Source organism: Paenibacillus cineris (assembly GCF_018333335.1).
Lineage (GTDB): Bacteria > Bacillota > Bacilli > Paenibacillales > Paenibacillaceae > Paenibacillus_AQ > Paenibacillus_AQ favisporus.
In genome coordinates this window covers 3,398,182-3,455,270 of sequence record NZ_BORU01000001.1, presented here as the reverse complement: position 1 = coordinate 3,455,270, position 57,089 = coordinate 3,398,182, and the positions used below count along the sequence as shown (strand labels likewise).

Genomic DNA, 57,089 nt, shown 5'->3' with positions numbered 1-57,089 from the left:
GCAGAGAGAAACGGAGCAGGAGCTTAAGCAGCTTCGCGAAGAAATTACAGCCTATTGTGAGAAGCAGCAGGCCGAGCAGCTGGAGATTGGTGCCTACAAGGTGAAGCTGGTATCGCAAATCCGCAAGGAATACGATGATCAGAAGCTGTACGAAGCGCTGCCGGACCCGGATTTGTGGCGGCTGATGTCCAAAGCGGACGGATCGAAAATTTCCAGTCTGGTCCGCCTGCGTGTTATCCCGGAAGAGAGGCTGGAGGATACGTACGAGGTCAAGCAAATCAAGCTGCTGCATGTGGATAAAATATAACTTCGAGATAGAAGACTGCCCGGGTAAGGGCAGTCTTTTTGTTGATCTCATATAGCTTCTCACACCAGGCCAAACAGCTTCTCCGAAGAGAAGCTGTTAGTTTTTGTACCATATCGCAATCAATTGCATCCAGCCGCTTACGACTTCAACAGACGTTACTTTTTCTCAAGCATCCTCCTCTTTTAGAAATGTCAACTAAAATTCATGCCCATTATAGACATCGCTTACATTTGGTGGCAATCAATCATTCGTGCAGCGGGTGTGCAATGCTCGGAAATGGGAGAAGGTGTTGAAATTGTTGATGCAGCAGCGGATTGGTTTGTTGAAAGCGGAGATCGAAGAGATTTGCAGGTGTCCTGTAAGTGAAATGGTTCTGTCCGGCCGTCCCCAAAATGTTGTTATGAAAACCTGAAATGCTAATACACATACATAGTAAAGCGCTTTACTCCAAGGCTTCAAGGCAGAGATCTCAAGGCTTTACATCAAAAAGGAGGGGCAAGCATGGTCAAAGGGAAAAAGAAATGGCTGCTCGGATCCACCGCGCTCTTCTGCGCGTTAACGGTGGCGATGGCAGGCTGCTCAAGCGGCAGCGGCGGTACGAAGACGGCGGAGCCGGGAACGGATACGACTACGACCACGACTACCGGCAATACGGATTCTTCAGGCGAAGGAACCGCCAAGACGAAAACGACGATATCGATCACTTACCGGGACGACGGAATCGGGGAGAAAGGCACGTTCTACAAATGGCTGAAAGAGCTGTCCGAATCGTATCCGAACAAGGATGTGGAAATCAAGCCGACACCGATTCAGGCGTCCGAAGGGGATTATTTTGCCAAAGTGGCTCTGGCGCTGAAGTCCAAGGACACCGCTCCGGATATCGTTACGGAGGATACGTTTATCCTCAATTCCGATGCCAGTGCCGGTTACCTGGAACCGCTGGATGACAAAGTCAAGGCTTGGGAGGACTGGACGAACGGCTCCTTTATCGAGGCGATGAAAAAAGGGGTTACGGCCAGCGACGGCAAGGTGTACGGAGTACCGTACAACACCGATTCGCGTGGACTGTGGTACAACAAAGAGATTTTCAAACAGGCGGGACTTCCCGAGGACTGGCAGCCAAAAACGTGGGACGACGTGCTGAACGCGGCCCGGACGATCAAAGAGAAAACGAAGGATGTCGTGCCGATCTGGATGAACATGGGCAAGGCGACAGGGGAAGCCACCTCGATGCAAACTTACGAAATGCTGCTGTATGGCACCGGGGAGCGTCTGTATGACAACGATACCAGCAAATGGATCATCAAAAGCCAGGGCATCATCGACGCATTGACTTTCATCCAGACAGTCAACAAGGAGAAGCTCGGACCTCCGCTGTCCAAAGTGCTGAACGGCCAGGCGGGCAACACCGCATCCCGCGAATATTTGCCGAAAGGCAAGCTGGCGATTTCGCTCGACGGATCGTGGATTACCGGCAACTACTTTGATACCGGAGCAGCGCCTTGGCCGGAGTATAAAGACGTGCTGGGCTTTGCCCCGATGCCGACCAGCAAAGGCCAGGATCCGGGTTCCATCACGCTCGCCGGCGGATGGGCGCTGTCGATCCCGAGCAACGCGCAGCATAAGGACGAAGCATGGGACTTCATTAAGTACGCTTTGAACAAGGACAACACGAAAAAGCTGGTCATCGCTTCCGGCAACATTACCGTTCGTGCGGACGTGGCCAAGGATCCCGAATATACAGCTCAGCCGTTTAACGGCATCGCCACGGAATACCTGCAGCATGCCGAATTCAGACCGGCGCAGGACAAATATCCGGAAGTGTCCACGCAGATCCAGACGATGGTCGAAAGCGTCGCCACCGGAACCTCGCCTGCAGATGCAGCGAAGAAGTACGCGCAGGACGTAACCCGGATTGTCGGTGAGGACCATATCGTAGAGAAGTAATGGATCAAAGCTTGCTCATGCTGCTGCTTCCGGCGGGAAAAGCGCGTGGGCAAGCGGTTTTATTTTCAGCTTAGGGGAAGGAGACGTAACCTCGATGAGCAGTTTGACCGTATCTTCGGTGTACAAAAAAAGAAAGTCGTATACATGGCTCTACTTCCTGCTTCCTTCAATCGCGATCATGCTCGTGTTTTTCATTTATCCGATCCTGTTAACGTTTTTCTATTCATTCACCAACCTGGCGTTGACGGGGGAAGCGGCCAAGGAACTGAAATTCGTCGGCTTCGACAACTATGTCCGCATGTTCCATGACCCCACGGTCCGGGTGAGCATTTGGAACACGCTGATCTTCCTGATCGGCTCGGCTGTCATCGGCCAGCAGGTGCTCGGATTTATCATTGCGCTCTTGATGAAGCACAAGAATCGGCTGTTTCGCCGGGTCATCGGCACGATCGTATTGGCTGGGTGGGTCACGCCGGAAATCGTCTGCGCGCTGTGCTTATACAGCTTTTTCGGCGATGAAGGGACGCTGAATGCCATTCTCTCCTTCGTCGGGATCTCCGATGTAACCTGGCTTTATACCGTACCGATGCTGACCATCATTTTAGCGAACATTTGGCACGGTACCGCCTTTTCGATGCTGGTATTCCAGGCTGCACTCGACGACGTGCCGACGGAGATCGAAGAAGCGGCCGTCGTCGACGGCGCCTCCCGGCTGCAAATCTTGTTCCGGATCACCATCCCTTACATAAAGGACACCATTCTGACCAATATGATGCTCGTCACGCTGCAGACGCTGGGCGTTTTTGGCCTGATCTATGCGATGACGGGCGGGGGACCGGGAACGTCGACGACGACGCTGCCGATTTTTATGTACAACCAGGCTTTCGTCAATTACCAGCTCGGGTACGGCACGGCCATATCGCTGCTGCTCCTCCTGCTGGGCATCGTGCTGAGCCTGTTCTACATCCGCTCAATGAAAGAGCAATAAACAAGGAGACTTCGTATGAACGCGAAACAACGCAAACTCATCTACCGTATTCTGCCGTATTTGATCCTTACCGTCATCGGGATCTGCTTTTTGCTTCCGCTGCTGTGGGTGCTGGTCGCGTCCGTCGATCCCAATGCGATGCAGTCGCTCAAAATGCCAACCCGGCTCACAGGGGCCAATTACGGCGACGTGATCACGAACGGCGAGAACCAGCGCGCCTTTCTGATCGGTCTCTTCATGTCGCTCGGCCAAGCCGTCATCGTTGTCCTTCTCGGTCTGCTGGCCGCATACCCACTGTCCCGTTATCAAATGAAATATAAGAAACCGTTTATGCTGACCATTCTGTTCATGACCTCGCTGCCGATTACGGCGGTCATGGTTCCGGTGTATCAGCTGTTTCTCAGCCTGAAGCTGTACAACAATATTTTTGGCGTCATTCTGTTCTATGTCGCTTCCTCGATGCCGTACGGCATTTGGATGCTGAAAAATTTCATGGATTCCGTGCCGAACGATATGGAGGAGGCCGCATGGGTCGACGGCGCGTCGGTGTTCACCGGCATTCGCAAAGTCGTAGCCCCGCTCATGATCCCCGGGATCTGCACCGTGGCTATCTTTACGTTCTCCGGAAGCTGGGGCAATTTCTTCGTCCCTTACATCTTGCTGCAATCCCCGGAAAATTTCCCGGCGTCGCTCAAGCTGTATCAGTTTTTCGGCCAATACGGCATGGCGGATTACGGCAAGCTGGCGGCATTCTCCGTCCTTTATGCGCTTCCGTCGGTCGTGCTGTATATTTTGTCGCAGCAGTTTATGTCCAAAGGATTTGGGCTGCAGGGAGGTACAAAAGGGTAAACGGTGCGTTTTGTATTTAGTTGGGCTGGGCCGAGTCTACTTGCCGGGTCTATGTCACAAGACGTGAAAAAGCAGGCAGCGGAACGGGAACGTTCCTTTGCCTGCTTTTTTTGGTAAAGCGGGGTGTTTCCGGCGTGATAGCTTCTTCGTTAGATAGATTTCCAGTGGACGGGCTGCCGGCTGCTTACAACGTTTTGGCCAGCTCGTTCAGCTTATTCATCGTATTCCAGTTTCGCGACGTAGCCGGAGCGTCAGCCTTGGACAAATTCGCGGCAAGCTTGGAGTCCCGGATACTTTGCCGAAGCATCAGGTATACGACATCGCCGTCGGTGTGGAAGTCATCTCCGCCTTTGTCTAAGGCCGCCAGCTTGTCCAGCGCTTCCTGGCTGGGCTGGGTGGTGCGAATAGAGACATGGATGCTTTCACCTTCGCCCAAAGCAGAGGCGTCATATGGACATCCCGCGATGATCTTCTGCATTTCCTCCGCAGATTTCAGGGCGACCGATACCGGCTTGCCGATCGCCTTTTCCAAAAACTGCTCCATTTTGGACTTCAGTCCAAGCGGCTCTTCATCGCTTTTAAACAAGACGTTCCCGCTTTGAATATACGTTTTGACATCGTGGAAGCCCATGTCTTCGAACATTTTCTTGAGCTCGGTCATTTTCACCAGATTATGTCCGCCAACGTTAATGCCCCGCAGCAGTGCGATATATACTGTCATCCATCGGCCGCCCCGTTTCGTTTTTTAAAACAGTATACCATACATTTACTGGAATTCAGCATATGGATTCACGTGCGATCGTTCAATTGTTCCAGTCTTTCTTCTGCTCTGTGAACAGAAAGTGGGAGCTTGAGTTCATGCCCTAAATAGAGAGCTTTTTCATAATAAGTACGGGCGGTATCAGCCCTTTGTTGGGTGAGTTCAATATCGCCAAGGGTGAGGCAGGAGGAGGAAACGGCTCTTAGATAGCCCATCTCCTCTCCCAAGCGGGTGGCGGTTTCAGCATGCTGCCGAGCCGTTTCGATCTGGCCGCGTTTGAGGTAAATGTCGCTCAGCAGCAAATGATCCAGCGGCAAATGGGGCTTGAACCCTGCTGTTTCTCGCATGAATAAAGCGTGCTGTGCAAACCTTAACGCTTCGTCCAGGTCTCCGGATTGAAACGCATGGAAAGCAAAGTGGCGGGCAGGCTCGCTCTGCTCTAATGGAAAATGGTGCTCCTCAGCGATTCGGGCTGCCTGGGCGTAATAATTCAGGGCCATCTCTTTCTTTTGCCAGCGTTCATACACGGTACCGATTTGAAAATACGATTCGCTTATACCGCGGTTGTCCTGAATTTCGACCCTCAGCTTCAATGCCAGCTCATGATAATTCAAAGCCTCCTTATATTGTCCTGCGGTGCTCTCGATCGTTGAGCTCGCATTCAGTTCAACAAAATAGTGGGCCGTACCAAGGGAGCTTAGCGCATCGGCCAGGCCTTTTCGGTCATTGGATTGCTCAGCGAGACGCCTGGCTTCGTTCAATATAGAAAACATAGGTTCCGGTTCGGCGTTAGTGTAGACATATTCATTGGCTTGTATTTTGCCAAGCTGCAGCAAAATCGGAAGACGTAGGTGCTGCGCCTCGCAGATGCCGGTGATCGGGAGAAGCTGATTCAGGATGTGCAGCGCCTCCTTGGACCGCCCGTTCCAAAAGTATGCCGTGGTGATTTCAACAAGTTCTGTTATCGCGTTGTTGAATCTGCCGTCAAGATCACTTTTTGCTTCATGCATTGTGTCCGCTGTATATTCTTCCACCATTAAATTTCCCCTTTCATAGTTGAACGTAGATATTCACAAGAACATAAGGTGATATCCCTTTCTTCGCAGAAGTCAGTTGAGATATGATTATTTTAGGTCGGTGCAAGGCAGTGAACCATATACAAATTGCAGCCAGTGTTCAGTTTTGAACAGTAAGGGAGAATTGTACAGCAGTAGGTCATTGATCATGAGCGATATCCAACTATGGGAGGGATAGATATGGCATCCACAGATAAAAACGGTGATCGCAGAATCGAGCGCACACGTCAGCTGCTTCGGGAAGGTTTCGTCGAGATGATCCGGGAAAAGGGCTTTTCCGCCATGAGCGTGCAGGACATCGCGGAAAGGGCGAATGTGAGCCGGGGGACGTTTTACATCCATTACACGGATAAATATATGCTCCTGGAACATGTCATCCGGGACAACTTCGGCAAGCTGCTGATGAATGCCGTTTCGCCGAATTCTCCATGGAACCGCGAAACAGCACGAAAGATCGTGATTGCCGTTCTTCAGTGCTTTGAGGGTAAATATAGCCACCGGCAGCCATCCAGCAGGGTACCGGTTTCAATTTTGGAGGAGACCATCCATGAAGAATTAACCCGTTATATCTCAGGTTTGATGAGGAATGATCCTGGATATCCGCTAGATGATCCATTGCAGCTTAAGGCACGGGCAAGGGCCGTTAGTTGGGCTATTTTTGGTCCGGCTATTCAGTGGGCGCGAGAGCCGCGGACTATGTCCGAAGAACAGATGGCAGAGGTTATTTTGTCCGTGGTGGAAGTGGGGAGGAGGTAGCGTTGAAAAGGCGGCTTGAGGAGTTAATAGCCATATCAAAGGAGTCGATGACGCGTGAATTGGCCAACGAAATGATCTCCTTTATGCTGGAGAACATCGGTGCGACTGATCCCCGGCTTCGAGACGAGCTCATATACAGAACACTAGCCCGATGGATACATAACGATTTTTTTAACGAAGACCAACGGGAGCATATTCTTACCAAAGCTATTGATGATAACCATTTATTTTATCAAATTGGTGAAGTGTGCACAGATTCGGTGTTTAAACGTTCATTTTCGGCACTTGCTGCAGCTACTGTATTACAGAAAGACCAGATTGAAGTCCGACTTGACCGAGATACCGTAAGCAGGCTCCTTGAACGGGTCTGCCAGTATCTCGAAATGGAGCAGGATACGAGAGGATATGTGGAAGGGAAGGGTTGGGCTCACGCGATAGCACATGGGGCAGATTTATTGGCAGCGGCCGTAAGACATCCACTTAGTCCTGGTGATGAGGCGGATTGGCGAATATTAAATGTTATGGGCCAAACCCTGTACAAAGGAGACGTTTACACAGACGACGAGGACGAAAGATTGATCCAAGTTTTAATAGCTCTACTTCATCGAAAAGATCGTAGAGAAGTGGATCTCGGCCTTTGGCTGCAAGGGATCGCTCATGATCTAGTTCGGATTCATGCTGATGAGGGAGCCACGTTATACTTTTTTCGCTCAAGAACGAATGTAATGAACTTTTTCAAGACATTGTATTTTTATCCGGCTGGTGAGGAGTACCGCAAAAATCTTGAAGGCCACATATTGATGCTTCAAAATATGATTTAAAAGCAAAAGTGCACTTAAACGAGTTCATTCGAGCTGAAATTCGGCAGAATGGCTGAGTTTGGTGCACTTTTGATTTATAGACTCCGCATGAATATCTACATGAAGCTATATGCAACGATCATTTCTTCACATCTGTCCGGACCTCATCGGGGAGCTTTAGAGTAAGGGTTCCGGACTGCTCCCGAATCTCCCCGTCTTGCGTCATCTTATATGCCAGCTTGTTCAGCTTTCCATCCGGATCCAGACGTCCCGCCGTGTACGTATTGATGTCCACAATGCTCCCTTCGCGGTAATAAAAATAGGTCGTATCCTTCCAGGGTAACGGTCCGGTTGCGTCCGTAAATTTCTGCTGTGCAAACAGCTCCTCCACAGGTCTCACGCCCGGCGAGATATGCGCCTGCCAGGTGACGATCTGCATACCACCTTTTAACTCGATCCTAGACACCAGGTTGTCGGAGATGACGTAATACCGGGTGCCCACCCCTTGAGGGAAGAGAAGGATAGTGCTGAACCCTTCGGAAGTATGCTCGCTGCTCAAGGCTTCATGCTCATAATGCAGGCGACTGTTCATATCGAGCATCATCCGGCGGGCGTCGGCCAGGTCACCTGAATTCAGCACATCCAGCTGCATCGGATTCAGCGGAGACTGAAACGATACCGTCGTGCCCTTCACCTCCAGACGGTACCCCAGCCATTCGCTCCACAATCGCAGCGGTACATACATTTGATTGTGAATTTTCTGCATAGGCACGTCCAGCTTGATTTTCGTCGACCCATCTCCCTGTTTCACTACAACTGCGTTTCTACCAAGCGGAATCACTACCTTCTCCGACCATTTGCGGACGGTCGCTGTTTGGGTTTTGGCATCCCAGGAAACCGTTGCATGGATGGAATTGGCTAAGGTACGCAAGGGGACCAGCACCCGTCCGTCTTTCAGCACAGGTGCTGCATTCGGAACTTCTACATTTTCCATATATACCTTGTCCGGAACAGCCGCATAGACAGACGAGCCTGACATGAGCAAGCATGCCGCAGTGATCGCCCCAATCATCTTTTTCATACAAAGTTCACTCCTTTTTATCTAAGACGTCTGAATAGGGGAAGAGGTTACCCGGATTAAAAATGTTGATGTCATGACTTGCGCTGGAGACGGCTCCAGCGATTAGAATGCTTGAGAGAGGGGCTTGCTCCCCCTCAATCTATCCATCGAAAAGGAGAATGACCATGAAAATAGGTGTAATCGGAACGGGACACATGGGTGGAACGCTCGGGAAAAAATGGGCCGCAGAGGGGCATGAGGTAATGTTCGGCACTCGGGATCCGCATCATGAGCGAATTCAAGCTCTGCTTCAGGAGGCCGGCCCTCAGGCACAGGCGGGAACCGTGCGGGAAGCGGCTGCTTTTGGCGAAGTCATCCTGCTGGCCGTGATGGCGGACGATGTGGAAAGGGTGCTGGCGGAAGCCGGGGCTCTGGCCGGCAAAGTTTTGATCAACTGCACCATCCGTTTTGACGGGCAGTCGGCCGATTTGGAGGTGCGTAGACTGGCGCAGGAGGCCAGGGTTGTCCGGGCATTCCATACCCTTACTTGGGAAGTGCTTGCCCAGCCCCGATACGAGGAGGGCAATGCCACCGTTTATATCAGCGGGGAGGATGCCGAAGCAAAGGATACGGTTGCCCGGTTGTCCCGCGACATCGGGTTGGATCCGGTGGATGTCGGCGATTCCGTAAACATGGAACGGATAGATGCCGGGATCGGCATGCTATGGCAGGCACTGTCTCCCTTGTTCGGACGCGATTTCGGCTTTCGCCTGCTCCGGCGGGAGTCGATGGATGCTTAAATCCGGGAGCGGGTCCATCATTACTCATCCGTGAACTTTATATCAGGCAGTATTCCAGTTTTAAGCTACGACAAAAAGCCAATAAACCGTTTGGATGCAGCCGAAAGAGGAACGTTTTTGAGCGTCGCAATCCCGATGTGCCGAAGTGGAATTGGAGGTGTCAAAGGGATCTCCACCAGCTTGCCCGAGGCTAACTCTTCGGTGATGAATTGGCGCGTAATGAAGGTGAGCCCAAATCCGCTCTGGGCAAACTGGACTAAGAGATCGAGGCTGCCAAGCTCGAATTCGGGATGAAGGGTCGTGCCATGCGCCCCGGCGTAGCTGTCAAGAAATCGGCGCGTACTTCCACCCGGTTCCAGAAGCAGCAGCGGGTACTGGTGAAGCTCCGCCAAAGGCAGCGGCTGCCGTGCCAATTCCGCATACTTCGGATGCCCGACAAGGCAGTCCTGCTGGGGAGCGCTTGGCCGAAAATCGATTTTGGGATCCTCCGCAGGCAGGTTTACGATCCCGAAGTCGATTTTTCCTTCTTTTAACAAGGTGATCGTCTCCGGCGTCGTCCGGTTCGTGACATGCACCCGGATGTCCGGATACTGCTGGTGGAACTGTTCGAGGCATGGCAGCAGGTAGTGTTTGCACAAGGTGTCGCTCGCTCCGATATGGATTTCCCCAAGCAGCAGATTTTGCATCTCGGCCATCTTTTTCTCCCCGATGTCCAGCATCTGCATGGCCTGTTCCACATAGCTGTACAACACTTCGCCTTCTGCGGTTAATGTGACTCCTTTTGCTGACCGGAAAAATAAAGCCCCGCCAAGAGCACCTTCCAATTGCTTTAACGTATGGCTGACCGCAGGCTGGGTAATATGCAGCTGCTCTGCCGCCTTTGTCAAACTGCCAAGCTTGGCCGTCCAGTAAAAAACACGGTACCATTCCATTTGAATATTCATTGTCATTACCTCAGTTTATATCAATCATTATTAATATCAATTTTACTTATGTGACTAATCCAAATTATAATGATCGCTGTAAAGGAAAACAAGAGGAGGCCAAACCATTGACCGTAACAGCGATTGTTGGAGCCAACTGGGGCGATGAAGGAAAGGGCAAGATGACGGACGTGCTGGCAGCCAAATCATCTTACGTGGTGAGATATCAGGGCGGAAGCAATGCCGGGCACACGATTATTAACGAATACGGGAAATTCGGCCTGCATATGCTGCCTTCCGGCGTATTTTATCCGCATGTGACGAATGTGATTGGCACTGGAACGGCGTTGGACGTAAACGTGCTGGTGAGCGAACGGGAAGCCTTGCTGGCAAGAGGCGTCCCCGAACCGAAACTGGCTATATCGGATCGGGCGCAGGTCGTCCTGCCGATTCACCGGCTGCTGGATGAGCTGGAGGAGGAACGCTTGGGGGCGCGGAGCTTTGGTTCGACAAAGCAGGGGATTGCTCCATTTTATGCTGATAAATACGCCAAGCTCGGTGTGCAGGTAGCCGATCTGTACGATGAAGAAAGACTTCGGCGCCGGCTGCAACAGATGCTGGAAGCCAAAAATGTTCTGCTGACACATCTTTATGGCCATCAGCCTCTAACTCCGGAGGATCTCATGCCTGAATTACTGGAACAGGGCGAGAAGATTCGTCCGTTCGTGTGCGATACGGCCCAGATGCTGAATGAGGCTTACCGTAAAGGGGAAGGCATTTTGCTGGAAGGGCAGCTCGGAGCGCTGCGGGACCCGGATCACGGCATTTACCCGTTCTCCACGTCCTCCTCAACGTTAGCGGGATTCGCACCGGTTGGTGCCGGCCTTCCGCCGTATGCCATATCCCAAGTGGTGGCGGTGGTCAAAGCTTATTCGAGCTGTGTCGGTGCCGGCCCGTTCGTGACCGAGCTGGCAGGAGAAGAAGCGGAGGAGCTGCGCCGGCGCGGGGGCGATGCGGGCGAATACGGCGTATTAACCGGACGTCCGAGACGCGTGGGCTGGTTCGATGCGGTAGCAACCCGCTACGGCTGCATGATTCAGGGAGCCACCGAGATCGCGTTAACGAATCTGGACGTACTCGGGTACCTGGACCAAATCCCTGTATGCATCGGGTATCAGCTTGCAGACGGGACGGTAACCGACCAGTTTCCAGTAAGTGCGAAGTTGGATGAGGCAAAGCCGGTTCTGCAGCATCACAAGGGCTGGAACTGTGACATTACCGGCATTCGTTCCTTTGAAGAGCTGCCTGAGGCGGCGAAGCGGTATATCGAGATCATCGAAGTGACCGCAAGGGTGAAAGTAAAATACGTATCCGTAGGGCCTAAACGGGACCAGCTGATCACACGTAATCTATAGAGCTTGATCGATCCTCCGATGGAGCTGCTTCAGCCCGAACTCTTCGGGCGGCCTAGAAGCGGCTGCTTCATAAGAAAGAAGAGAAAGAAAATAATCACGCGAGAGCCTGACCGAAACTCCGGCAGTGTTTTCCGAGTAACCAAACGTCAGAACGGTTCCCTCCGCGAAGGGGACCGTTTTTTTGTTGTGCAAGCGGCAGGCACATGAATAATTTCCCTCCAATGGCAAACAATACGGGGTAAAGGGAGGCTGATGCTTCATGTGTCAACGTTTTTCCATGGCCGCCGAGCTGCCGGAGGTTCAGGAGCATTTTCAAATCGAACGGGTGATGTATTACTATAAAAACCGCTACAACATCAGTCCGACGCAGCATATGCCGGTGGTGCTCCAGCAGGACGGGGCGCGGATTCTGGATGAATTCCGCTGGGGCTTTATCCCTTATTGGGGAAAAGACGCAATCAATGCGGATCTCAGGAATGTGCACCAGAACCCCAGCTACCGGAAAATGGTGGACAAGCAGCGCTGCGTGATCCCCTGCAACGGATTTTACTACTGGAAGAGGGAAGGCAAGAAGTCTTATCCTGTCCGTGTAGTGATGAAAAACCGCGGCATGTTCGGGGTGGCCGGATTGTATGAAATATGGCGGGATACCCGTGGAGAGCCGCTGCGCACCTGCACCTTGGTCATGACGGATGCCAATCCGCTGATCGGTGAATTCGACGCCCGGATGCCGGCGATTCTATCTCCCGGGGACATGGAGCGCTGGCTGGATGAAAGTACGATGGATCTGGACGCGCTGGATCCGATTCTGCGTACCCATTCAGCGGAAGAGATGCATGCGTACGCGGTCACGCCGCTTATCGACAATGACACGCACGACACGGAGGAATGCATCCAGGAAATGAACCTGGAGCGAGCCTGGGTGAAACGATAATTTTTAGCAGTTTATCACTGCTTACGAAAAAGCCTTGCGGCTGAGCAGCGGGAGGGGATCTATCGCCTTTTCGAGTTGAATCAGCCCTAAGGCTTTTTGAGTTTGCGGCCAATAGCCGGCAAATTGACAACCCGATATGCTTCTCCTATAATTTCGACTAGTATCTATATAGAATGAACTGAAGAAATGAATGTTATAGGCATATTTGGCCGTTATCATAGGATGTTCAATTGCAAATACTTTGGTTCAATCTATCTAAGCCAACGAAAAGGTGGACGTATCATGTCTCCGCGCACCAAAGAACAAAATGAGGAAATCCGCAGGCAGCGGCAGCAGGAAATATTGCAGGCAGCCATGCGTGTATATGTTGAGAAGGGGTATGCGGCTTCGGAAGTCAGCGACATTGCGGATCGGGCCGGGCTCGCCCACGGACTTGTATTCTATTATTTTAAAAATAAGAAAAACCTGTTCAGAGCGCTGTATGAGCACATGATGGAGGAATCCCGGCGCTATACCGATGCATTTTTTGCACAGGATCTTCCCGTGTTGGAGCTGCTCGAAACCTATGCGCAAATCGTTTGCGAACGGGTTCTGGAAAATCCGGTGATGTCCCGTTTTTACATGCGGATCAGTCACGATATCCATTTCCTCTATACCCCGGACGAGATTTCACCGTTTGATTGGGTGAAGGGATTTATGCTCCCGATGACCCGCACAATTGACAGAGGCATCGCGGAAGGCGAGATCCGGCAGGGTGACGCGCACTTGATGGCGATGCAGTTTTGGGGTTCGGTGAGCCAGGGGATGGCTTACTTGGATCAATCCAAGCAGGAGATGGAAGCCCAAGGGATGCCGGATGCCGAGGTCAACATAAAGCTGACCGGGATGCTCCATCAAATCGTAGATTCATCGGTTTCCTTGATCAAAGGAGGCTGATGTTTTTTTGATTTTAATATTGACTTATAAATCAGTCAAAAATAAAATGAAGGCAAGGAGAGTGATATTTTGAAATTAGTGGAAATGAAGAAGCAGGCATTTGATGCGTTAACCGATGCAGAGCTTGTTTTGGCTTGTACCGACCCGGCAGTCAGCGCGTTGCAGGGAAAAGAGGGTGCCGATAAGGCAAGTGTGATTCGTTCGCTTCATCCGGATCAGCAGCAGGTGTTCATGATCAGGCTGCTGTACCCCGCATGCCATTCGGAACTGGACTTCCAAGCCTGGATCCGGTATTTGCTTGATACGCCTGGATACTGGCAGGGCGTTCAAGGCGGATTGCATTTTTTTGGCGAAACCGAATTAATCCGGACGTTGGAGGTAACCAAGCAAGCGATCGAAGGAAACGTCCCCCTTTCGCGCACGAATGCCGCAATCCCTCATCCAGAAATCTCTCCTTTATATGAACAATTCAAATCTGCATTCGACGACACCATACAGCGGATCAGCCGATACATTCGGATTCGTCCGGGTTCATTCGTACAATTCGTTTCGTCGAATGTTCAGTCGGCCCACCCATGGAATGGAGGCGGATGCTGAGATGGCAACGATTTATAAAGAAATTTGGATTGAGGCATCTCCGGAACTCGTATGGGATGTCGTCCGTGACGCCGGCGCCGTGCATAAACGGTTCGTGCCGGATTACACGGCTGAGACGCATTTTGACGGGGTGAACCGGCAGATCCATTTCAGCAACGGCAATATCGTGAAAGAGCTGATCGTCACCCGGGATGATGAGCAGAGAAGAATGGCTTATGCGGTGGTGGAAACGAAAATGCCGTTGCAGCATCACCATGCTTCGTTTCAGGTGTACGAGGACAGCGGGGGCCGGTGCCGCCTTGTGTGGATTACGGATTTTTTGCCCGACCAGCTGGCAGCTGAAATCCAGATCCGGGTCGACCGGGGAGCAGAGGTTATGAAGCGAACCATTGAAACCGAAGCACGGAACAACGTGTAACTAACAGGCAGGTCCATTCGTGATATCAGCGGATGGGCCTGCCTTTTTGATGCAAACCATCCCAGTGGGTCCGCATATTAAAAAAGCAGACTGGGAAAGTTAACCGGTAACGGCCAAAGTACATATTCCTTGGTCCAGGCACATTGTCGCCAGATATATAACATGGAGGTAAGAAAGAGCGATGCCCAAGGATTTTATCGAAGCACTGAAAAGAAGACGTTCCATCTATACCATCAGCAAACAGAACGTGACCACCGATGAGCGTATTCAGGAAATCGTGGAGGACGCAGTCAAGCATGCGCCTTCCTCGTTCAATTCCCAAACCTCCCGCGCGGTCGTTCTGCTCGGGTCCAACCATGACCGCTTATGGGATATTACGGAGGATATTTTGCGCGAGGTCGTCAACAATCCGGAGGCGTTTAAATCGACTGAGCAAAAGATCGGTTCGTTCCGCAGCGGCTACGGCACCGTTTTATTCTATGAAGACATGGACGTCGTTCGCAAATTTCAGGACCAATTCGCCGCCTACAGCGAAAACTTCCCGATATGGTCCAATCAAACCTCGGGGATGGTGCAGCTGATCGTTTGGACGGCGCTTGAGCTTGAAGGCTTCGGCGCTTCGCTTCAGCATTACAACCCGCTGATCGACGAGCGTGTCCGGGGTGAATGGAACCTTCCCGAATCCTGGAAGCTGATCGCCCAAATGCCTTTCGGCAAACCGACGGCGCCGGCAGGGGACAAGGAGTTCCAGCCGATTGCGGAGCGCGTAAAAGTGGTTCGCTGATCCATTGCGCTCATACTAGTCAACAATGCCCGGTGTCCTTCATGAGGATGCCGGGTATTGTTGTGTACCATTGCATACCAGTCGTATCCGACTGGCGTGAGCACCTCTTTATGTTATAATATTTATTTTAGAAGATGACTTGAGTGTAAGGGTCCTCAGCGAAGGAGGAATGAGAATGAAACGGTGGAAACAATGGACGGGCATGGGTCTCCTGTTCTGTTTATTGCTCTCTGCCTGCACAACAGAGAAGGAAGAACCCGCGTCTGTACCTGTCCCGAATCCCGAGCCTGCAGAGCTGGGGCAAACGCTGACCGTGGTGCCGACAGAATCAGCCAAGGCCGCTGCGGAAGATCCATCCCAATACCAAATACAGACCCGCTTGACGGACTTCCAGCTCCTAAGCGGGACGACGGGCATCGCGTGGGGACTGACGAGAAATGAACTGCGGATGTACCTTACGGAAGACAACGGAAAAACGTGGGTCAACATTTCGCCGGCTTCCAATGTACAATTTCCCGACAATTTAAAATATGGAAGAGACCTGTATTTCAAGGACCGGATGAACGGCTGGGTAGTCCGCAACGCTTCCGGCACGTCGGAGACGATCGTGCTGCATACGTCGGACGGAGGCGGTTCCTGGAAAGTAGCCTCCATCCCGGACAAGAACAAGGTGACCTCGATCTTTTTCGATTCCGATCATGTCGGCTGGATTATGCTGACTGCGGAATCATCGACAGGCAAACAGGATAAAACGCTGTATAAAACCGAAGACGGCGGAGCCAAATGGAAAATGGTGATGCATAATTATATCAGCAGCAATCAGACGTCGACGCAGGGTGCTATTCCGCCGCTCGGCTATGCGATGGGCATGACCTTTACCAGCCCGGCAAAAGGCTTTGCGATGATTCAGGAGCTTGGGGTGCCGAAGCTGTACCGTACACAGGATGGGGGCAGCGAGTGGAGTGAAGGACCGGCGTTTTTTAACCGGGACAAGCTGGCGTCCTGCAGCGGATTTATTCCGTCAAGCCCGGAATTTTTCGATACGTCCAATACGGAAGGCTGGATTCCCGTCGGCTGCCAGGTTGGCGATTCAGCTAAATACAACGGCTTTTTCACGAAAGACCAAGGCCAGACCTGGACTTTTGCCCCTTTTAACCTCGGATGGAATAAGGGGGTAAACCAGTCGCTTCGTCCTTCATTTATTAATTCTACACAAGGCTGGGCTCTGGTCGGCAATCTAATGTATCACACCGAAGACCAAGGGAAGACGTGGATGCCGCTGCCCGCAAGCCGCGTGCTGACCAGTATATTAAAGGAATATCCCGAAGTCGGTAAACTGCAGTTCAGCTCCCAGCGCGTCGGCTGGATGCTCGTTATGAAAAATGACGAAATGCGATCGCGGCTCCTTCAGACGATTGATGGGGGAATTACATGGAAAGTGCTCTGATCCCGTAAGATTGGCATCAAGTTCTTCAAATGGACGCATATACTGTTAATGACCATGCTATGCGTGTCACTGTGAAGCTTGAAGCTGGTGGATGGAAGGGGGAAGAGCATGGGAGATACGTCTTTCTGGATGTTCGATTTCTTCGGAAAGGTCATGCCGATCTTTTTTGTCGTTGTTATCGGAATTATTGTACTGTCTGCCGGAAAAGGTATTCTGCAGTGGGGGCGCAACAACAAGCAGCCCGTGCTCACCGTGGATTCCCGGATTGTCAGCAAACGCAGTCAGGTCAGCCATCATCAGCATCAAGATACCAATGACCATCTATCCAGCTATACGAAAACGACCTATTACCTTACTTTCGAAGTGGAGAGCGGCGACCGGATGGAATTTACGGTTAGCGGCGAACAGTACGGTTTATGTGCCGAGGGCGACGCCGGCCGGCTTACCTTCCAGGGAACGAGATACCTGGGATTTCAGCGCTACATGCGTGTATCCGGAGAAGAAGGCACCCCGGGCGCTATTCGGAGGATGAACCCATAGTTTCGGAACACGAATCCAAAGAATTGAATGGATGCGTCTTCGGCAGATCACTCTGCCGGAGGCGCTTTTTTTCTGATTTGCGCGGACAGCATGAAGCACGGACGTTTCTTGATTCCCCGGCTGCGTTAAGGTTAAATAGAGACATAGAGATTAGATCTAAAGGAGGAATGGTCATGTCATTCGAAGGAAAAGTCGTCGTGGTGACCGGGGCGGCGCAGGGAATCGGAGAAGGAGTTGCACGGGCTTTTGCCCGGCATGGCGCGCGGGTCGTCCTGGGTGATCAACATGAGGAGACAGGTGCGGCAGCTGCCGCCTCCATCCGCCAGGACGGGGGACAAGCTGTGTTCTGCCCGTGCGACGTGCGAAACGAAGCGGATATCAAGCGGCTGATGCAGACGGCACTGGAAGAATACGGGAGACTTGACGTCGTGATCAACAATGCCGGCGTGTCACGCTGGAAGTCGCCGTACGATCTGACGGTGGACGAATGGGATGACGTGCTGAACACGAATGTCCGCAGCTGTTTTCTGGCGACCAGGGAAGCGGCCCGGATTATGAAGGAGAAGGGGAATCATGGATCTGTTGTGAACATGGCGTCGACCCGTTCACTCATGTCGGAGCCGAATTCCGAGGCGTATGCCGCCTCCAAAGGAGCGATCGTGGCCTTGACCCATGCGATGGCCGTCTCCCTTGGGCCGGACGGGGTCCGTGTCAACTGCATCAGCCCGGGCTGGATCGAAACGGGAGACTACTCCGCCCTGCGGGAGGAGGACCACAGTCAGCATCCGGCGGGACGAGTAGGTAAACCGGATGATATCGCCCGGGCTTGTCTATATTTGGCAGATCCGGACAATTCATTTGTAACCGGGACCCACCTCGTAGTCGATGGGGGCATGACCCGCAAAATGATATATGAACCGTAACTTTTCGACTAATCAAAAGGTACTAATCCTTTCCAATTTTTCTCTATAGCCTTGTAAAAGGTAAAAATTAACTGGAGAATTTAGTTCCTTCTATGCAGTCGGGAAACCTGCTGCCTGTGGTGAGCCCAGCCTAATAAGGACTTGGGCTCATCTCTTTTTTCGACATCAATGCTATAATTACTCCGTTCTGCTAGAGATCTATAGGAATGGAGGGAAATTATGATTGTCAAAAGTTCTCGAATCCTGCTGACCGCGCTGATGTGCCTTTCGGCTTGGCTGCTGATGGGGTTTTCTTCCCCGTCCGGACCGGTCAAAGCCACATGGGTATGGCAGACGGAGCTGATCGAGGATGGCGGGAAGAACCTGCTTGACTTTGCCCAAAACCAAGGAATCAACTTGATTTACTTACAGATTAATCGGGACATGCCGGCAAGCGAATATGAAACTTTCATAAAAAATGCTCATGCTGACAACATTGCCGTGCATGCGCTCGGTGGTGACCCGGGTTGGGCACAGACCAAGCACCGTGACCGGCTTGTGGGCCTGGTGGATTGGGTAAACGATTACAACAACGCTGAAGCGTCTGACGCCCAGTTCGACGGTATCCATCTGGACATCGAACCTTATGTTCTTCCGGAATGGGGCACCGACCCGGAAGGCGTCATCGGGACATGGATCAATAATATACAAGCCTTCCTGGATGCAGCGCACGCATCCGGCTCCAAGCTGGACCTCGGGATCGATCTCCCGTTCTGGTTTGACGGGTATACCGTCCCGGACCAGGGCGACGAGAAGCTGACCGAATGGTTTATGAAGTCGTTTGACCATGTGACGGTTCTGGCTTACCGCAATACGGTCGATTCGGAGCACGGCATCGTGGAACTGGCCAGGGACGAGATGGAATCCGCCCAGCGGCTCGGCACCAAAGTCCTCGTGGCCGTCAACACGAAGCAAATGCCCGGTGAGGAATATACGTCCTTCTACGGAAGCGGGAAGAGCGAAATGGATCAATCGCTTGAATCGCTGTCGGGCGCGCTGGAATCCTATACCTCGTATGGTGGTATCGCGATTCACGACTTCCGCAACTGGGAGAACATGCCGGACGGTGGAGAGCCGGGAGGCACCAATCCGGATCCCGCACCTAATCCAGATCCAGAGCCTGAGACACCTTCGGACGGCCAAGTGCCGGACCCCGATCCGGTAGACAGGGATAAGCAGGTGCGCGGCACCTACGTATGGGAAGCCAATCAGGTTATGGAGCACGGCCAGGAAATTATCGAATTTGCCAAGGAGAAGAAGCTGAACTGGCTGTTCGTCCGCCTGGACCTTCAGCAGCCGATTGAAGCGTATCGTTCGTTTGTGAAGGAAGCCTCGGCCGCTGGCATCGAAGTTCACGCCATGGGTGGTCACCCGATTTGGGCACTGACGGAGAGCCGTCCGAAGATGATGAAACTGGTGAATTATGTGAAGAAATATAACCAAGAGGTGGCAGGGGACGAGCGTTTCCATGGTATCCATCTGGATATCGAGCCGTACGTGCTGCCGGAATGGAGAAAGGATCCGGGTCATCTCCTTGAGGAATGGACAGGGAATTTGAGCGCTTTTGTCCAGGAAATCAAAAAGGATTCGAATCTGCAGGCCAGCATGGATTTGGCCGTTTGGCTGGACAAATACAAGGTCCCCGGCACGGAAGAATCCATCAGCAAGTGGATGATCGACAAGATGGATTTTGTATCCCTGATGGCATTCCGCGATACGGCGGGAGGAACGAACGGGATCGCAGCCGTCTCCAAGGAAGAGATTGCCTTTGCCAATGAGCTTGGCAAGCCAATTCTCATCTCTGTCGAAATGAAGGACAGCGGGGAAGGGAACCATATTACTTTTGCCGAGGAAGGATCCGCCTACATGGAGGAAGAACTCGCGAAGCTGCCTGGGCTGCTGGCCGACTCGCCGTCCTATACCGGAAACGTTGTTCACGCTTACGACTACTGGAAAACCGCGAAGCCTTAACCTGTTTTCCCTAGGCATTCACACAGATCTGCCGCCATGCATAACATAGGATGTAAACATTTTCGGACGACAAAGGAGTGTTGACCCGTATGGCGGATCAAGTGAAGCATTATTTTGCGAGGGGAAATACGGCGGACGGTCTATATACGCTGTTTGATTCGGTGCTGAGCGGCTTGGATACGGTCTTCGTACTGCAGGGCCGGGCAGGGACGGCGGTCTCGGCATTTCTCTCGGAGCTTGCGGAAGCATGGAGCCAAAAGGGCTGGAGCCTTCACTATATTCATCATCCGTTGAACCGAGACTGGCTGGAAGGGCTCATCCTGAAAGATATCGGCATCGGGGTTGTCGACGGCAACGCCTGGAGCGCCGATCCGGTTCTCGAAGGAACCGAAATCCGCATGATCGATCTGGAGGATGCGATTTCCACGGAGTGGCTGAACGAGCATGCCGGCGAAATGGAAGAAGCCGAGCGGCAAACGAGCGCGCTCTACAGCGAAGCCTACGATACATTCCAAAAAACGCTGCGGATCCATGATGAATGGGAGGCCTTCTATATCCAGAATCTGGACCGGGCCGTCATGGACCGGCTTGCCGAAGAGTGGGCGGAAGAACATCTCGTTCCGATCCGGCCAAGACGCGCCCATGCCGTTCACCGCTTCCTTGGCGCGGCTACCTGTGAAGGGGCTGTCGATTATGTTCTGAATTTAACGGATGGCCTGGAGAAGCGCGTCTTTGTCAAAGGCCGTCCGGGTTCCGGCAAATCGACGCTGTTTAAACGCCTTGCCAAAGCGGCGGAGGAGCGAGGGGTCGACACGGAAATCTATCACTGCGGCTTTGATCCGAACAGCCTGGACATGATTATTTTTCCGCAGCAGAGCCTGGCGATCTTTGACAGCACGGCGCCCCATGAGCATTTTCCGAGCCGTGAGGGCGACGAAATTCTCGATGTTTACGAACTGGCGATTAAGGCGGGAACCGACGAACGGTATGAGGATCAGATCGCCGAAATTCGCGGCCGCTACTCCCGCTCGATGAAGGAAGCGATCGCCTTGCTGGCCACAATCAGAGAAGTTCAGGAGCCCGTTCTGCGAATTTATGACCAGGCAGTCGACCGGGAGGCCATCCGCCGTTTGGCTGAAGGAATCTCGGCTGAAGTGGATGCCTTGACGAACTCGTCGGTCGTTGGCGATTAATTACGGTTACCCGCGTCTTTGCATCATAGGAAAGCCCCGGTTTCCAATTCCTTGGGAACGGGGCTTTTTGGTGCATGGCTATCCCGCAGCGGCTTTACTTGACTTGCCTATGTCTGCTGTCTATGATGATACAAGCTCCGCAATCCATGAGAAGAGGGAGGAAATGAACCGAATGGACACACGCTCCTTTGTTTATGTCACCTATATTGCTGCGACGCCCGAGAACCTTTGGCAAGCGTTGACCGATGGCGACCTGACCGAGAAATACTTCTTCGGAACACGGGTGGAATCCGAGTGGACAGTCGGATCAGCCGTGAACTATCTGCGAGGCGGCGAGGTAACCGATTATGGTGAGGTGCTGGCGTCTGATGCGCCCAGACAGCTGTCTTTTACTTGGACCTATAAAGGGGACAACACGCCCCGGAACAGCCCGGGCGTCGTCACCTTCGAGCTGCAGCCCATGGGTCCGGTTGTGAAGCTGATTCTCCGGCACGAGAACTTGCTGGACAGCGACTTTGTTGATGAAGAACGGACCTTTGAAGGGTATAACAACGGCTGGCCGGCGATTCTCAGCAATCTCAAAACCTTTTTGGAAACAGGTGAGACGATGCCGCCGATTTCTCTATAACGGCTTGCGGACAATGATCTGGATAATGTTCCCTGCAAAAGACAAAACGAAAGCCGGAATTCTCGAAAAGAGAACTTCCGGCTTTTCCTGTTTGTTTCTGCTATAAGTGCTGTCTTCGCCAACATAAGAGGGTCATGCTAAGGGTTCAAGCTATTAGTTGACCTTAATGGCCAACCGTTTTGTTATATTCCTCGATCTTGCTCGTAATTTCCTTGGCGGCATCATCCAATGCCTGCTTGGACGTTTTTTTGTTGTTAAGCACTTCCTCGATCGCCGTTTCCGTCAGCTGGCGCGCTTCGGGGAACACACCCATCACTGCGCCCTGGGTAGCGAGGCTTGGTTCAGTTTGGTGCAGCTGATCTACGGCCGTCTGGAACTGCGGATACTGCTTCATGTTGTCTTTCACGTTCTGTTCGTCATAAGCTTTGGTCGTGATCGGGAAGTAGCCGGTATTGATATGCCATTCCGCTTGAGATTTCGGCTCAGCCAGAAATTTAATGAACTCCCAGGCTGCTTTTTGTTCGGCTTCCGGCCGATTGTTCAGGATCCAGTTGCTCGCCCCGCCGACAATGACTCCGCCTTTCGTTGCGGCGTCCGGCTTCGGCAGGAAGGCGGTGCCGACTTCAAACTTGTCCCCAGCAGCCTTAACAATACTGCGCAGCGAAGCCGTGGAATCGAGCGTCATGGCGATTTGCCCGGCGGCAAATGCCTTGGACGTATCATCCGTCTTGCGACCGAGGTTCAAGAGCGACTTGTCGTCCACCATTTGCTTCCACCAATCGAGCGTCTTGACGGCCGCGTCACTGTTCAGCTGCGAGGCGGTGGCCATACTCGTTCTGCCGTTGCCGTTGTTCAGGAGCTCTGCGCCCTGATTGGCCAGCAGCTGCTCCATAAACCAGCCGTAAATCGCGAAGGAACCGCCGGCTTGTCCCTGCTTGGTGAGCTTCTTCGCCGCTTCCGCCACTTCGGCGTACGTGGCCGGCGGCTTCTCAGGGTCCAGTCCGGCTGCTTTGAACGCGTCTTTGTTGTAGTACAAAATCGGGTTGGACGTGTTAAACGGCATGGAGTACAGCTTGTCGTCAAATTTGTAATAGTTCAAAATGTTCGGTTCGAGGCTGGAAATGTCAAATTGGTCCGCATCAATGAACTGCTGTACGGGTGTAATCGCCTTGGTGTCGATCATGAAGCGGCTGCCGATCTCGTACACCTGAATCAGGGAAGGACCGCTGTCCGAGCCGAGCGAAGCTTTGAGCTTGTTCAGGCTCTCGTCGTACGTCCCCTGGTATTCCGCCTGAACGACGATATCTTTATGAGAAGCGTTAAATTCATCCACCAGCTGCTGTGCCGCTTTTCCCACATCCCCGCTCATGGAGTGCCACCAGACCACCTTTACAGGGCTGCTGTCGCCGGAAGCGGAAGCCGCGGCATTTGCCTTATCTTCCCCGGAAGCTTGGCCGCCGCTGGATGTTCCGCATGCCGCCGTAAGCAGCATCATGCAGGACAGCAGCATCATGGCGAGTGATTTCTTGCCGAATGGTTTCATCTTCAACAATCTCTCCCTTTTTGAAATCGTTAATTGATATTGGAAATTATAAGCCGGCCGGAACGCCAACCGGCTTATAACAACGATCCGGTTCATTGAGTGCAAATGGACTGAATGTGCGTCGATAGACTTTTTCCTCATGCCACTACTAGCCTTTGAGTGCACCTGCGGTAATACCCCGCACCAACGGCTTCAGACCGATGATCAGGAGCAGGAGGGACGGCAGCAGAAGCACCACGATGCCGGCCATGACGACGTTCCAGGCGGTGACTTCCTCAAACTGCAGCATGCCGATGCCGATCTGTACGGTTCGCATGCTTTCCTTGTTTGTAATGAGCAGGGGCCACAAATAATTGCTCCAATTCGTCAGAAAGGAATAGACGGCAAGGGTCGCCAGGGCCGGCGCCGACAAAGGCAGCACCAACCGGGAAAAGATGCGGAGATGGCCGCAGCCGTCCATTTTTGCCGCCTCGAACAGTTCTTTCGGCAGCTGCAAAAAGTACTGTCTGAGCAGGAACGTGCCGAACGCCGAAGCGATAAAGGGAACGATCAATCCTTGATACGTATCGACCCAATGCCAGCTGCGTACGGTCAAATAATTGGGAATCATCGTGACTTCCCATGGAATCATCATCGTCGACAGAAACAGGGAGAACAGCAGCGCCTTGCCGGGAAAGCGCAAGAACGCGAAGGCATACGCCGCCAGGCTGGCCGTAATCAGCTGGCCGAGCATGATGGCCGTGGCGACGACGAAGCTGTTGCCGATGAACCGGGCCACCGGAATGGTCTCGAACACCTGAACGAAGTTGGCGAAATGCAGTCCCGACGGAAGCAGCCTGGGCGGGTACGCCGCTGACTCAGCGCTGCTCATGAAGGCTGACGATAGCGTGTACAGCAGCGGAAACAAAACCGCCAGAGACGCCAGGATCAGGAGAAGGTACAGCAGCGGCTGCTGGATTCTGCTAAGGGTCATTGGTAATGCACCTTCTTTTCGCCGAATTTAAACTGCAGGATCGTCAGCGCCGTGATCAAGACGAACAGGATCAGCGCCTGCGCACTGCCGCTGCCGAAGCGATAGTTGATGAATGCATCCTGATAAATGTTATACACAAGGACGTCGGTGCTGTTCATCGGGCCGCCTTTGGTCAAAATGTTGATTTGGGCAAAGGATTGGAACGCGCTGATGATCGACACGACCCCAACGAAGAAAAGGGATGGGGAGATCAGCGGCAGCGAGATCCGGAAGAACGTTCGAACCGATCCGGAGCCGTCGATCTTGGCGCTTTCGTACAGGTCGTCCGGAACGCCCTGCAGGCCGCTCAGCAGCACGATGTAGTTAAATCCGAGGTTCAGCCAGACGGTCATCATCGCGATCGAAGGCAGGGCCCACTTCGGATCGGTTAGCCATTGGATCGCCGGGATACCGAGAAAGCTGAGCCCGTAATTCAGAATGCTGAGGGTCGGGTGGTACAGAATCATCCAGATGACAGAGCCTGTTCCGACCGAGACGGCCATCGGCAGAGAAAAGATGAAACGGAAGATCTTCATGCCTCTAAGCTTCTGGTGGGACAAGGCGGCAAGCAGCAGGGCGGCCGCCGCACCGGTCGGCACGGTGAACAGGATGTATTTTACGGTGACCCACAGGCTGTTATAGAACTGGTCCGAGCTCAACACGGCCTTGAAATTGTCGATTCCGACGAATTCGGCAATCCGGCCTTGCGGATCCGTCAAAAACAAGCTCAGATAGACGGATTTACCAAGGGGGTAAAACAGGAAGATGCCGAAAACGATCAGAGAAGGAGCCAGGAAGCCATAGGCCAGCAGCCGTTCTTTCCAGCGGGAAACACGCAGCGATTTCAGCGGGATGGCCCCGGCACGGGCGCGGGATCGGGGAGGATTGGGTAGCGTCATGTCTTTTTCCATCAGCCTGGTTCGACCTCACTTTATAAGGATGTGGACTTTCCTTACCCAGTATAGAGAGGCGTTGTTAACGGGAAATCAGACGAATGTAAAGCTTTCCTGCGGAACGGACAACTTTGTCAAATGCTTGTAAATGAGCTGCAAGAAAGGACAAGAAGCGCAATTTTTCTGGTCACCAACTGGGCGGATGCACATACACTGTAGAGGAAAACATCGAAGCAAGGAGGATGGACCTTTGGCTGTCATCAAAACCAATTCGGAGCAAACCAGGCTTCTGGCACGGCTTATGAGAGCGGAAGCGGAATCTGAGGGAGACCTGGGCATGCTGATGGTCGGCAATGTCGGGGTGAACCGGGTGCTCGGCAACTGCCTGGATTTCAACAATATCCGCAGCATTCGGGATATGGTGTTTCAAAGTCCCGGCGGGTTTGAGTCCACGCAAAAAGGGTACTTCTATCAAAGAGCTAGAGACGCCGACATCAGGCTCGCAAGGCGGTCGATTAACGGTGAAAGAACCTGGCCGGCATCCAATGCGCTGTGGTTCTTCCGTCCGACGGGAGAATGCCCGCCGACCTGGTTCAACCAGCAACAAACCGGGCGTTTTAAATCCCACTGCTTCTTCAGCCCAACCGCCGCAGATTGCCCACGAGTCTATGGATAGACCTTCAAGCAGCACATGGGACATGGTTTTCCAATTTGCCATATATAAAGGAGGATGCAAAACACAATGATACCGCAACCGTTCCGACCTGTTACGTATTCTGGAGGAGGTTATCCCGGGGTCTCCGGCATGGGGCCGATGGGCCAGCACGGAATGATGGGTCCAATGGGGCAGCAGGGGATGATGGGTCATCAGGGGATGATGGGGCAGCCCGGAACTACGGGAACCGTTCCTCCGCCAGTGACCAGCGGCAGCCCGATCACACAGACCGGCGCTGTCATCCAGGCACCGCCTTCCCAGCAGTTTGAGCAGTCGTACGTTGAGAACATACTTCGCCTGAATCTGGGCAAAACGGGCACCTTTTACATGACATACGAAAACAACTCGCAGTGGAATGCAAAAATATTCACCGGCGTCATCGAGGCGGCAGGCCGTGACCACATCATCATCAGTGAACGTTCGACAGGCAAACGGATTATTTTGCTGACGATCAACCTGGACTACATTACATTTGACGAGCCGCTGATCTATCAATATCCGGGTGTTATCGGCAACCCGCCGACAACCCGTTAAACCGCATTACGCCCATAAAACCTATAGCAAATGACGAAAAAGCCGTCCCTGGTGTCTGAATTGACAAGGGACGGCTCTTTTAGCCTGGCAACCGCTCGATTGCTTGAAATATCAGGCCGTCCCTGAATGATGCAGTCATACCTTGCCGTTTGACTGTGTAGTGTATAATTATATAATTAAGTATAGTGTATAAATTAAGCTTAAAGATTTCGTTTATTTGAAGGGAGATGAATCCATTGGGAAGTTGACGGCCTATTCGCAGCAGTGGATAACGGTGGTTCACCATTTTAACTTACGAAGGAGGTGTACCTATTTGCCGGTCAAGGATGACGGTGAATAGGAAGCAGATTGGGAGACCCCTTACCGAGTTTGATATGGGTTTTTATACTCGTATTATTGAACGGTTTTTTTGTATCGGTTGAATTTGCCATGGTCAAGGTCCGGAGCAGCCGGGTAGAGACCTTGGTGGAAGAAGGACGACGAGGCGCGGTGTATGCCCGCAAGATCGTCAACAATTTGGATGCGTATTTGTCCGCATGCCAGCTGGGCATTACGCTCGCTTCGCTGGGGCTTGGATGGCTCGGCGAACCGGCGGTCGCGACGCTTCTCAGACCTTTGCTTCATTCGCTAGGTTTTGGCGAAGCAGCTGTACACGGCATTGCGGTCGTCATTGCATTCCTGCTTATTACAATTCTCCATATTGTGCTTGGAGAACTGGCGCCGAAGACGATGGCCATCCGCAAGGCGGAATCGGTCGTGCTCATGTCGTCGGCCATCATGATCTATTTCAACAAATTGATGTACCCGTTCATTTGGGTATTGAACGGATTGGCAGGCAGCCTGCTGCGGGTGTTCCGTGTCGCCCCGGCTTCCGAGTCGGACTCGGCACATACGGAGGAAGAAATCCGCATTCTGATGAAAGAAAGCAACAAAAACGGACTCATTGACAATACGGAAATGGCACTGGTTGATAACATATTCGAATTTGCGGAAACGACCGGACGGGAAATCATGATTCCCCGAACGGAGATGATCTGTCTGAATACTCAGCTGTCCCGGGAGGAGAATCTCGAGATCGCTTATGAAGGCATGCGGACCCGGTACCCTGTCTGTGACGGGGATAAGGACCATATCATCGGCTTCCTGCACATTAAAGACTTATTACATTCCACAACGCTTGAATACAATACTTTGATACGTCCGATCCTGACTGTGCCCGAATCCATCCAGATCAGCGCATTGCTGAAACTGATGCAGCGGGGCAAAACCCAGATCGCCATCCTGATTGACGAATATGGAGGCACATCCGGGCTGGTTACCCTGGAAGACATTATGGAAGAGATCGTCGGTGAAATTCAGGACGAATTCGACGAGGAACGTCCGGGAATCGAGAAAATCCGCGACGACGAATATTCGATTGACGGATTGATGCTGATTGAAGAAATTAACGAACGCTTTGGTCTGGAGCTGGATACATCCGATTACGATACGATCGGCGGCTGGCTGTACTCACGCATCGAGGCGATTCCTCCGCAGCGAGGACTGTCGGCAGAACTGGACGGCCACATTTTCATAGTGGAAGAAACGGATAATAAGCGCATTTCAAGGATTAAGCTCCTGAAGCCAGAGGTCATGGTCGAGGAAGCGGGCGCGTAGAGTTGTAACATATAGGGAGAAGTTCACGGGAGCAGTCCGCGGATTGGCGGGTGCTTTCTAAAGGGCACAGTGCTGCGGCGCTGTGCTCTTTATATTCACAGGTTGGGTCTTCAATTTTTCTTAGTAAATCGATAAGAAATCCTTATATTGAGTTCCATTATGTGCTGAAAAGGCAGCATTTCGAACGAATGCCGTTTGGACTATCGCACGGTGATTCGTTAAAGGAGTGGAACATCACGGAGCATTCACGTTATAATGATTACTAATTTGAGAGGGGGAACCGAGGATTGGATTACCGCATTGACATCAAATTCGAGCCCGTACATGAATTTATGAACAGCCTTCATACCTATATTTGCCGGGCGTCCTACAAAAAGATCGATCTGTCCCCTTCGTGGGCAACGGCCACCAAAAAACAGCTCAAGCCGGAATTTGCCGCCATGCTGGACGAGATGCTCGTGAATGGCGACTGGTGGAGCTTTGCTTACCTGCTGGGCCTCCTCGTTCCGGAGGGCAGGGGCGTCGAGGGATTCCTGGACTGGCTGGAGAACCTGACGATTCAGGACCTGGTCCAGCTGTTTACGGCGAACGGCAATGAGTTTCCGGACGAGGATCTGGAGGTTTTCCTGGCCCGGACGCGGTCGATGTTTGAACAATGGTACGAGCAGTACTTCCGGAACGTAGATCCGGCCATTCTGCAGGCGCTGGAACGGGAGAAAGAGGAGCGGCTGCAGCAGCTGACGGACGCGGACCGGGCGGATTTTGTCGACGAGACGACCAACGGCATGCTGTTCAAACCGGTGGACAGCGCGGACGAGCTGGTGCTCATTCCGCAGTACCATTTTCAACCGGTCAACATGGTGACCCATTATGGACGGAAAATTTACTGCCATTATAATTCCCGCATTTATTTGGGAGACGATGATTATATTCCGACCCATGACCTGCGGATGATCCGCAGCCTCGGCGAGAAAAGCCGACTTAAAATTTTGCGCTTTCTGCATGGAGGACCGCGGACGTTTACGGAAATCGTCAGTCATGTCCAGCTGTCCAAAGGCATTACCCACGACCACATCTCGAAGCTGCGCACCGCCGGGTTAATCTACGCCCATTTTGAAGGGGAGAACCTGACCGAATACAGCCTGAGAAAACGCGCCATCCATCAGATGCAGGAGCGGCTGCTCGGGTACATAGAAGAAGGCTGAAGCTTCGATACCAATTGGAACAGCAGAGCATGAGGGACCGGACCATAGTACACGAAGGGGTCATTCGGCAGCAGGGTCGTATAGACAGATACGAGCAGATATCATTATAAAAAATAGCCTGGCCGTAGATGTTACGGAACCAGGCTATTTGTACGTTAACCATTTACGGCCGGCTAAGTATATGATCTTCGGACTCTATTGCCGCTTTGAGCTCGTCCAGCAGCTGAAGCCACGTACGGACATGCCACTGCCTTGCAGCCATGCCTTGCGGGGTATTTTTCCATCCGATATGCATCACGCTAAGGCGGGTAAGGTCCTCCAGCTGTTTGAAATTGACCTGCACCATGGTTAAATCCCCGTCCAGATTCATCGTCTCCGCAAAAATTTCAGGTCCTTTCCACTCAAACTGCAGCACCCGCGGTTTCTCATATTTGAGCAGCTTGCATCCGGTCGGTGTCTGATCATTCGGGTTAGGGTACAGCTCGTATCTGCCGCCTTCCCATGGTTCAATCCGTGCTGCAGGAGCCAGCCACGCCTTAACGCGGTCTTCTTCCGTCCAAGCCCTCCATACCAGATCCAGCTCTTTTTCAATGAGTATTTCGTGTTTAATGGTCACTGTAATGAAGTCTCCTTTGGCCAGTCGTCAATGAATCTATGATTTACCTTATCCTAGCATATTTTTAAGGCCGAAGTCATGCCAAAACGGGAACAAACAGGGGACATCTCCTCAACGTTGAAACGGGCTATTTCCCTTACAGAAAACGCATATGACAAACTTTCAGAAAAAAACTTTTAGTTCTCTATTTACAGAACTCGAAATGGTTTCTATAATAACGATATCATCTACAAATATAAATCATACTTAATTCATCGGAATGGTGAGTAAAAACGGGAGGTTATGATGATGAAAAAAGGAGTGTACTTGCTAACTTCGCTGTTGATCGTCGGATCAATGCTGGTTACGGCATGCTCGAACAATAGTGATGACACGGGTTCATCCAGCGGAACGGCTCAAACGGAGCAAGGTACAAAAGATACAGCGGCTTCGTCCGATGCCGGAGGAACCTCTGCACTGACCGAGCCTTATACGGCAGCCGACTTGTCCAAACTGCCCGATGTGGCCAAGCAGCGTACGGACACGATTATCGTGGCGCTGACCGACCCAAGCGGTGCCTTCACACCTTATTTTACCCAGAGCGGTTATGACGGCAACGTCAACTCCCTACTGTTCGGTTCGCTGGTGACAGTGGACGATAAGGGATTGCCGGTTCCGGACCTTGCAGAGAAATGGGACATTTCCGAAGATCAGAAGACGATTACATATCATCTGCGGAAGGATTTGAAATTCAGCGACGGATCACCAATGACGGCTGACGACGTGGCATTTACGTGGACGATCCTGTTCGACCCGTCCTATGACGGCGATTCGATTATCCCGAGCACGATCGCGATCCAGGGCGCGCAGGATTATAAGGATGGCAAGGCGAAGAGCATTTCCGGCATCAAGGTGGTCGATCCGCAGACGATTTCCGTCACGCTGGATAAGCCGAACGCAACGGCGCTTGTCACGCTCGGCTCGAACATTTTGTCCAAGGCATACTACGGCAAGGATTATAAGTTCGGTGACCTGAGCTACATCAAAAACCTGCATCAAACGCCGGTCGGCAACGGCCCATACAAGCTGGAGAAATTCATTCCAGGCCAGGAAGTCCGTTTTGTCGCCAATGAGAACTACTATAAAGGCAAGCCGAAAACAGAGCACTTCATTTATAAAACGTCCGAAGGCGATGCCTGGCAGTACCTGGAGACCGGAGAAATTGACTACACTTCGTTCCCGGCCACAACCGAAAATATCGAGAAGCTGAAGTCCCTCGGCTTCACCAACATTTTGCCTTATACGGCCAGCAACTATGGTTACCTGCAGGTCAACCTGGAACACGAAGCGCTGAAGGATAAAAAGGTACGCCAAGCGATCGCTTACGGCCTTGATCGTCAAAGCATCTACGTGGACGCGAACGAAGGTGCCGGTGCAGTAGCCAACATTCCGGCTCCGCCGATCTCCTGGGCTTACACCGAAGACGGCATTAACCCGTACAAATTTGATTCGGAAAAAGCCAAGCAGCTGCTGGACGAAGCCGGCTGGAAAGTGGGCGCAGGCGGCATCCGCGAGAAAGACGGCAAGAAGCTGACGATCCACTACCTGGGCTCGAAGAGCAAGCAGACGGATATCTTTATTCCGGTGGCTAAAGAGAACTTCCAGGCGATCGGTGTCGACTTCCAGCCGGAAGTGTTCGCCGACTTCAACTCCCTCGTGTCCAAAGTGGAGAGCGGGGATTACGATCTCGTATCCTTCTCGACTCCGCTGCTGCAGGATCCGTCGGACGGCGTCATGCAGTTTATCGACGGCGAGATCAAAGCCTACGACAATCCGAAGGTGAAAGAGCTCTATGACAAAGCGCTCGCGACTTCCGACATCGAAGAGCGCAAGGCTATCTACAAAGAGCTGTTCCAGCTGCTAAACGACGAGCTGCCGGTCATCTTCACGAACTACAAGAAGACGGTGTACGGTTACAACGGCCGCATCGAGAACCTGAAGGTCAGCCCGTTCGTCGGACTTGCCAACAGCTTGCCTGACTGGTCGCTGAAGCCGGTACAATAATCAGAAGGACCCACAATGGAGTCCCCCGACCGCGAAGCAGCCGCTTCTGCGGCGGGGGACCATGTAATTAGGAGGCGAATGATGGGCACTTATTTGACGAAGCGTATCATTTACATGATCGTCATCCTGTTTGCGGCATCCTTTTTGATCTTCAGCCTCTACGCGCTGACTCCGGGGGATTTCATCAGCAGCAACATCAAGCTGAGCCCGGAACGTAAAGCGGAGTTAAGGGAGATTTACGGACTGAGCAAGCCGCTGCTGGAACGGTACGGCATATGGATGAACAACGTATTTCACGGAGATTTCGGTTTCTCTCTGGCGCAGCAGCAGCCGGTGCTGAAGCTGTTTAACCAGTATATTTGGAACTCCTTCCTGCTGGCGGTCGTATCCACGTTTTTGACCTGGGTTATCGCCGTGATCATCGGGGTCGTTTCCGCTTATAAGCAGTATTCGTGGTTCGACACGATCGTGATGGTGGCTATTTTTGCCGCCATGTCGATCCCTTCCTTCTTCATAGGCCTGTTCCTGATCAAGATTCTGGCCGTCGACCTGAAATGGCTGCCGCCGGGCGGGATGTTAACGACGGGAAGCAACGCGACTGGATGGGCTTATATTAAGGAAGTTATCCATCATATGACGCTGCCTGTGATCGTCATGACGCTGCTCGGCGTCGGCTCGCTGACGCGTTATTTCCGCAGCAATATGATCGATGTCATCAAGCAGGATTATATCCGCACGGCTAGGGCGAAAGGGCTGAAGGAAGACAAAGTGCTGTTCAGACACGCTCTGCGCAATGCGCTCCTGCCGGCCATCACCCTGGTTGGCTTTGAACTGCCGGCCTTGTTCGGCGGATCGATTATTATCGAAAAAATCTTTAACTGGCCGGGGATCGGCCAGCTGTACATGCAGTCCTTCAGCCTGCGGGACTATCCGCTGCTCATGGGCTTCACGATGCTGCTGGCGATTCTGACGGTCATCGGCACGCTGCTGTCGGATGTGCTCTATCACATCGCCGATCCGCGCGTGCGGCTGCATTAGGGAGGGGAGACGCTTATGGCCATTAACAGTACACCAATGACCGATGCCGTTCCGGCTCCAACAACGACGCCGAAGTCTTCCTCCTTATTTAAACAGTCGATGCGGAGACTGCTGCACAACAAGCTGGCGATTTTTGGACTTGTCGTCGTGGTCATCATGTTTATCGCTTGTTTCCTGGGGCCTGTATTTTCGCCTTATGCCGATAACAAGATTCATATGAATGTGATGAACAAAGCGCCAAGCATGAAGCACTGGCTCGGTACCGATGCCCTCGGGCGTGACGTGCTTACGCGGGTACTTCAGGCCGGCCGCATTTCCTTGACGGTAGGTCTGGCTTCCATGTTCCTGTCCGTGTTTATCGGTGCGCTGCTCGGCGCGATTGCCGGCTACTACCGGGGGATCGTGGACCAAATCATTATGCGGATCGCCGATTTGCTCCTGACCATTCCGGGACTGCCGCTGCTGTTTATTTTCGGCGCGCTGCTGTCCGAATGGAAGGTGCCGACGAATTACCGCATGTATATCGTTATGCTGATGCTCGGCCTCGTCAACTGGCCGGGGCTTGCCCGGATGGTCCGGGGGCAGATGCTCAGCCTGCGCGAACGCGAATTCATGCAGGCCGCCGTAGTGCTCGGTCTGCGCGACCGCCGCAAGCTGTTCAACCACCTGCTGCCGAATATTGTTCCGCTCCTGATCGTCATTGCGACGCTCAATATCGGCGGTTCGATCCTCAGCGAGTCGGTGCTGAGCTTCTTCGGCCTCGGCGTCATGCCGCCGACACCGACCTGGGGGAATATGATCGACGCGGCGAACAATTTGATCGATTTTCAGGAGCATCCATGGCTGTGGATTCCTCCAGGATTTTCTATTTTTATTACGGTCATTGCCATTAACATATTTGGAGACGGACTCCGGGATGTGCTGGATCCCAAACAGAAGAGGTAGGTGAACAGCGTTCTATGAAAGATCTCATTAAAATCGACCATCTGCGCACGCATTTCTTCAGCGACAAAAACGTGATCAAAGCCGTAAATGACGTCAGCCTGCGCGTCCGGGAAGGCGAAACGGTATGCGTCGTCGGCGAGTCGGGCTGCGGTAAAAGCGTTACCGCCATGTCCATCATGGGTCTGATTGAGGAACCGGGAGGTAAAGTGGTTGGCGGAAGCATTGAGTTTGACGGCCGGGACCTGCTGAAGCTCAGCAAAAACGAGCTGCGTACGATCCGCGGGAATGACATCTCCATGATCTTTCAGGAGCCGATGTCTTCGCTAAACCCGGTTCTGAAAATTGGGCAGCAGATTATGGAGCCGCTTATGGTGCACCAGAAGCTGAGCAAGAAGGAGGCCCGCGCCCGTGCGATCGAACTGATCGAGCAGGTGGGGATCTCGCGGGCGGAGCAAATCGCCGATTCCTATCCGCATGAATTGAGCGGCGGTATGCTGCAGCGGATCATGATCGCGATTGCGATCTCCTGCGGTCCGAAGCTGCTGATCGCCGATGAGCCGACGACGGCGCTGGACGTTACGATCCAGGCTCAAATTCTGGATATGCTGCGCGAATTTAAAAAGAAGTCGAACATGTCGATGATGCTGATCACCCATGATCTGGGCGTCGTGGCCGAAATGGCGGATTACGTCGTTGTCATGTACGCCGGCAAAGTCGTGGAAGAAGGCGAAGTGGTGAAGCTGTTTGAGTCGCCGAAGCATCCGTATACGCAGGGGCTGCTAAAGTCCAAGCCGATCATTAATCAGCGGCAGGATGAGCTGTATTCGATCCCGGGGCAGGTGCCGAATCCGCTGGATCTGACCGAATCGTGCTATTTCCATGACCGCTGTGCGCACTGCATGGACATTTGCAGAACGAAACAGCCGGCGCTTAAGGAAGTTGCGGATCAGCAAAAAGCCGCTTGCTGGCTGTATGAGGAGGCGGTTGTTCATGTCTGATGCATTGCTTGAAATCAGCCATTTGAAAAAATATTTTCCGATCCACAAAGGCCTGCTGAACCGCACCGTCGGTCACGTGAAGGCCGTTGACGATATCAGCATCACGATCCGGCCGGGTGAAACGTTCGGGCTGGTCGGCGAGTCAGGAAGCGGCAAAAGCACGGTTGGCCGCACGGCCATCCGCCTGATCGAGAAGACGTCAGGAGAGGTCAAGTTTAAAGGCATCAATATTTACGACCTCCCTCCCGAGGAACTGCGCAAGCTCCGGCCGAGCATGCAGCTGATTTTTCAAGATCCGTACAGCTCCCTGAACCCGCGGATCCGCGTCGGAGACGCCATTGGCGAAGCGCTGCTGGATCACGGCCTGGTGCCCAAAGCCGAGATTCGCGACCGGGTGCTGGAAGTGCTCCAATCCTGTGGATTGTCCTCTTACCATATCGACCGGTTCCCGCATGAATTTTCGGGCGGTCAGCGGCAGCGGATCGGAATAGCCCGGGCACTGGTGCTCAATCCGGATCTCATTATTGCCGATGAGCCCGTCTCAGCGCTGGACGTATCCATCCAGGCACAGATCATCAACCTGTTCCGCAAGCTGCAGGAAACGCGCGGGCTGGCGTACTTGTTCATTTCCCACGACCTCAGCGTCGTGGAGCATTTATGCACGCGGATCGGCGTCATGTACCTGGGCTCCATGGTTGAGACGGCGACCCGGGATGAGCTGTTTAAAAATCCGCTGCATCCGTATACGAAGGCGCTGCTGTCAGCCGTGCCGGTTCCGATTCCGAAGCTGAAGCGGGAGCGCATCGTGCTGAAGGGCGACATTCCGAGCCCTTCCAATCCGCCTTCGGGCTGCAAGTTCCACACGCGCTGCCCGTTTGCGGTGGCCCGCTGCAAAGAAGAGGTGCCGGAATTCCGCGATGCGGGCGGCGGTCACTTCGTTGCCTGTCACCTGGTGTAACTGCCCCTTGTTAGGGGAAGGGAAACCCCCGTTTCGATCGAAACGGGGGTTTTTTAGTGCTTTTAATGAAAATGTGAGAAAAACCAAAGAAAATGATGAAAAAATGATGAAACCTCTGAAAGGAGACCGCCGTTAATAGTAGTGAAATTCAATATTTCCTAAAGGAAAGGTGAGAGTCATGACGAAGAAATGGATCAACCACAAACTGCCAGCCATTATTGCCGCCACTACCGTACTCAGTATGCTTCTCGCGACCGGGGCGGGTGCCGAACCAGCCGGATCCGATGATGCGGACATTTCCGCAGCCGCCGTAAAAGAACCGGGAGCCTTAACTACTCCTCCGCCTCCTGAACACTTCATCACGAGCTTCGCGTCTTTCACATACTTGAACAACTGCTATGCGTCAGCCTCGCTCGTCAATAGCACAACCGTGGCTTTAAAGGCCAGCACTTACGCCAAACAGAGCGTTGACAAGATTGGTGTCGACCTAACCCTGCAGCGCTGGACTGGATCTGCATGGGTCGATATGGAAACGAGACGGTTCCTGGACACTGGAAACAGCACTATATCCGGGGATTACAACGGCACGGTGATCACGGGATATTATTACCGAGCCAAAGCCTACCATACCGTATACCAAGGATCTGCTTTCGAACAGACCACCACGTATTCCCCACAAGTGTTTGCCAAATAGGATAACAAATAAAAGTGACCGCCTGCGGGCGGTCACTTTCTGGTCACGCTGAATAGGGGGATGCCAACAAATCATTCATTAGGGAAGCGGCTCAACCAGGTTGAGAATTTCCTCTTTACTCGCCGTGGTTATGATGTACAGCTGCACTTTATTATATTTCATGATCAGCGAATTCATGTTGCTTTCGGTGTAATAGGCTTCATAACCGTTCTTGAGCTTGATCTTGACAGGTTCTCCGTTCGTGAAATAGCCTGTGCTTGAATTCGGGAGAATTCGGCTCACGGTAATGAACAGATTATCGTCTTCCTTTGGCCCGGTATAAAGCATAGTAATTTCGTTATATTTCTTTGTTTCGAGATCTTTTGCTATGACGGTGGATTGCTTGAAATGATAACGCTCCGGAATCCGGCCGCTAAAATCCGGAATGGTAAAGCTCAATTCTTTTTGCACTTCACTGAGCGGGCGCGTTGTTGGGACACCCTGTTCCGAAGAAATGATTTTCCCATCCCATGGCGGCGGTTCCTTCTCTCCGTCCATATAATTTGGCGGTGGAGGGGTTTTCGCGATCCCTCCCGTATCAGACTGATCGTCTTGGAGAAAAACCACATTCTTAACGCCATCTCCCCAGTCAACAATGGAGTCGATCAGCGGAGAAATGGCCTTCGTCACGGCTGTGGAACTGAAAATGACCGCTCCGGCCACGAAAGATGCGGCCACCACACCGCCAAGCTGAAGGTGCCGATTACGTCTGCGGGAACGGTTCACTTCGTTCAGCCGGGCTTGAACCTTGTTCCAAGATGCCTTCTTACTATCTTCGGACGTCAAGGAAGTTGAAGAGGCTGCCTTCTCGAAGGCGGAATCGAACCAATCTTCAAATTTTTCGCTTTTCATCCTTTACCCCCCACTCCTTAAAGAGCATTTTCTTGATACTTTCGCGTGCCCGGTACAGACGTTGTTTGACGGCATCCTCGGTAACTTCAAGCAGATCGGCGATTTCCCGGTATGACAGGCCCTTTCGCCAGCGATACTCGACCAGAACCCGGTATTCCGGTTTCAATTCCCTTAAATACTGAATAATCGATTCTTCCATGAACTTCGTTTCTACCGTATTTTCGATTGACACCGTTGGCTGTGCAATCTCTTCTTTATACATAAAGACACCTTCGACATCGATTTGGTTACGGTACTTTTTATTTTTTCGTAAATAATTTATGGTCGTGTTGCGCGTCACGACTTTGAGCCAGGCTTTCAGCTTGGCTTCATTTTCAAACACGGGTTTGCTTTTGATGATCTTAATGAAAGCATCCTGGATAATATCTTCCACCACGGAATGGTTTTTCACGATATACATGATCATGCCGTAGGCATAATCATAGTACTCATAATAGATTTCTTCCTGTAAATCCCGGCTGAGATCGTTGTAATCCGTAGATACAAGAAGCCGGATCATGTTCGGCATGGCTTTCCCCTCTTTCCCATTCGCCCGTCTCTCGTCTGTTTTATCTCATCTTTCCCATTTTACATGATATGTCCAGTTTAGCCTATTCTTTCATGTGAAACGGATACGGAAGAGACAGGGGGAATCAGGCTTAAATAGCCGCATTTTCTTCCGAAAAAGACGCTAGATCGGGCAATACCAATACAGGGTGATCCAAAAACGGCGGTGAACGATTTTACAAAGATGGCTGTGAACAGGTAAGATTCAGCACATATCAACAATGTGCAGAAGGGGCTTGAGCCATGGGGGATTACAGACGCAAATCGCCTGAAGAAATTCTCGAAGAAATCCATAGACTGCGGCGGGGGAGGCTCAAAATCATCATCGGGGCGGTGACCGGTTCCGGGAAAACCTATCATATGCTCCGCGAGGGTCAAACCCTGAAGTCCCAGGGGATTGACGTCGTCATTTGCGCGGTGTCCACGCTGCAGCGTACGGAAACGAAAAAGCAGCTCGCCGACCTGGAGAGGGTGCCCAGCATCCACTGGAATGAAGGAGAAACGGAGCGCAAGGATCTGAATCTGCCGGGCATTATAAGCCGAAATCCCGAAGTTGTGCTTGTAGACGGATTAGCTCATCGAAACCGCAAGCACGCCGAGCATCGAACCCGGCTGGAAGATATCCAGTTTCTGCTGAATCACGGCATCAGCGTTATCACGACCCTCAATGTGTATGAAATTGAAGGCATTCATGAACTTGCCCGCAAATGGACCGGGGTAGAGGTCAGAGAAACCGTTCCGCTAACGACTCTTGGTATGGCCGACGAGGTTCGGCTGATTGACGTTTCTCCGGAAACGCTCATCTCCCGGTTAAACGAAGGCCATCTGCAGAGCAGCTGGGACGGGGCGTCCTTTACCCGCAAGGATTTGGCCCTCCTTCGGGAGCTTGCGCTGCGCTTGATGGCCGACGATGTGAATCAGTCGCTGGAGAAGTTCCGCGAGCACGAGGGCATCAGCGGTCCCTCCGGTGCCTCGGAGCGTATCCTGGTGGCGGCGCAATACCATTGGAACGGTTCGATCTATGTACGGCGCGGACAGCAAATCGCAAAGCGCCTGAACGGCGAACTGCTCGTCGTTGTCTTTACGCGGCCCAAGCCGTCACTGTCGCGCGAGCAAGAGGCATTTAAGCGTTCTTTGCACAAAATGGCGGACAAGACGGACGCCAAGCTGGAGGAGCTGCCTTTGTCGGCTCCAAGACGGTTTGCCAAGTCGCTGATCCGGTATGCTTTTGATAAAAAAGTGACCCGGATCGTGCTGGGGCATTCCCGGAAAAGCCCCTGGCAGGAGCTGTGGCAGGGTTCTGTGACGAACGGCATTTTGAAGCATGCGCATGGCATCGACGTGTTCTGGGTAGCCGACCGCACGGGGCAAGGGGAACCGCGGATTCTGCCGGCCCGCCGAACGCAAAACAAGCAGGGGAAGGGGTATCACCGGCTCAGCCGTGAGGAAATGAACGAGAAAGTGAAGCGGATCGAGCGCGGCCGGTTCAAAATTTATATCGGCGCGGCCCCCGGCGTAGGCAAAACGTACACCATGCTTCGCGAGGGGAATGACATATTGGCCAAGGGAACGGATGTGGTTATCGGGTGGCTCGAGACGCATGGGCGCGCGGAGACGGCGGCGCAGGCTGGCAGTTTGCCTGTTATCCCACCGAAGGAGATTTCCTATAAAGGCACTACGCTGTACGAAATGGATACAGAGGCGCTGCTGGCAAGAAGTCCGGAGCTCGTGCTCGTCGATGAGCTGCCTCACACCAACATGCCAGGCAGCCGTTTCCGCAAACGGTATGAAGATATTTGGCTTCTGCTGGAGAACGGAATTTCGGTCATAACAACCTTGAATGTTCAGCATCTGGAGAGTCTCAACGATGCCGTCGAGCGCATCGCCGGCATCCGGGTCTCCGAGACGGTACCGGACACGCTGCTGTCAATGGCCGATGAGCTGGAGCTGATTGACGTTACGCCGCAATCGCTGCAGGAACGGATGAGGGAAGGGAAAATTTATGCGGCGGACAAGGTCGATCAGGCGCTTGGTTCCTTTTTCCGAACGGGGAACCTGATCGCGCTAAGGGAGCTGGCCCTCCGGGAACTGGCCGACGATGTGGACGAGCGGCTGGAGTCCTGGCAGCGGAATATGTCCCTTCGCGGACCCTGGAGAAAGGAGGAGGTGATCTTTGTGTGTATCCTCCCCGGGACCTCTGCCGAGCGCCTCATTCGGCGCGGATTCCGGATCGCTTACCGCCTTAAGGCCGCGCTGCACGTGACTTGCGTCCGCATGGAAGGCCGGGATTGCGATCTGGGGCGATGGCAGGGGCTGACCGAAAGCCTGCAAGGGCATTTCGGCATTCTTGAAACAGAAGGGTGGAAAGGACTGCCGGCCAAAGTGCTGGGACAGGCCGAACAGATCCATGCCACTCAGATGATTCTAGGACGCTCAGAAGAAGGAATCATGACTAGATATGCACGCCGAAGAATGCTGAAACGGCTGATTCATGGGGCAAGCCGGATTGATGTGCTTCTCGTATAATGCCACAAATGGTATATTAGAAGAACATTCCTTTTAATCATGAACAGGAGGAGAACAAGTTGACACAATTTGCGGCATTTGAAGGCGATTTTAATGGGGAAAAGGCGATCTGGCTGAAGCATGGAAAATACGAAGCGGCAGTGCTGCCGGAGATCGGCGCCAATCTGATTTTATTCCGGGATACCGAGCAAAACTTCAAGTTTTTGCGGGAACCGGAAGCCGGTGAAATGGAAGATTTCAAGGCGAATCCGGGTGTCTACGGCATTCCGGTACTGTTTCCGCCCAACCGTTACGATGGCGGCAAATTCGAATGGGAGGGCAAAGTCTACCAATTCCCAATCAATGAAGAAGCCACGGGCAACCAGCTGCACGGATACATGCATACGATCCCATGGACCGTGGATTACATAACCAGCGACGATTATGAAAGCGCAGTCGTTGTGTCCCAGCGCGTAGGAGAAGGGCATCTGTATAAAAAGTATCTGCCTTTCGATTTCACGATTACGCTGCGATACTCCCTGAACCGGGAAGGGCTGCGGCAGCAGGTCACCATCACCAATGACGGCAAGGAAAAAATGCCTGTGCTGCTGGCGTTCCATACGGCGGTCAATGCCCCATTCGTTCCGGGAAGCGAAGCGAAGGATTACCGGGTTAAAATTACGATCGGCCAGCGGCGTGAGCTGGATGACCGGATGCTGCCGACAGGTGCTTTCCAGCCGCTGTCTCCGGAAGAGGAGCAGCTCAAAGGAGAAGGCGTGTTCCCTTACTTCACCGAAATGGACTTCCATTATACTGCTGAACCGCAGGACGGACGCAATCGGATGGAACTCACGGATACACGCACCGGGGACGTGCTGATTTACGACGTAGGTACCAGCTATAAGCACTGGATGGTTTGGAACCAGTTCGCCGGCGGCAAATTTTTCTGCCCTGAGCCTCAGATCAACCTCGTCAACGCTCCGAATATTAAAAACATTCCCGCAGAGGAAATGGGACTGTTCGGCTTGACCCCGGGCGAGAAGTGGGAAGAGACGAGCTTTCTGTATGCGCTCAAAAGAAATTAAGCATCGCGGCCGGGCTTCCTGATCCGCTCTTGAATAAACGACAAAACGCCGTGTCCCTACTGCAGTGAGGGATACGGCGTTCTCTGATTTACTGATAAATTACTCGTGCTGAAGCTTATGACCGCAGCTGCGGCAGAAATGATCCGAAAATGAGGCCGGTTCTCCGCATTTGGTGCAGTAGGCGCTTTTCGGAATCGAGCTCGAAACGGCTGCCGGCTGAACGACCACCGTATGGAACTGCTGTCCGCAGAACGGGCAGTAGGTCGCGTCCGCGGGAAGCATTTTGCCGCATCCGCATTCCTTCAGGTTTTGCAGGTGCTGGATTTTCCGCTGCAGCTCTTCCACTTCTTCTTCCAAGGCAAAAATGGCCTCCCGGTATTTCTGGATCTCCGCGCTGGGGATCGTGCCGTCCGGTTTCTCCAAGGATTGATGGACGATACGGCCGATTTCCGTATAATTTTTTTCGATTTCCTTTTCCTTCGCCGCCGCTTGAAACTTCAGGGTTGTGGATTCAACCGTGTTCTGCGCTTTCTTGCCGGCATCCGAAACGCCCTGCTTGATTTTGTTGAAAAAGTTGGACATGACGGGTATTCTCCTCCTTACGTCCATGTTCTGATGAAGCCGCCGCGTCGGTCACAGCGTTTCTTCATATCCTGTCCAGTCGTTTGACTCGCTTTTATGCTATTGTATGGCTCTTCCCAATGCATTATAACTGAGCCGGGGCTGAAGGGAAAGTCCCGCCAGCGCCTTAAACCGCGTCATTCGACAACTTTTGCATTATGTTAAAAAAGAAAATCCGGCGAAACATTAGTGACATCCAAGTTGTCACCAATAGGCTGATACAATGATTCTACAGCGTGAAGAGGTGAAAAACATGAACCGTATGGACCGCCTGATGGCGATACTCATCGCGCTTCAGCAGGGAAATCAGACAGCCGCAGGGCTCGCCGCCAAGCTTGAAGTGTCGCGGAGGACCATTTTGCGGGATATGCAGGCCCTTTCCGAAATGGGCATTCCGCTTGCCGCGGTGAGCGGTCCCCAAGGCGGCTATTATCTGATGGAGGGCTATCAGCTGCCGCCGCTGCAGCTCAATTCCCGCGAAGCCCTCTGCCTGCTGTTCGCGCTGGAAGGGCTTACCCGTTATGCGGACACTCCGTTCAATTCGGAGCGGTGGACCGTGATGGACAAAATCAAGGCCATCCTGCCCCGGGAAACTGCGGAGACAGTCCATCCGATGCTGGATCGCCTGGAAGTGGAGGTGCCCAAGCGTAAGTATACCGTTCCGCACTTGAACGAACTGCTGGATTATGCCTCCAGCAATCAATGGGTATCAGTGTTCTACCATTCGATGAACAACCGCCGCAGGCTGCTGATCCATCCGCTGAGGATTTACGCCGCCAACGGGTTTTGGTACTGCGATGCCTACTCGCAAACCCACGGGGAGCAGCGGATCTTCCGGATCGACCGGATGACGGAGCTTCGTCCGGAAGACCCGCCTGAAGTTGGTGAAGGCGATGGCGATCGTCATCAAGGAAAGTCGGAGCCGCAGACGGTCCATATCAGGGCGAAGCTGACCTATCGCGGAATGCTTCAGGTCGAGCGGGACGAGCATGTCGGAGAGAAAATCAGCGCGGTCGGAAACGAAGAGTGGCTGGCGGATTTTCATCTGCCGGTGTCGGAGTGGCATTGGGCCGTGCAGCTTTTTTATGCGCTTGGTACAGAGGCGGAGGTGCTTGAGCCCGAGGCTCTTCGCCGGGAGGTATGCGCCAAGGCTGCGGGTCTGCTGGCTGCCTATGAGGCAAACCATACATAAGATGTTGGAGGAGATGATCTGGTGCTCAAGGAAAATGAACAAAAACCGCTGCACATCGAACGGTACGAGGACGCTTGCGATTTGATCGCCCGTGTCGGCATCCTGCCGCTGGCCGGCTTGATCCCGGGACATCCGTCCCTGGACGGGGTCACTCCCAAGGAGAATTGGCATACGGGAACCGAACGGGATCCTTGGCTGTGGCGCGCCCGGTTTCCCGGCGACGGGACGGCGGCTTACGGCAAATTCATCAAAAAGAAGGCGGTGCTGATCGCGGCGGATTGGTTTCCGCTGGTGCTGCGGTTGCTTGGTAGTGAAGAGGATCCCGAGAAGCGTTATCGGGACGGCTTGCTATCCAAGCCGGCATGGGAGCTGTACCAGCTGATCCGGGAAGACGAAGGGATCGAGACGAGGGAGCTGCGGACCCGCGCGGGCATGAAATCACCGGACCGGAAAAAGGAGTTTGACCAAGCACTGGCGGAGCTTCAGGGGCAGCTCGCCATCGTCATTTCCGGTGTCAAGGAAAAGCGGAACCTGCTCGGAGAGAAAAACGGCTGGAGCAGCACCTCCTACCAGACGACAGAGGATTGGATAGGTCAGTATGGTATCGAGCGGTTCCGGGGAACGAGGGAGCAGGCGCAGTCTGAGCTGAAGTTGAAAATGGAGGATGCATGTACACCGGAAGCAGCAGCGTACATGCATAAAGCGTTCGGCATCCGTTAATCAGAATTAAAGGAGGAACTGTTGATGGGAGCAATGGAAGGAAGGGCAGCCCGTCTGGAAAAAGCCAGAGCATTCGTGCTTGCCAACGCGCGGCTGCTGGACCGGCGGCGTTATGAAATGGGGTTCGAAGGAGGTTCCTCGGATGGGGTTATTGCTGCGCTCAAAGCCTATCAGAACCCTGACGGCGGGTTCGGGAACGCCTTGGAGCCTGATATGCGCACATCCGCAAGTCAGCCTGTGGCGGTGGAGCAGGCGCTCTGGATCATGGACGAGGCGAACCGGTTTGATCCGAATATCATCGCGGGAATCGCGTCATATCTCAAATCGATCACCATCCCGGCCACAGGCGGTTTCCCACGGGCGCTTCTGTCCGTCAGTGACGCTCCGCATGCTCCTTGGTGGATAACGGAGGACGACCAGCAGCCATCGCTGAATCCGACCGGAAATATTCTCGGTCTGCTCTACAAGCAGACGGCCGTGAACGATTTCAAGCAAGAGGAATGGTTCACGCGAAGCGCGGAATTCATGTGGAACCGGATTCCCCAGGCAGATCAGACGGATTATCATGACCTGCACCAATGCATTACCTTTTTGCAATACGCTCCCGATCGTGGAAGGGCCTCAGCGATGCAGGAGGAGCTGAATCGCTGGCTCCGGCAGCCGGGCGTCATTGAGCTTGACCCCCGCGCGGAAGGCTATGTCCACAAAGTGCTCGACTGGGCGCCTGTTCCGGCCAGCTACGCCGTGGAACTGATCTCCCCGGCGGATATCGAGCGTCACCTGGACGATTTGGAAGAACAACAGGAGGCGGATGGCGGATGGAAGGTGTCTTTCCCATCCATCAGTCCGGGCAATGGGGCGGAATGGCGGGGGCTGATCACGGTCAACCGGCTGATCACACTGCGGGCGTACGGCAGGCTGTAGCAGCGTCATTTCATATCGGAATGATATATGGCAAAAAGAGCAAAAGGACAGCATCCGGCTGTCCTTTTACTGTATACGCTTAAATAAAGTTTGATATGTAGCATCTAAATGGCCGGCATGACGTTGCCGCCGTTCACCGGAATGTAAGCCCCGGTGATAAAGCTCGACAAGTCGGACGCCAGAAACAGTACCGCATTGGCAATTTCCTGGTCGGTGCCCCGGCGCTTGAGGGGAACGCTGCTCGCATACCCTTCGCTGACCTCGGTGTTGTTCTCCCGGTCGCGGTCGCTGATGGTCCACCCGGGAGCGACCTGATTGACCGTGATGTTATGCTCGCCGACCTCCTTCGCAAGCACGCGGTAGACGCCGTCCATGCCGCGCTTGCCGGCAACGTAAGCGGACTGGCCGGGGAAGTTCTGCATGGAGCACTCGGTGTTGATCCCGATCATCCGCCCTTGCTTGCGCTCGATCATGGCCGGGATGAAGGCTTTGGCCAAAAGCACGTTCTGCAGCACGCAGGATTCGAACTGGCTCCGGTAATCCTCCACCGGCTGATTCAGCACGCTGGTCCACTCATACTGAATGACAGCGTTTGCGACAACGATGTCAATAGCCTGCCACTCTCCCAGCAGGCGGTCTCTCATCGCCGTAACCGATTCGGCATCGGTGATGTCGGCCTGAACGGCGATGCAGCGCCGGCCCAGCGCCTCAATTTCCTGCTTCAGCTCCAGCGCTTTCTGTTCGTTGCCGCGGTAGTGGACGGCTACATCGGCCCCGGCACGGGCCAGTGTACGGGCCATGACCCGTCCAAGCTGGCCGGAGGCGCCGGTGATCAAAGCGGTTTTCCCCGTAAGATCTATGGATATCATCAAACTGCTCCTCTCCATGGTAGGTGAATTCGTACAAATCGTACCACCGGCATCCGGGAGCGTCAAATGGAATCCATGATTTTACCTGAACGGGAGGTGGGGAGGGGGGCGGCATTTTGTAAACAAAAAAGGCACCCCGTCGGTCATGCGACTGTCAGGGGTGCTGCCAGAGAATTAAGCCCAGTTTCCGTTGACAAACACCGGCTCTTCTTTGCCATCATGAGTGATTCCGGTAATGTTCATTTCGGGAGAACCCATCATGAAGTCGACGTGTGTGATGCTCTGGTTCATGCCATGGGACTCAAGCTCTTCCTGGGACATCGTCTTACCACCCTGTATATTGAAGGCGTAAGAGCTGCCGATTGCCAGGTGGCAGGAAGCATTCTCATCAAACAAAGTCGTATAGTACAGGATGTTGCTTTGTGAAATCGGAGACTGGAACGGTACAAGGGCTACCTCGCCAAGATAGTGGGAGCCTTCGTCCATCTCGATCAGGCGTGCGAGCGTGTCCTGGCCTTCTTCCGCTTTGTAATCTACGATACGGCCGTTTTCGAAAGTCAGCGTAAAGCGGTCGATGATGTTGCCGCCGTAGCTGAGCGGTTTGGTGCTGCTCACGGTTCCGTTAACGCCGGTTTTGAGCGGGGCTGTAAACACTTCTTCAGTCGGGATGTTGGCGACAAACGCCGTACCCTGCTCATTGACACTGCCCGCCTGGGCCCATATATGGCCTTCGGGTAGCTCGATCGTCAGATCCGTGCCCGGTGCCGTAAAATGCAGCTTTTGATACTTCTTGGCGTTCAGCTCATCCGATTTTTTCTGCAGCGTATCGATATGCTCTTCCCAAGCGGCGATCGGATCTTCGCGGTCCGCACGGCACGCATGGAAGATGGCGTCCCACAGCTTGCCGACCTGCTGATCCTGCGGCGCATCCGGGAACACCTTCGCGGCCCAGTCCGGGGAAGGGAAGGCAACGCCCGTCCAGCTCATTTTGTCCGCCTGCTGAAACTGGCGGTATTTCGCCATCGCCTGACCATAGGTGCGCTGATAATCGGCGATTCTTCCAGGCTCTACTCCTTTGAGCAGGTCGGGACTAGAGGAGAGAACGGTCAGGAAAGCGGCTCCGTTCTCAGCGAGCTCGGTCATTTCGCCCGCATACCAAGTCGGGGCTTCAAGGAAAGATTCCGCCGGTGCCAAATCGTACCGGAGCCGGGTGACCGCCTCGTCGGTATAATTGACTTTGACGAGCTTGGCGCCGATCTCATACGCCTTGCGGACGATCAGGCGAACGAACGGGGCTGCGTCGATCGTTGCATTCACGACCAGCGTTTGTCCGGGCTGCACATTTGCACCGATTTTGACGGCAAGCTCGGCATAATTGTTTAATTTGTTTTCGAACGAGAGCATAGGCTCTACCTCCACATATGTATTCAATTCTTCCCCATTATAAATTAACCACTGGATAAATAAAACACCTGACTACAAAAGAGCCCTCCTGTCATCGCTTCAGGAAGGCTCTTGCGGCTCCAATATTTCATCGTATGCAGAACAAGGATTCACAGCATTAATGGACCGATTGGAGTCAGTCCTTAAAATGCCCAGTTTCCGTTTTTAAATACAGGCTCTTCCGAACCGTCAGCGTTAACGCCGAAAATGTCCATTTCCCCCGAGCCGATCATAAAGTCGACATGGGTCACGCTTGTGTTCAGACCGCGCTCAGCAAGCTGCTCCTGATTCATGTCCTTGCCGCCTTCAACACAGAAGGCGTAGGCGCTGCCGATCGCCAAATGGTTGGAGGCGTTTTCGTCAAAAAGCGTATTGAAGTACAAAATGTTCGACTCGGAAATCGGTGATTGATGCGGAACCAACGCGACCTCGCCGAGGTAGTGCGCGCCTTCGTCCATTTCGACGAGATGCTCCAGCGTTTCCTGCCCCTGTTCGGCGCTGACGCTTACGATCCGGCCATTCTCAAATGTAATGGAGAAATTGTCGATGATGTTGCCTCCATAGCTCAGCGGCTTGGTGCTGCGCACCGTGCCGTTTACGCCCGTCTTCAGCGGCGCGGTGAACACTTCTTCGGTCGGCATATTGGCGACAAAGCTGTGTCCTTTCTCGTTGATGCTCTCGCCGGCTGCCCAAATATGTCCTTCCGGAAGCTCGATGGTCAGATCGGTTCCCGGTGCGATATAGTGGAGCTTCTTATATTTTTTGGCGTTCAGGATGTTCGATTTTTCCTCCAATGTGGCCAGATGCTTTTTCCAGGCACCGACCGGGTCTTCCTGATCAATGCGTACCGTATGGAAAATCGCTTCCCACAGCTTTTGCACCCGTTCAGATTCGGGAGCGTCAGGGAACACCTTTGCAGCCCATTCCGGCGAAGGGACAGCCACGATTGACCAGCTGAACTTGTCCGCCTGCTGGTAAGCACGGTAAGGTGCCATCGCCTGGCCGCGTGTTTTTTGGTTCATGGCGATCCGTTCCTGCTTGATCCCCTTCAGCAAATCCGGATTCTCGGCAATCACGTGCAGCACGGCTGCCCCGTTTTCCACAAGTTCGATCATTTCCCCTGCTAACCATTTCGGTGGAATCGCGAAAACTTCATCGTCGGCCCGTTCATACTGCAGACGGGTAACGATTTCGTCGCTCCAATTGACTTTGACGAGCTTGGCGCCCGCATCATATGCTTTTTCCACGATTAAGCGGACAAATTCCGCCGACTGGATCGATGCGTTGACGACCAGCGTTTGGCCCTTCTGGACGTTGACGCCTACACGGACGGCAAGATCGGCATATTTGTTTAATTGACTGATGAAATCGGTCATGGATTCATCCCTCCAGATACTGGTTATCAACTGACACAAGTAGTATTGTACTAAATTGTTCCGCATAATGAAAACATAAGCTCTGCCGTTTGATGGAAACGGCCGCCTCCATGGTATACTATAGTATCAAATACACCACTTAGAAGGAGCAATGGATTCATGGACTTTACAATTATCGAAGCCGGGATGAAGCTGGACGAGGAACGACACTACGTGGGGCACACCATTTTTACTTTGGAGGGGCATAAGTCCAAGTATGAGGTTACCTTTTTCAGCAAGAAGGGCGATGATTGGGATTACAGCCTGAACTATGCGGACGAATCGGGCATCGAAGAGGAGATGCTTCAGGCCGATGCGCGGCTGGAAGAGGACGACGACCTGTTTGATGCACTGCTTGATGCCGCGATGGATACGATGGAAGACGCCGAATAGTCGGAAGGCTGAACGGAGCAGTCTATATTTTAAGTCATAAGGAAAGGTGAGCCGACGTGAACAATGAAGATGAGCTGGGTCTGTCTGAAACGATACAGGTCCATCTGAAAAAGAGCCTGTCCACTATTAAGGCGGAAATCGAGAGCATGCTGGCGACGATCGACCAGAAGGAATGCTGCATTTTGAATGAGTTTGAGCAGATCCACAGCGTCTTTACCGACATGCAGATGACGGCCGCATCCTATTATCTGAATGCGTATCTGTCGCCTTATACAGATCGTTACGTAGCATTGTCCACAGCGCTGCAGCATCTGTCGGAGCGGAATCACGGGGCGCTTATCGTCGTCAAAAGAAACGATGCGCTCCCGCCGCTGGTGCATTCCGGCATACCGGTCGGGGCGGACGTGTCGCATACCCTGCTGGAATCGATTTTTTATCCGGGGGGACCGCTGCACGACGGGGCAGTGCTGGTCGACAAGAACCAAATCGTCTCCGCCGGCAATGTGCTCCCGGTTTCCAAAGCGCTGCGCGAGGGGAAACTTGGAACCCGTCACCGGGCTGCGTTGGGGCTGTCAGAAATATGCGATGCGCTGATCCTTGTCGTTTCGGAGGAGACGGGCAGGGTTTCTTTTGCGCTGAACGGAACGCTCTACCCGGTACGCCCGGGGGAAATGGATTCGCGGCCGGTGTTCAGCCCGGATGTAGCCGTCCCTGGAGGGGATTGAGGCAAGTTCGTGGCAGCCAGCAGATGCAGGATGAGAGTGAAACTTGTGTACGCAGAGCGATCTGACGCATAATGGACTTACAGGCATGCTGCATGACTCCATTAGAAAGGGTCAGCATCGGCGTCTCTACCCATTTTGTTCCTTCGCTGAACAAGGGGAAATGAGACAACGGACGCAGAGGGAAAGAGGTGCATCATTATTTTGTTTTACATCATATCGCTGATCGTCATTGCGATCGACCAACTGAGCAAGCTCTGGGTCCGCTCATCCATGGTTGTCGGAGGTTCGAGGCCATTTCTTGACCCGTACGTTCATTTTGAGTACTACCAAAATACCGGAGCCGCGTTCAGCTCGTTCCAGGGCTACGGCAAGTTATTTGTCGTATTTGCGGTGTTTGTTACGGCCGTCATTATCTATTACCGGACCAAAGGCGTGCTTAAGGGGACATGGATGGAGCTGGCCACGGGCTTTCTCGTCGGCGGGGCGATCGGCAATGCGATCGACCGGGTGCTGTTCGGCAAGGTTACCGATTTTATCGTCCTCGGCCGCATGACAGGCATTATGAATATCGCGGATATCGCGATTAATATCGGCATCGTGGCCATTATTCTGTCCGTGATCTTCCGCCGCGAGCCCAAGCAATCTTATTCCTGATGCCCTATTAACCGGACATTTGGAATCATGATGTGCAGACAGCAGACTCCCGGGAAGCCGGGAGTTTTTCGCGAGCCCGGTTTTTTCGGCTGTAAACGAAACAAATGGGCTACAATATGGTTAATAGTTTGATAGCGTGATCGGTCATTAAAGCAAGTCGAATCGACGCCATCATGGTATACGTACATATGGGGGTATGCAGATTGAAATCCAGATATTTGGCCGGGTATTCCCTGGCTGTTATGGGCGCGGGCTTTCTCGTCATGCTTTTCCTGCCGCAAAATTCGTGGGTTAAGCTGCTGCTGGGAGGCTTTGAAGCCGGACTCGTCGGCGGATTTGCCGACTGGTTTGCGGTCACCGCCTTGTTTCGCCATCCGATGGGGATTCCGATCCCCCACACGTCGCTGCTGCTTAAAAACCGCAACAAAATCGTCAATTCGCTCATTTCCGCATTGGAAACCGAACTTTTGAATAAGGAAAGCATCACGTCCAGACTTCGGCAGATGAAGCTGTTCCAGTCTGTGTCGACCGGGCTGTTCAAGCTGATCCGGCGGAAAGAGGTCCGCATGAAGCTCCTGTCTTCGCTGGAGCAGGCCGTTCGCGAACTGCCGCTGGAGAAAGCGGCCCCGCACATCCGGGACATGGTGCTTCGGTACATTCATAGCCGGAACATCACCGAATTGTTAAACCGTGTGGTCAAAGAGACGGAAGCGCACCAATTGGACGAGAAGGTATTGGACTACGGACTGCTGTACGCCGCAGAATGGGTGAACAACCCGGATAACGAAATGATGCTCGGCAAGCTGGCGCATGCCAAACTGGACGAGCTTCAGCTTGGAGGAATGAAGGGCTTTGCCGTGCAGGCGATGCTGGGCTTTATGAATGAGGAGAAAATGGGAGCTATTCTGAAGAAGCTGATCCTCTCGGCCTTGCTTGAAGTGGCGAATCCGGAAAGTCCATACCGGGAACGGGTTGTCCAAGGCATCCGGGAGCGTTTGGCCCAAGTAGCCGACAGTCCGGAAACGGAAAGCCGCGTAAAGGGTTGGCTGGATGACAAGCTGAGCTCTGAGAACGCGGAAGCATGGATCGCCGGCCAACTGATCCATTTGCGTGAACGACTGCTGCAGTGGATGGAAGCCGAACGGGAGCGCGGAGGGCGTATATGGATTCGTCTGTTCCGCTGGTGCCATGATTTATTGAAATCCAAGGAAGAGTTAACCAACCGGTGGGAACAAGGGGTTCTGGCAATGATCGTTCAGCTGGTGGAATCCAATTATTACCGGATCGGCGTGCTGGTTCGGGAAAATCTGGACAAGCTGGACGATCAGACGCTCGTCAACATGCTGGAGGAGAAGGTCGGCAGCGACCTGCAGTGGATCCGGGTCAACGGCGCGATTTGCGGATTCGTGATCGGCATCGTGCTGAGCGCCATTCATTTGTTGATTTTAAACGGGTAATTTCAGGGGAAGGGACAGGTGAAGTTAATGAAAAGGAACCAATTGGGAACATCGGAACTGAACATCAGCGAGATCGGGCTGGGCTGCATGTCCTTGGGAACCGATGAGGCGCAGGCTGAGCGAATCGTTCACGCGGCGCTGGAGCGGGGCGTGAATTTTTTGGACACCGCAGATCTCTACGACAGCGGCAAAAACGAAGAAATTGTCGGTAAGGCGATCCGCGGACGCCGGCAGGACGTTGTTCTGGCGACGAAGGTAGGGAACCGGAGAATTCCTGGTAAAGAAGGTTGGGTATGGGACCCTTCCAAAGCGTATATCCGCTCTGCGGTAAAAGAAAGCCTTCGCCGCCTCCAAACGGATTATATCGATTTGTACCAGCTCCATGGCGGTACCCTGGACGATCCGATTGACGAGACGATCGAGGCGTTTGAGGAGCTGAAGCAGGAGGGCGTGATCCGCTATTACGGCATTTCGTCGATCCGTCCAAACGTGATCCGGGAATACGTAAAGCGTTCCGGAATCGTCAGCGTCATGAGCCAGTACAGCATTCTGGACCGCCGTCCAGAGGAAGAGGTGCTGCCTTTACTGGCCGATAACCATATCAGTGTCATCGCCCGCGGTCCGGTGGCTTCCGGTGTCCTGACCGAGCAGGGCGGAGCGAAAGTGGCGAAGGGGTACCTGGATTACAGCCCCGATGAACTGATCCAGATCCGCGAGCAATTGCAGCGCCTGGTCAAGAATGACCGGAGTATGGGGCAGACCGCGATCCGGTACGCCTTGGCGAATCCGGTAGTGGCGACGGCCATCGCGGGAGCAAGCTCCCTGGAGCAGCTGATCCACAATACTGCGGCTGGAGACGCTCCGGCGCTCAGTGACGAGGAGATCGAGCAGATCTGCAGCTTTAGTAAGGCTAATCAGTATACAGCGCACCGTTAATAACTTTATTTTTCCTTATAAAAAGGAGCCGTCCCCGGGTCGTGAATGACCTTTGGACAGCTCCTTATTTTTCATATGTGGGGACTTATAAAGAGACTTGATGGGATGTCAATAAGAGCATAGAAGTGCAGCTAAACGTTCTGAGTCAGCTTTAAGGCAGCCATCAAATCCGCTCTGCGTTCCGTCCGATTGAAAAACAGTTCCCCGTTTTGAATATGATCAATGTACAAAATCCCGTCGAGATGGTCCATCTCATGCTGAATGCAGCGTGCCAAATAATCCTCTGCCTCCATTACAATCGTTTTACCCTCACGGGTTAACGTACTGATCTTCACGTATTTCGCCCGCTTCACGATACCGGTATACCCGGGGTAGGATAAGCAGGCTTCCGGTCCGGTCTGCTCCCCGGCTTGCTCGAGCATCACCGGATTGATCAGCTCAATGAGCCCGTCCCCGCAGTCCATGACGATCACCCTGCGGAGAATGCCGATCTGCGGTGCGGCCAGGCCGGCTCTGCCTTCTTCCGCGTACAGGGTATCCGCCATATCATCCAGCAGCTTGTGAATTCTCGGCGTTATTTCCGTAACGGTTTTGGCTTTTTTGCGGAGAATCGGATCTCCGAAGGGAAGAATTTCTTTTTCCGGCATGCTTGTTACCTCCAGTTTCAATAAACGTCTAGGCCCCTCTAACGTTCGATGGGGTATGATGCCATAAGTCGCTAGGAGTGCAGTCGAGAGCCGTGCACAGCGCATCCATCGTATCGGCCTTGATCTGCTTCGGATTGCCGTTCAGCAGGGCGCTGATCGAGGGGGGAGACAGCTCGTAGCCGGCTTTGTCTTTCAGTAGACGGGCCAGTGCGGCTCCCGTCCAAATTCCGCGTTCTGCCATCACTTGGCGCAGCATCCATATGAGCATCGCTTTCAAACCACCTTTGTATGTTCAGTATATGTATATTCAACCATTTAGGTGATGCCTAATATTTTTAGGTACGAACTAATATAACACAACCGATGGCAAAAGGGAAGAACGAGGATATAAGCATAAGGGCGGTTATTATTGGGCAATTCTCGAAACCTTGCTATGGATTCCTCTGTAAAATATAGCCATTCCATATAGGGAAGCTTGTAGAATTCTGACTAACGGGAAGTGCTTTCACGAACATTAAATTTTTTTTGACGTATATGTTGTCTAAGCCTGATTCTCTAGTATAATGGTAACGAAAGCCAATCAAGAAGGGATGCGTGATGCATGAAGTTCAGCGAGTACGAATACAAGCGGCCAGACGTGAAAGAAATTGAACAACGGTTTAAACAACTGATCCAGCAGTTCGAGCAGGCGGCTTCCTTTGAAGAGCAGGACAAGGCCATGTCCGATATCAACAAGCTGCGCAGCGAATTCGAAAGCATGGCAGAGATTGCCGTCATTCGCCATTCCATCGATACGAACGATGAATTTTACAAGGCCGAACAAGAATACATCGATGAAGCGAGTCCGGTCTATCAAGAATACATAACCGATTATTATAAAGCGCTGGTAGAGTCCAAATTCAGAAGTGAACTCGAAGCCAAGTGGGGAACGCAGCTGTTCAAGCTTGCCGAGCTGGCGCTTAAGGCCTTCCATCCGGATATCATCGAAGATATGCAGCTCAATAACAAGCTGGCCACCGAGTACAGTCAGCTGATCGCCTCGGCGAAGATTCCGTTCGAAGGTGAGGAGCGGACGCTGTCCCAGCTGCTGCCGTTTGAGCTGTCGCCGGACCGCGACCTGCGCCGGAGAGCGTCGGAAGCGAGATATTCCTTCATGGCGGAGCATGAGCAGGATTTTGACCGGATCTACGATGAACTCGTGAAAACCCGGACGCGCATGGCTCAAAAGCTCGGTTATAAAAATTACGTTGAGCTTGCTTATATTCGCATGAACCGTACGGACTATGACGCCGACATGGTAGCCAACTTCCGGAAGCAAGTGCTGGAACACATCGTACCCGTAGCCCAGAAGCTGAAGGAACGCCAGCGCGAGCGGATCGGCGTCGATTCCCTTCGAATCTATGACGACAATTTCAGCTTCAAGACTGGGAACGCGACGCCAAAAGGGGATGCGGACTGGATTCTGGAGCAAGGGAAGAAGATGTACGCGGAGCTGTCTCCGGAAACCGACGAATTTTTCAAATTCATGGTAGACCGGGAGCTGATGGATCTCGTCAGCAAAAAGGGCAAGCAAAGCGGCGGATACTGCACGTTTATCAGCAAATACGAATCGCCGTTCATTTTCTCCAATTTCAACGGCACTTCCGGAGATATTGACGTTCTCACGCACGAAGCCGGCCACGCCTTCCAAGTCTATTCCAGCCGTCATTATCAGGTGCCGGAATACCTGTGGCCTACGTATGAATCGGCCGAAATCCATTCCATGAGCATGGAGTTCTTCACGTGGCCTTGGATGGATAACTTCTTTAAGGAAGACACGGAAAAATACCATTTTGATCATCTGTCCAGTGCGCTTCTCTTCATTCCGTACGGCGTATCCGTCGACGAATTCCAGCACTTCGTGTATGAGAATCCGGACGCGACGCCGGAGGAGCGCAAACGCGCTTGGCGTGAAATCGAGAAGAAGTATTTGCCGCACCGGCAGTACCCGGACAACGAATATCTGGAGCGGGGCGGCTTCTGGCACAAACAGGGCCATATCTTCCAGGCGCCGTTCTATTACATCGATTATACGTTGGCGCAAATTTGCGCGTTCCAGTTCTGGAAGAAGATGAACGAGGACCGCGAAGCGACATGGGCGGATTACCTACGACTGTGCCAGGCGGGAGGAAGCCGTTCCTTTACCGGGCTTGTGGAGCTTGCCGGACTGCAGTCGCCGTTTAAAGACGGTACCGTCGCTTCGGTGATCGGCGTCATTGAGAACTGGTTGAACAGTGTGGACGACAAAGCGCTGTAAAAGTACGTAATTGCGATTAAAAATGCAAAAAGCAGGCATGGGGGATTAGCCCTATGCCTGCTTTTTGTGTATGCCGTAATTTTGGTGCACACGTTTTCCGCTGTCCGGAATCGGGTAAGCATCAGTAGCAGGAGGGTGGTTTTCCCTTTTAAGCCGGAGATTTCTGTTCAAAGGTGATCCATCCGGTTTATGCCACCTAAAGCAGGCAAACAGGTATTTGTCCTCACGGAGCATATGCGTTATTACGGTGAATATACTTGTTCTAAGGCTTATGTGCGTAAATGGGACGTAAATGAATGAATGGAGGTGATCTTTTGACGATGGTCAGTGAACATGGTGCAGGCAGGGCATTGATTCAGGGCATCGGTACGGCGCTTCCGCCTCACCGCCTTTGCCAGGATGACGTATTTGCCAAAATGGAAGCTTCGTTAAGGGAAGATCCCCACGCGCTAAGGTGGGCGAAAAGAATATTTAAGCAATGCGGAGTCCAGGTCAGGTACACCTGTGAGGAGGATTTCCTCAAACCTGCCGATCAGTGCACGTATCTGTCCACGGACAAGCAGCAGGCTGCCCCTTCGACCTCCAAGCGGATGGAGGTGTACCGGAGAGAATCGGTCCCTTTGGCCGAGAAGGCGGCGGAAGAAGCCATTCGTGATGCGGGTGTTGAAGCTTCCGGAATCACTCACATTCTGACGGTAAGCTGTACCGGTCAATTTCTTCCCGGATTAGACACCGTCTTGATTCACCGGCTTGGATTGTCTGCGCGGAT

At 52.9% G+C, this 57,089-nt stretch carries 57 protein-coding genes (2 of these 57 only partly in view); 41 read left to right on the top strand and 16 right to left on the bottom strand.

All coding sequences use genetic code 11. The features are described 5' to 3' along the window. The 4 genes from KI379_RS16055 to KI379_RS16040 all read left to right on the top strand — a co-directional run. Nucleotides 1–307: the 3' portion of a hypothetical protein gene (locus KI379_RS16055; protein ID WP_076171542.1), read on the top strand. It extends 41 nt beyond the left edge of the window; 307 of the gene's 348 nt are visible here — the last part of the coding sequence; its start codon lies off the left edge, out of view; it ends in the stop codon at nt 305–307. 501 nt (nt 308–808) lie between these two features. After that, on the top strand, nt 809–2,254 hold the full coding sequence (locus KI379_RS16050) for an ABC transporter substrate-binding protein (protein ID WP_089547804.1): 1,446 nt from the start codon (nt 809–811) through the stop codon (nt 2,252–2,254). A gap of 94 nt (nt 2,255–2,348) precedes the next feature. After that, nucleotides 2,349–3,242: a carbohydrate ABC transporter permease gene (locus KI379_RS16045; RefSeq protein WP_089547803.1), complete on the top strand. Its 894-nt coding sequence runs from the start codon at nt 2,349–2,351 to the stop codon at nt 3,240–3,242. Nucleotides 3,243–3,257: 15 nt separating this feature from the next. Then, nucleotides 3,258–4,091, top strand: a complete 834-nt coding sequence (locus tag KI379_RS16040) for a carbohydrate ABC transporter permease (RefSeq protein ID WP_212984174.1) — start codon at nt 3,258–3,260, stop codon at nt 4,089–4,091. A 184-nt stretch (nt 4,092–4,275) separates the two neighbouring features. Here the strand turns inward: KI379_RS16040 and KI379_RS16035 are convergent, their stop codons facing one another. Both KI379_RS16035 and KI379_RS16030 read right to left on the bottom strand, forming a co-directional pair. Then, complete coding sequence (locus KI379_RS16035) at nt 4,276–4,812, bottom strand: DUF1697 domain-containing protein (protein WP_076171551.1); 537 nt, start codon at nt 4,810–4,812, stop codon at nt 4,276–4,278. 68 nt (nt 4,813–4,880) lie between these two features. Then, complete coding sequence (locus KI379_RS16030) at nt 4,881–5,888, bottom strand: tetratricopeptide repeat protein (protein ID WP_212984173.1); 1,008 nt, start codon at nt 5,886–5,888, stop codon at nt 4,881–4,883. 219 nt (nt 5,889–6,107) lie between these two features. Between KI379_RS16030 and KI379_RS16025 the strand changes: the two genes are divergently transcribed. Further along, complete coding sequence (locus KI379_RS16025) at nt 6,108–6,683, top strand: TetR/AcrR family transcriptional regulator (protein ID WP_212984172.1); 576 nt, start codon at nt 6,108–6,110, stop codon at nt 6,681–6,683. Between the two features lie 2 nt (nt 6,684–6,685). Further along, nucleotides 6,686–7,504: a DUF2785 domain-containing protein gene (locus tag KI379_RS16020; RefSeq protein WP_212984171.1), complete on the top strand. Its 819-nt coding sequence runs from the start codon at nt 6,686–6,688 to the stop codon at nt 7,502–7,504. A gap of 118 nt (nt 7,505–7,622) precedes the next feature. Here the strand turns inward: KI379_RS16020 and KI379_RS16015 are convergent, their stop codons facing one another. Beyond that, nucleotides 7,623–8,564, bottom strand: coding sequence for a copper amine oxidase N-terminal domain-containing protein (locus tag KI379_RS16015; RefSeq protein WP_212984170.1), 942 nt, complete (start codon nt 8,562–8,564; stop codon nt 7,623–7,625). Between the two features lie 164 nt (nt 8,565–8,728). Between KI379_RS16015 and KI379_RS16010 the strand changes: the two genes are divergently transcribed. After that, nucleotides 8,729–9,343, top strand: coding sequence for an NADPH-dependent F420 reductase (locus KI379_RS16010; RefSeq protein WP_244879310.1), 615 nt, complete (start codon nt 8,729–8,731; stop codon nt 9,341–9,343). 65 nt (nt 9,344–9,408) lie between these two features. Here KI379_RS16010 and KI379_RS16005 read toward each other — a convergent pair whose 3' ends face one another. After that, entirely contained in the window at nt 9,409–10,287 is an 879-nt protein-coding gene (locus KI379_RS16005) for a LysR family transcriptional regulator (RefSeq protein WP_076171566.1), read from the bottom strand. A gap of 107 nt (nt 10,288–10,394) precedes the next feature. Here KI379_RS16005 and KI379_RS16000 point away from each other — a divergent pair, with 107 nt between their 5' ends. From KI379_RS16000 to KI379_RS15945, 12 genes are all read left to right on the top strand, one after another. After that, a complete protein-coding gene (locus tag KI379_RS16000) occupies nt 10,395–11,681 on the top strand; it encodes an adenylosuccinate synthase (protein WP_212984168.1) in 1,287 nt (428 codons plus the stop codon). A 259-nt stretch (nt 11,682–11,940) separates the two neighbouring features. Beyond that, the gene (locus KI379_RS15995; protein ID WP_076171574.1) at nt 11,941–12,615 is read left to right on the top strand and encodes an SOS response-associated peptidase; all 675 of its coding nucleotides are present in this window, start codon (nt 11,941–11,943) and stop codon (nt 12,613–12,615) included. A gap of 282 nt (nt 12,616–12,897) precedes the next feature. Beyond that, on the top strand, nt 12,898–13,551 hold the full coding sequence (locus tag KI379_RS15990) for a TetR/AcrR family transcriptional regulator (protein WP_212984167.1): 654 nt from the start codon (nt 12,898–12,900) through the stop codon (nt 13,549–13,551). A 69-nt stretch (nt 13,552–13,620) separates the two neighbouring features. After that, nucleotides 13,621–14,148: a hypothetical protein gene (locus KI379_RS15985; protein ID WP_212984166.1), complete on the top strand. Its 528-nt coding sequence runs from the start codon at nt 13,621–13,623 to the stop codon at nt 14,146–14,148. 1 nt (nt 14,149) lies between these two features. After that, the gene (locus tag KI379_RS15980; RefSeq protein ID WP_212984165.1) at nt 14,150–14,566 is read left to right on the top strand and encodes an SRPBCC family protein; all 417 of its coding nucleotides are present in this window, start codon (nt 14,150–14,152) and stop codon (nt 14,564–14,566) included. Nucleotides 14,567–14,747: 181 nt separating this feature from the next. After that, entirely contained in the window at nt 14,748–15,350 is a 603-nt protein-coding gene (locus KI379_RS15975) for a nitroreductase family protein (RefSeq protein WP_076171583.1), read from the top strand. A 175-nt stretch (nt 15,351–15,525) separates the two neighbouring features. Further along, the gene (locus KI379_RS15970; RefSeq protein ID WP_212984164.1) at nt 15,526–16,797 is read left to right on the top strand and encodes a WD40/YVTN/BNR-like repeat-containing protein; all 1,272 of its coding nucleotides are present in this window, start codon (nt 15,526–15,528) and stop codon (nt 16,795–16,797) included. 108 nt (nt 16,798–16,905) lie between these two features. Further along, on the top strand, nt 16,906–17,337 hold the full coding sequence (locus tag KI379_RS15965; RefSeq protein WP_145132479.1) for a DUF2500 domain-containing protein: 432 nt from the start codon (nt 16,906–16,908) through the stop codon (nt 17,335–17,337). A 173-nt stretch (nt 17,338–17,510) separates the two neighbouring features. Next, nucleotides 17,511–18,260 carry an SDR family NAD(P)-dependent oxidoreductase gene (locus tag KI379_RS15960; RefSeq protein ID WP_212984163.1) on the top strand — a complete coding sequence of 250 codons (750 nt, stop codon included), beginning with the start codon at nt 17,511–17,513 and terminating at the stop codon, nt 18,258–18,260. Between the two features lie 219 nt (nt 18,261–18,479). Next, entirely contained in the window at nt 18,480–20,270 is a 1,791-nt protein-coding gene (locus KI379_RS15955) for a hypothetical protein (RefSeq protein WP_212984162.1), read from the top strand. 89 nt (nt 20,271–20,359) lie between these two features. Then, the gene (locus KI379_RS15950; protein ID WP_212984161.1) at nt 20,360–21,463 is read left to right on the top strand and encodes a hypothetical protein; all 1,104 of its coding nucleotides are present in this window, start codon (nt 20,360–20,362) and stop codon (nt 21,461–21,463) included. A 172-nt stretch (nt 21,464–21,635) separates the two neighbouring features. Next, nucleotides 21,636–22,091 carry an SRPBCC family protein gene (locus KI379_RS15945; protein WP_212984160.1) on the top strand — a complete coding sequence of 152 codons (456 nt, stop codon included), beginning with the start codon at nt 21,636–21,638 and terminating at the stop codon, nt 22,089–22,091. Nucleotides 22,092–22,254: 163 nt separating this feature from the next. Here the strand turns inward: KI379_RS15945 and KI379_RS15940 are convergent, their stop codons facing one another. From KI379_RS15940 to KI379_RS15930, 3 genes are all read right to left on the bottom strand, one after another. Further along, entirely contained in the window at nt 22,255–23,634 is a 1,380-nt protein-coding gene (locus KI379_RS15940) for an ABC transporter substrate-binding protein (protein WP_076171602.1), read from the bottom strand. Between the two features lie 148 nt (nt 23,635–23,782). Next, a complete protein-coding gene (locus KI379_RS15935) occupies nt 23,783–24,607 on the bottom strand; it encodes a carbohydrate ABC transporter permease (protein ID WP_076171605.1) in 825 nt (274 codons plus the stop codon). Next, nucleotides 24,604–25,557, bottom strand: a complete 954-nt coding sequence (locus tag KI379_RS15930; RefSeq protein WP_212984159.1) for a carbohydrate ABC transporter permease — start codon at nt 25,555–25,557, stop codon at nt 24,604–24,606. Before KI379_RS15930 ends, KI379_RS15935 begins: the two co-directional genes overlap by 4 nt. Before the next feature lie 232 nt (nt 25,558–25,789). Between KI379_RS15930 and KI379_RS15925 the strand changes: the two genes are divergently transcribed. The 4 genes from KI379_RS15925 (at nt 25,790) to KI379_RS15910 (ending at nt 29,649) form a co-directional block, all read left to right on the top strand. Next, nucleotides 25,790–26,215 (top strand): cell wall hydrolase, encoded by a 426-nt coding sequence (locus tag KI379_RS15925; protein WP_076171610.1) that lies wholly within the window; start codon nt 25,790–25,792, stop codon nt 26,213–26,215. 66 nt (nt 26,216–26,281) lie between these two features. Beyond that, entirely contained in the window at nt 26,282–26,788 is a 507-nt protein-coding gene (gene gerQ / locus KI379_RS15920; RefSeq protein WP_084203944.1) for a spore coat protein GerQ, read from the top strand. Nucleotides 26,789–27,136: 348 nt separating this feature from the next. Then, nucleotides 27,137–28,444, top strand: coding sequence for a hemolysin family protein (locus tag KI379_RS15915; protein WP_076171613.1), 1,308 nt, complete (start codon nt 27,137–27,139; stop codon nt 28,442–28,444). 287 nt (nt 28,445–28,731) lie between these two features. Beyond that, nucleotides 28,732–29,649, top strand: coding sequence for an ArsR/SmtB family transcription factor (locus KI379_RS15910; RefSeq protein ID WP_076171615.1), 918 nt, complete (start codon nt 28,732–28,734; stop codon nt 29,647–29,649). A 163-nt stretch (nt 29,650–29,812) separates the two neighbouring features. Here KI379_RS15910 and KI379_RS15905 read toward each other — a convergent pair whose 3' ends face one another. Next, nucleotides 29,813–30,265, bottom strand: coding sequence for an SRPBCC family protein (locus KI379_RS15905; protein WP_089547780.1), 453 nt, complete (start codon nt 30,263–30,265; stop codon nt 29,813–29,815). A gap of 288 nt (nt 30,266–30,553) precedes the next feature. On the opposite strand from KI379_RS15905, the gene KI379_RS15900 reads away from it, so the two are divergent. From KI379_RS15900 to KI379_RS15875, 6 genes are all read left to right on the top strand, one after another. Next, nucleotides 30,554–32,308, top strand: coding sequence for an ABC transporter substrate-binding protein (locus tag KI379_RS15900; protein WP_116229994.1), 1,755 nt, complete (start codon nt 30,554–30,556; stop codon nt 32,306–32,308). Nucleotides 32,309–32,389: 81 nt separating this feature from the next. Next, on the top strand, nt 32,390–33,346 hold the full coding sequence (locus KI379_RS15895) for an ABC transporter permease (protein WP_076171622.1): 957 nt from the start codon (nt 32,390–32,392) through the stop codon (nt 33,344–33,346). Between the two features lie 15 nt (nt 33,347–33,361). Next, nucleotides 33,362–34,291: an oligopeptide ABC transporter permease gene (gene opp4C, locus KI379_RS15890; RefSeq protein ID WP_076171625.1), complete on the top strand. Its 930-nt coding sequence runs from the start codon at nt 33,362–33,364 to the stop codon at nt 34,289–34,291. Between the two features lie 14 nt (nt 34,292–34,305). Further along, a complete protein-coding gene (locus KI379_RS15885; protein ID WP_076171628.1) occupies nt 34,306–35,289 on the top strand; it encodes an ABC transporter ATP-binding protein in 984 nt (327 codons plus the stop codon). After that, nucleotides 35,282–36,247, top strand: coding sequence for an ABC transporter ATP-binding protein (locus tag KI379_RS15880; protein WP_145024466.1), 966 nt, complete (start codon nt 35,282–35,284; stop codon nt 36,245–36,247). Before KI379_RS15885 ends, KI379_RS15880 begins: the two co-directional genes overlap by 8 nt. A 178-nt stretch (nt 36,248–36,425) precedes the next feature. Continuing rightward, nucleotides 36,426–36,941 (top strand): hypothetical protein, encoded by a 516-nt coding sequence (locus KI379_RS15875; RefSeq protein WP_212984158.1) that lies wholly within the window; start codon nt 36,426–36,428, stop codon nt 36,939–36,941. Nucleotides 36,942–37,019: 78 nt separating this feature from the next. Here KI379_RS15875 and KI379_RS15870 read toward each other — a convergent pair whose 3' ends face one another. Both KI379_RS15870 and KI379_RS15865 read right to left on the bottom strand, forming a co-directional pair. Beyond that, the gene (locus KI379_RS15870) at nt 37,020–37,832 is read right to left on the bottom strand and encodes a hypothetical protein (RefSeq protein ID WP_152398029.1); all 813 of its coding nucleotides are present in this window, start codon (nt 37,830–37,832) and stop codon (nt 37,020–37,022) included. Beyond that, nucleotides 37,813–38,400 (bottom strand): RNA polymerase sigma factor, encoded by a 588-nt coding sequence (locus tag KI379_RS15865; RefSeq protein WP_212984157.1) that lies wholly within the window; start codon nt 38,398–38,400, stop codon nt 37,813–37,815. The genes KI379_RS15870 and KI379_RS15865 overlap by 20 nt, the downstream gene beginning before the upstream one ends. Before the next feature lie 281 nt (nt 38,401–38,681). Here KI379_RS15865 and KI379_RS15860 point away from each other — a divergent pair, with 281 nt between their 5' ends. Both KI379_RS15860 and KI379_RS15855 read left to right on the top strand, forming a co-directional pair. Further along, nucleotides 38,682–40,964 (top strand): histidine kinase, encoded by a 2,283-nt coding sequence (locus KI379_RS15860; RefSeq protein WP_212984156.1) that lies wholly within the window; start codon nt 38,682–38,684, stop codon nt 40,962–40,964. A gap of 59 nt (nt 40,965–41,023) precedes the next feature. Further along, nucleotides 41,024–42,028 (top strand): aldose 1-epimerase, encoded by a 1,005-nt coding sequence (locus KI379_RS15855; RefSeq protein ID WP_076171644.1) that lies wholly within the window; start codon nt 41,024–41,026, stop codon nt 42,026–42,028. A gap of 99 nt (nt 42,029–42,127) precedes the next feature. On the opposite strand, the gene KI379_RS15850 is transcribed toward KI379_RS15855, so the two are convergent. Further along, nucleotides 42,128–42,610: a zinc ribbon domain-containing protein gene (locus KI379_RS15850; protein ID WP_076171647.1), complete on the bottom strand. Its 483-nt coding sequence runs from the start codon at nt 42,608–42,610 to the stop codon at nt 42,128–42,130. 292 nt (nt 42,611–42,902) lie between these two features. Between KI379_RS15850 and KI379_RS15845 the strand changes: the two genes are divergently transcribed. The 3 genes from KI379_RS15845 to KI379_RS15835 are packed head-to-tail and all read left to right on the top strand — an operon-like array spanning nt 42,903 to nt 45,485. After that, complete coding sequence (locus KI379_RS15845; protein WP_212984155.1) at nt 42,903–43,841, top strand: helix-turn-helix transcriptional regulator; 939 nt, start codon at nt 42,903–42,905, stop codon at nt 43,839–43,841. A 21-nt stretch (nt 43,842–43,862) separates the two neighbouring features. Continuing rightward, nucleotides 43,863–44,561 carry an AlkZ-related protein gene (locus KI379_RS15840; RefSeq protein ID WP_244879309.1) on the top strand — a complete coding sequence of 233 codons (699 nt, stop codon included), beginning with the start codon at nt 43,863–43,865 and terminating at the stop codon, nt 44,559–44,561. Nucleotides 44,562–44,585: 24 nt separating this feature from the next. Then, the gene (locus KI379_RS15835; RefSeq protein WP_306433673.1) at nt 44,586–45,485 is read left to right on the top strand and encodes a hypothetical protein; all 900 of its coding nucleotides are present in this window, start codon (nt 44,586–44,588) and stop codon (nt 45,483–45,485) included. A gap of 104 nt (nt 45,486–45,589) precedes the next feature. Here KI379_RS15835 and KI379_RS15830 read toward each other — a convergent pair whose 3' ends face one another. The 3 genes from KI379_RS15830 to KI379_RS15820 all read right to left on the bottom strand — a co-directional run bounded on the left by KI379_RS15830 (nt 45,590) and on the right by KI379_RS15820 (nt 49,173). Continuing rightward, nucleotides 45,590–46,354: an SDR family NAD(P)-dependent oxidoreductase gene (locus tag KI379_RS15830; RefSeq protein WP_373309560.1), complete on the bottom strand. Its 765-nt coding sequence runs from the start codon at nt 46,352–46,354 to the stop codon at nt 45,590–45,592. A 174-nt stretch (nt 46,355–46,528) separates the two neighbouring features. Next, complete coding sequence (locus KI379_RS15825) at nt 46,529–47,758, bottom strand: aminopeptidase (protein WP_212984154.1); 1,230 nt, start codon at nt 47,756–47,758, stop codon at nt 46,529–46,531. Nucleotides 47,759–47,940: 182 nt separating this feature from the next. Further along, nucleotides 47,941–49,173, bottom strand: coding sequence for an aminopeptidase (locus KI379_RS15820; RefSeq protein ID WP_212984153.1), 1,233 nt, complete (start codon nt 49,171–49,173; stop codon nt 47,941–47,943). 159 nt (nt 49,174–49,332) lie between these two features. On the opposite strand from KI379_RS15820, the gene KI379_RS15815 reads away from it, so the two are divergent. From KI379_RS15815 to KI379_RS15795, 5 genes are all read left to right on the top strand, one after another. Next, on the top strand, nt 49,333–49,605 hold the full coding sequence (locus tag KI379_RS15815; protein ID WP_076171655.1) for a hypothetical protein: 273 nt from the start codon (nt 49,333–49,335) through the stop codon (nt 49,603–49,605). A gap of 56 nt (nt 49,606–49,661) precedes the next feature. After that, nucleotides 49,662–50,330, top strand: coding sequence for a sporulation-specific diadenylate cyclase CdaS (gene cdaS, locus KI379_RS15810; RefSeq protein WP_076171658.1), 669 nt, complete (start codon nt 49,662–49,664; stop codon nt 50,328–50,330). A gap of 201 nt (nt 50,331–50,531) precedes the next feature. Further along, nucleotides 50,532–50,984: a signal peptidase II gene (lspA, locus tag KI379_RS15805; RefSeq protein WP_240913151.1), complete on the top strand. Its 453-nt coding sequence runs from the start codon at nt 50,532–50,534 to the stop codon at nt 50,982–50,984. 203 nt (nt 50,985–51,187) lie between these two features. Beyond that, the gene (locus KI379_RS15800) at nt 51,188–52,441 is read left to right on the top strand and encodes a DUF445 domain-containing protein (RefSeq protein ID WP_212984152.1); all 1,254 of its coding nucleotides are present in this window, start codon (nt 51,188–51,190) and stop codon (nt 52,439–52,441) included. 27 nt (nt 52,442–52,468) lie between these two features. Beyond that, nucleotides 52,469–53,377 (top strand): aldo/keto reductase, encoded by a 909-nt coding sequence (locus KI379_RS15795; protein ID WP_212984757.1) that lies wholly within the window; start codon nt 52,469–52,471, stop codon nt 53,375–53,377. A gap of 131 nt (nt 53,378–53,508) precedes the next feature. On the opposite strand, the gene def is transcribed toward KI379_RS15795, so the two are convergent. Together def and KI379_RS15785 are read right to left on the bottom strand one after the other, a co-directional pair. Then, nucleotides 53,509–54,024, bottom strand: a complete 516-nt coding sequence (gene def / locus KI379_RS15790) for a peptide deformylase (RefSeq protein ID WP_212984151.1) — start codon at nt 54,022–54,024, stop codon at nt 53,509–53,511. 28 nt (nt 54,025–54,052) lie between these two features. Then, a complete protein-coding gene (locus KI379_RS15785) occupies nt 54,053–54,292 on the bottom strand; it encodes a helix-turn-helix domain-containing protein (protein ID WP_076171668.1) in 240 nt (79 codons plus the stop codon). A 333-nt stretch (nt 54,293–54,625) separates the two neighbouring features. Here KI379_RS15785 and KI379_RS15780 point away from each other — a divergent pair, with 333 nt between their 5' ends. Both KI379_RS15780 and KI379_RS15775 read left to right on the top strand, forming a co-directional pair. Then, on the top strand, nt 54,626–56,320 hold the full coding sequence (locus KI379_RS15780) for a M3 family oligoendopeptidase (RefSeq protein WP_212984150.1): 1,695 nt from the start codon (nt 54,626–54,628) through the stop codon (nt 56,318–56,320). A gap of 320 nt (nt 56,321–56,640) precedes the next feature. Then, nucleotides 56,641–57,089: the start of a type III polyketide synthase gene (locus tag KI379_RS15775; protein WP_212984756.1), read on the top strand. It continues 712 nt past the right edge of the window; 449 of the gene's 1,161 nt are visible here — the first part of the coding sequence; its start codon is at nt 56,641–56,643; its stop codon lies beyond the right edge, outside the window.

Excerpts from the sequence above, each read along its gene's own strand:
- KI379_RS16050 (WP_089547804.1), top strand. The coding sequence starts at position 809 with ATGGTCAAAGGGAAAAAGAAATGGCTGCTCGGATCCACCGCGCTCTTC.
- KI379_RS16045 (WP_089547803.1), top strand. The coding sequence starts at position 2,349 with ATGAGCAGTTTGACCGTATCTTCGGTGTACAAAAAAAGAAAGTCGTAT.
- KI379_RS16040 (WP_212984174.1), top strand. The coding sequence starts at position 3,258 with ATGAACGCGAAACAACGCAAACTCATCTACCGTATTCTGCCGTATTTG.
- KI379_RS16035 (WP_076171551.1), bottom strand. The coding sequence starts at position 4,812 with ATGACAGTATATATCGCACTGCTGCGGGGCATTAACGTTGGCGGACAT.
- KI379_RS16030 (WP_212984173.1), bottom strand. The coding sequence starts at position 5,888 with ATGGTGGAAGAATATACAGCGGACACAATGCATGAAGCAAAAAGTGAT.
- KI379_RS16025 (WP_212984172.1), top strand. The coding sequence starts at position 6,108 with ATGGCATCCACAGATAAAAACGGTGATCGCAGAATCGAGCGCACACGT.
- KI379_RS16015 (WP_212984170.1), bottom strand. The coding sequence starts at position 8,564 with ATGAAAAAGATGATTGGGGCGATCACTGCGGCATGCTTGCTCATGTCA.
- KI379_RS16010 (WP_244879310.1), top strand. The coding sequence starts at position 8,729 with ATGAAAATAGGTGTAATCGGAACGGGACACATGGGTGGAACGCTCGGG.
- KI379_RS16005 (WP_076171566.1), bottom strand. The coding sequence starts at position 10,287 with ATGAATATTCAAATGGAATGGTACCGTGTTTTTTACTGGACGGCCAAG.
- KI379_RS15995 (WP_076171574.1), top strand. The coding sequence starts at position 11,941 with ATGTGTCAACGTTTTTCCATGGCCGCCGAGCTGCCGGAGGTTCAGGAG.
- KI379_RS15990 (WP_212984167.1), top strand. The coding sequence starts at position 12,898 with ATGTCTCCGCGCACCAAAGAACAAAATGAGGAAATCCGCAGGCAGCGG.
- KI379_RS15980 (WP_212984165.1), top strand. The coding sequence starts at position 14,150 with ATGGCAACGATTTATAAAGAAATTTGGATTGAGGCATCTCCGGAACTC.
- KI379_RS15975 (WP_076171583.1), top strand. The coding sequence starts at position 14,748 with ATGCCCAAGGATTTTATCGAAGCACTGAAAAGAAGACGTTCCATCTAT.
- KI379_RS15970 (WP_212984164.1), top strand. The coding sequence starts at position 15,526 with ATGAAACGGTGGAAACAATGGACGGGCATGGGTCTCCTGTTCTGTTTA.
- KI379_RS15965 (WP_145132479.1), top strand. The coding sequence starts at position 16,906 with ATGGGAGATACGTCTTTCTGGATGTTCGATTTCTTCGGAAAGGTCATG.
- KI379_RS15960 (WP_212984163.1), top strand. The coding sequence starts at position 17,511 with ATGTCATTCGAAGGAAAAGTCGTCGTGGTGACCGGGGCGGCGCAGGGA.
- KI379_RS15955 (WP_212984162.1), top strand. The coding sequence starts at position 18,480 with ATGATTGTCAAAAGTTCTCGAATCCTGCTGACCGCGCTGATGTGCCTT.
- KI379_RS15950 (WP_212984161.1), top strand. The coding sequence starts at position 20,360 with ATGGCGGATCAAGTGAAGCATTATTTTGCGAGGGGAAATACGGCGGAC.
- KI379_RS15945 (WP_212984160.1), top strand. The coding sequence starts at position 21,636 with ATGGACACACGCTCCTTTGTTTATGTCACCTATATTGCTGCGACGCCC.
- KI379_RS15940 (WP_076171602.1), bottom strand. The coding sequence starts at position 23,634 with ATGAAACCATTCGGCAAGAAATCACTCGCCATGATGCTGCTGTCCTGC.
- KI379_RS15935 (WP_076171605.1), bottom strand. The coding sequence starts at position 24,607 with ATGACCCTTAGCAGAATCCAGCAGCCGCTGCTGTACCTTCTCCTGATC.
- KI379_RS15930 (WP_212984159.1), bottom strand. The coding sequence starts at position 25,557 with ATGGAAAAAGACATGACGCTACCCAATCCTCCCCGATCCCGCGCCCGT.
- gerQ (WP_084203944.1), top strand. The coding sequence starts at position 26,282 with ATGATACCGCAACCGTTCCGACCTGTTACGTATTCTGGAGGAGGTTAT.
- KI379_RS15900 (WP_116229994.1), top strand. The coding sequence starts at position 30,554 with ATGAAAAAAGGAGTGTACTTGCTAACTTCGCTGTTGATCGTCGGATCA.
- KI379_RS15895 (WP_076171622.1), top strand. The coding sequence starts at position 32,390 with ATGGGCACTTATTTGACGAAGCGTATCATTTACATGATCGTCATCCTG.
- opp4C (WP_076171625.1), top strand. The coding sequence starts at position 33,362 with ATGGCCATTAACAGTACACCAATGACCGATGCCGTTCCGGCTCCAACA.
- KI379_RS15885 (WP_076171628.1), top strand. The coding sequence starts at position 34,306 with ATGAAAGATCTCATTAAAATCGACCATCTGCGCACGCATTTCTTCAGC.
- KI379_RS15880 (WP_145024466.1), top strand. The coding sequence starts at position 35,282 with ATGTCTGATGCATTGCTTGAAATCAGCCATTTGAAAAAATATTTTCCG.
- KI379_RS15875 (WP_212984158.1), top strand. The coding sequence starts at position 36,426 with ATGACGAAGAAATGGATCAACCACAAACTGCCAGCCATTATTGCCGCC.
- KI379_RS15870 (WP_152398029.1), bottom strand. The coding sequence starts at position 37,832 with ATGAAAAGCGAAAAATTTGAAGATTGGTTCGATTCCGCCTTCGAGAAG.
- KI379_RS15865 (WP_212984157.1), bottom strand. The coding sequence starts at position 38,400 with ATGCCGAACATGATCCGGCTTCTTGTATCTACGGATTACAACGATCTC.
- KI379_RS15860 (WP_212984156.1), top strand. The coding sequence starts at position 38,682 with ATGGGGGATTACAGACGCAAATCGCCTGAAGAAATTCTCGAAGAAATC.
- KI379_RS15850 (WP_076171647.1), bottom strand. The coding sequence starts at position 42,610 with ATGTCCAACTTTTTCAACAAAATCAAGCAGGGCGTTTCGGATGCCGGC.
- KI379_RS15845 (WP_212984155.1), top strand. The coding sequence starts at position 42,903 with ATGAACCGTATGGACCGCCTGATGGCGATACTCATCGCGCTTCAGCAG.
- KI379_RS15835 (WP_306433673.1), top strand. The coding sequence starts at position 44,586 with ATGGGAGCAATGGAAGGAAGGGCAGCCCGTCTGGAAAAAGCCAGAGCA.
- KI379_RS15830 (WP_373309560.1), bottom strand. The coding sequence starts at position 46,354 with ATGATATCCATAGATCTTACGGGGAAAACCGCTTTGATCACCGGCGCC.
- KI379_RS15825 (WP_212984154.1), bottom strand. The coding sequence starts at position 47,758 with ATGCTCTCGTTCGAAAACAAATTAAACAATTATGCCGAGCTTGCCGTC.
- KI379_RS15820 (WP_212984153.1), bottom strand. The coding sequence starts at position 49,173 with ATGACCGATTTCATCAGTCAATTAAACAAATATGCCGATCTTGCCGTC.
- KI379_RS15815 (WP_076171655.1), top strand. The coding sequence starts at position 49,333 with ATGGACTTTACAATTATCGAAGCCGGGATGAAGCTGGACGAGGAACGA.
- KI379_RS15795 (WP_212984757.1), top strand. The coding sequence starts at position 52,469 with ATGAAAAGGAACCAATTGGGAACATCGGAACTGAACATCAGCGAGATC.
- def (WP_212984151.1), bottom strand. The coding sequence starts at position 54,024 with ATGCCGGAAAAAGAAATTCTTCCCTTCGGAGATCCGATTCTCCGCAAA.
- KI379_RS15785 (WP_076171668.1), bottom strand. The coding sequence starts at position 54,292 with ATGCTCATATGGATGCTGCGCCAAGTGATGGCAGAACGCGGAATTTGG.
- KI379_RS15780 (WP_212984150.1), top strand. The coding sequence starts at position 54,626 with ATGAAGTTCAGCGAGTACGAATACAAGCGGCCAGACGTGAAAGAAATT.